Source organism: Fluviirhizobium alvei (assembly GCF_030551875.1).
GTDB classification, from domain to species: domain Bacteria; phylum Pseudomonadota; class Alphaproteobacteria; order Rhizobiales; family Rhizobiaceae; genus Rhizobium_E; species Rhizobium_E alvei.
In genome coordinates this window covers 1-50,085 of the sequence record NZ_JAUOZU010000024.1, presented here as the reverse complement: position 1 = coordinate 50,085, position 50,085 = coordinate 1, and the positions used below count along the sequence as shown (strand labels likewise).

Here is a 50,085-nt window from a genome sequence, read left to right as displayed (position 1 = left end):
ATATCAGAGCGATCACGGAGCCTGAAAAAGCTCCGAACATTTTAGCGACGACTGTTTCTGGAAGCATCTTTAGCGGACCTTGAACCAGTGGTCCGCCGAACGAGGCGCGCGTAGATAAGTGTAAGCCCGGCGAATATAGCTATTCCAGCGATCCCATAGAGAATTTCCATACACCGGCCCCCGTCGCAAGAGAGACGTGCCGATGACGACAGCCAAAGCAGCCCAGTTGCACAACTCTAGCGTTACCACATAAAGAGTTGTATTGTCGATAATGCTAAACAACCGTAAGATGGAAATACCGACAGAAATTCGGTACACGTTGAAAAGCATTGCCTCCCAGCGCTCTTTTGCGAAGGCGTCGATAAGGAGGCAGACCATTGCATCGAATGCAAGCACGGCAGCAGGGTAATATGGCAGTTCTGATCGTTGCCACGCGACGGACGCAATGAACGATAGCGCCATAGCACAAACCCACAGAAACGCCCGTGGGATGCGATAAGAAAGCGCAAGCGCTACAAGCGCGCCGATAGCTAGATAGAACTGCCACACGCTCATTTTACCGGTCCCCGCCACCCATTACAGACACAGACGGAAGCTCAACGCCGGCAACGATTGTAAGCGATCCTGTGTCGATGCCGTTTGCCTTTGCGATTGCTGTCTGTTCGATGTGAAGATTAGCACTAAGGCGACCGGCTGTTGCGATGGCACCCGCAAGTTCACGAGACATATGGATAAGTCTTTTGCTCTTGAGCGGCTTTGCCAAGCCGGCAGCGGCACCCTTCTCGGTCAGGTCAATAAGGCGTTGAGCCTGATTGTATGCCTTCGTAAGCGCGGCGTCGAGAAGCATGTGAGCGTTGACGCCGGCAGCAATGATTTCTTCGTTCGTCATGTCGTAGCCTTTCCGTTACTTTTTCGATGCCTTGTCCTGACGCTGGCGAATGTACCACCAGCCGACAGAAACAAGCGCCACACATGCGCCGAGAAGCGTCTGGCCCTGCGCACTGTCCATGAAGCCGGCGCCCATAATTGAGCCGCCAACAGTGTACAGGATAATTCGTGCTACCTGTTCAATTTCAGACATTGGATCTATCCTTTCTCAGTTCCAATAGGTGAGACCGAGCATTCGCCCGGTGATCTTGCCGACCTTGCCGTCGACAAGCAGTCCATGTTCTTTCTGGAAAGCCTTGACGGCCTGATCTGTCAGTTTTCCGAAATCACCATCCGCCCCGATGCCAAGCGCGATCTGGAGCGCCTTCACCGCATCGCCTTTGTCGCCGATCGACAGGAGCCCGTCCTTGAGCGGGTCGGCAGCAATAGACGTGCCTGCCTTGTATTTCGCATAGGCGCGGGCTAGCTTGCCGTCGTAGTCGTTCTTTCGGTATCCGGAGCCGTTGTAGCCATAGGCAAACGCCGGCCAATCATGCGCTGCAAGGTGACGCGCGAGACCACGGCCTTTGATGAAGGCTACCATCACGTCCAGTTGACCGCCTTCGCTTTCGATGCACTTCTCCACAAGCGCACGAGCAGACGGGAAACCGCATAGCTTGTAGTTCTCGCCAAGCACCTGCCCTATTCCCCATGAGCAGGCCATGAGAGCGGCTTCTTCGTCCACCGTCATCATGCGCTCGAGCAGAGCGTAGCGCGCGTCCTGAGTGCCAGGATAAGGCTTTGTGCCCCATACCGGATAGGCCAGACCGAGCGAAACAGCTTCATCAAGCTTGGCCCTGTCTTTCGCCTTCAGAACGCGGTGGAAGACGTGTGGCTCTGTGAGGATGATTGGGCGCTTCTGGCTGTCGAAACCGTTTCCACGCGCCTCTACAGCGGTAACAGCACGGATTGCGTTTTCATCGCAGCCGATCGAAGCTGCAGCGCGTGCGAAATCGTCTCCGGAGAGCGTTTCCCCGGTGCCGGAAAAGTTCATTGGCTTGTTCCTTGGTTGTCCGCTTACGCGCCGATGGCGTCGAGGCGCGTGGTTAGGTTGGCGATCTGCTCGTTTTGACGCTTGACGATCGACAGCAGGTGGCAGACAAGCCGCTCATAAGCCACGCCTTCAGGTTCCGGCTGTTCGAGCGCGATTGTCTGCATTTCCACCACTTCCACCGTCTCGGTGATGGTGCGGGTCTTCAGCACGTTGCGCGTCGATTCCACCTCGACTTCGATCTCCTCGCCATCTTCGTTTATGGACGGCAGACGAATGGTGCAGGGTTCCTGCTCCACATAACGCTCTTCGCGGGGAACTTCTTTTTCAACCAGCACCGGCACGACATCATGCGTTTTCCAGTGCACCAGCCGCGCGTCGACCTCAGCCACCGCTTCGGCGGAAAGCCCCCACCAGGACCAATCCTTATTGTCGCCTTCGCAGGTCGATCGATACCATATCGGCGTCAGTTCAAGCGCCTTGTCTGCCCATTCGTCTGCCATCGGCTCGATATCGATCTTGTACTTTTCCGATGAAGTTGAGCGAGCCAAGGTGCCATCCGACGCGACGTTGACATTGGCTGCGCTGGCCGTCGTGGTGTTATAGGCCCCCGCCGCTGAAAAAGCGCTGGAGCCGAAATTAATCGTCCCAGCCGTACTTGCGCCATCCCACAGTGATATATTCCAGACGGTTGCCGTCGAAGATTTATTTACGGCAAGTCCAGGCTTTCCGACTGCATAATCTGTCGGTCTAAACAACAAATAGTCAGACGACGTCGTCGCCGTGTTCAGCGAATGCGTTTTAAGAGCCGAAATTGTTTCAGCATTTTCCCGCGTCATGATCGTGCCGTTGGCATTCGGCCATGTGAGAATTCTGGTTGTGGATGTTGAAATGCCGGAAAGCTCGAATTGTCCAAACTTCGTGAGATCGGAGTTATCGCGGAAATAGGTCGAATTGTCTGGGAGGGTCTTGTTAAAAAACGTCTGCGTTGAGGTCAGGTCTCCCAAGATCCCGCTTGCATTCGGGAACGTGTATTGGCGTTTCGTCGCCGTCGAAAAGCCTGAAATGATGAACTCAAGCTGCTTCGTCCGGTCGGCCGGGTCAACAAACAGGTTGAGGTCCGTCCGCATCGTTCGCTTCTGCGGCACATATGTGTCGATTTCGCCCAGCACATGCGCAACCAACTGCTCGCCATAGCGGGCCAGTTCGCGAATGCCGGGATGGTTCGAGCCGTTGGACTCGCAGATATCTGCGCTGGTGAAGCCGAGCGCCTGAATGAACCGGTCATCAGCGATCGATGCGGGGTTGATGAAGGCAACGCCCTTGTAGGCGGCCACCCGGGCCAGCACGCGGTTTGTGTATTGCCAGTCGGCAAGCGTGCCGGAGCGCGGGCGAGGAACCCCCATAACCACGACATCGGAGCCTGCGGCAAGGAACGTGTCGATCACCACGGCCATGCGCGCCTCGGTGGCACTGTCGCCGCGTTCGTTCATGCCGAGCGCCACAACGACGAGATCGCCGGCCAGTGCAGCCGCATCCGTCGTCCAGGACGTCGCCACGCCGCCGGACACGGCATCGGCAGAGCTTTTGCCACCGCGCCCGAAATTGTCGTAAAACAGCGTCGATCCCAGCACGTAGCCACGCGCCTCGAGGTCGGCCACCAGCGACCAGTTGAATCCGATCCGAGTATGGATCGAGCCGCCGCCATCATTGCCGCGACCGAGCGTGCTTGACGTGTAAAGCGTCTGCGCCGACAGAACATCGGAACCATATTTCGGCGTCAGATACCCATCGGTCTTGGTCGCAACATCGCGGTTCACCCCGTTCGGCGTCGAAGCGGACGGGTCTGCATTCTGAATTGCCGTGATCGAATCGCCAAAGCCGACAATGCGCACCGCCTCGCCGCGCGCCACCTTGTCCCGAAAGCGCCGCAACAGGCCACGGTTGCGTGCCCGGTCAAGCATCACCTGATTTTGCACCGAGCGATCAACCCCATCGGCAAGCCGCCACAGCGGCAAAGCAACAAGCGCGGTATCGGTCACTCGAACGCGGAAGATCGGGATGTATTTCGAGTTGGTGTTTGCCGCGGCAAAGTAGGTTGGGTCATTGGCGCGCTCGGTGCCGGCAATGATGCCGAAAGTCCCGGCCTGCCCGTCGAGATAAAGCAGATCGTAACGGATCGTTCCGACGCTTGCGGCAGTGAATGTCACGCTGTTGGAATAGGTCGCCTCGGTGCCGTCGCGATTGGTCGTCACATTGACGGCGGCGACAAGCCCGTCTTCGACAAGCGAAGCGGAAATCACCGTCTCATTGTAATATTCCTCGACCCGCACTTCCGAGGAGAGCGAGTCTTCGATCAGGTCGAGACGCTTGTTGACCCCGCTTATCCCGCCCATCTGGACGTGGATGCGCATCTGGATAAACGAACTCGTCGTGTCGGCATCGGTGAGCGTCGAAACGTTCCCGGCCGGCGAAGCCGCATACCACGGATCGGAGGCATAAGCCGCGTCGGAATTGAAAACGATGCCGGCATTGCCACGGTAGAACCCGAGATATTCACCGGCATTGACCTCGATGTACGGCAGATCGGCGTCATTGAGAATGATATCCCCGTTGCCGATCTGGATCGGGATATCGCTTCCGACCTGGGTGAAGGTGTCGCCGGATTTGGTGAACCGCTTGAAATAGAATGTGCCGGCGCTGGAGCAGCCAATGCGCATCTGCTGCACGCGGCCAGATTTGATCACAGGGTTGCGGAAGATGAACGTATTTTTCGCCACCCACCCAGAAGCCGTATCCGGCGTCAGGCCGCGACCGAGGCCAATCGTCTGCTGGCCACGGCCAATCAGACTGTCGAGATCGTCCAGCTTTTCATCAAAAATGTTGTCCGGCTTCTGCTCGATCCGGAAATCGCATTGCAGAGTCTGCGCCGTCGAAAGCGTGGAGTCGGTGAATGTCGTAACGTTTCCGTCGCCGCTATACCAGCCGATTCCGGTTTCCGTCTTGTAGGCAAGCGCCGAACCATTGCGGTTGTAAACGCCAAGGTACTCACCGGCATTGACCTCGATCAGCGGCAACGCGCCGGAAGAGCGGGTGAATGTGTTGAGACCGGCCACGACGGAAAGCGAGATATCACCGCCAACCTGCGTGAAAGTATCGCCCGATTTGGTAAACCGGCGCAGCCGCACCTCACCATCCGCATTGGCGAAAATACGGAAGCGGTTGATGAACCCGTCATAGGTCACCGCCGCGCCCCACACGCGCACGACATCGTTGCTCGTATCGGTGCCGGTGGCCGGCGTCGAATTGGCGCCGATCACCTGCTGAATGGTGACGGTCGAGTCTTCCTTCGCCGTCACGACAGCGTCGAATTCGGTGGTTCCGATAACGATCGTTCCATCCGTGCGCGGAACATAGGTCACGCGCTTGCCGGCATTCGTTCCCTCGAGCACATAGACCGTCGCGAGGTCGTGGCCGGAAGCAGTCATGTCGGATGCTCGCGAAGCCGCACCCGATGCCACCACCACCCAAACGCTGTTCTGCGCCGCATTGGTCTGCCCGCCCAGCGCCACACGGTCGCCGGTCGCCAGCGTCACCCCGTCAAGCGTATCGCCATTCTCGAGCCCGGTCGAGACGTTGACATTCGTCGTCACGAAAACGCGCACGGCGTCTTTATATTGAAGACTGGAACCGGACCCGCCGCCGCCATTGGCCGCGACATAGCTTTCGATCGTTGATCCGATCGTGCGGATATCGGCCTTTCGTGGCTCATGCTCACCAGAAGATCCGACGCCGTCGGTCACAAAGTCGCGATAGATTTCGTTGAAGGCGTCTGTCACGCTTCCCATGGGTATCTCCAGATTTTCGGATGTTGCGCGCCGTGGCGCTTAGGCAATGTTGACCGAAACAGGCCCGGATGTCGGGCCCGGCAGGCCGGAGGCATTCACCGGCACGGCGTAATAGTCGTAAGCGCCAGCCGGCGCGGAATCGGCGGTCGGAATGAAGGCAACCACATTATCGACCGAACCGTCGAAAGAGGCCGTCGCGTTCATGGCCGCGACGTTGTTTCCCGTGACTGTGGTCATGGTTCCGAACTTGAAACCGTTGCTGCTGGCAGCAGCACCGGCAACGGTCGTTCCGCCCTGGAAGCGGAAATTGATGGATCCGGCGACATAATCGGAAACAACAAAGCCGTAGCGATAGTTCGAACCGATCGTCAGGGCCGCGCCTTGCGTCAGCTGCGATGTGGTTCCGACCGCATGCGTCGCCTTTCCGCTTCCGATCGACCAGCCGGTTCCCTTCGTCCACACCGTGTCGGATGCAAAGACCCCGTTGCTGATAACGTCGGTCACGCTGTCGTCACCGTCCGTATAGCCATAAGTCAAGCTTGGCTGGACATAGACCTCATCAAGAACAGAATCGGTGTCCGGGTCGAATGCCGCACCGGCTGCAACGCGGAAAAGCTTGACCTTGTAGAGATGCGTTGTTTTCGGCGTCTTGATTTCAAAGGTCGCATAGCCAGGCGCGGCAACGGGCGATGCAAGCGCGAAGGATCGCAGAGCCGGCGGCGCGACCGTGTCGGCATAGACGACGATCGGGTCTGGCAGATAGACCCAAGGCGAAGCAGTCCCGAAAGCCCAGGTCCGCAGCCGGAATTCATAGGCGAACGCATCCTTGAGGTAAGCCGACCGAAGGTTGATGTCGCCGGCCTGCGAAAAGGCGCTCTTCCACTCGGTGTCGGTGCCGCTCGTCGCGCGCCATCCAAGCTCATAAATGAATTCGTCATCAACAACCGTCCATGTCGCGAGGCCATAGACGACGGATACACCGCCGCCAACGCTCTCGGTCTTGATCTCGACCGCGAAATCTTCCGGCTGCGGAACCTCATCGTCAGGCACGGGCTCGACTACCGGCGGCGGCTCTCCCTCTTCCGTTGCGGCGTCGAATGCATAAGGCACGCTTGACCAGACGATGCCGGTGAATTCGATCGTCAGGTTGCGTAGCGAAAGTTTCGGCGACGAGACGATTTCAACGATCGCCTCGTCGAGGTAAGGCGGCATATGGATCTTTACGAAACGCTTGCTGCGAACTGCCCGCGCGGCCTCATAATGGGCAAGCACGGAAACACGCGGCGCATTCGCCCGCTCCATCGCCATTTTCTGCAGCCGCTGCATATGGTTGTGCGATTGCACACACTGGTTCTGGATCGTCTTCGTGCGCTCGGTGTCTTCCCCGATGTAAGGATCACCCCAGATCGCCGCATCCGCTGTCGAATAACGGTTCTGCGGGTTGGTCCATTGGCCGCGCACGGCAAGCACGGTTGAGGCTACACGCTTGTTTGCGTCGAACTGGATCTGGACAATATCCTTTTCCGTGAGGCGGATTGTCGGCGGCACATATTCGCCGGCATGCACACCAACCAGACCGTCAGGCCGTTCGTAAACAACCAGCTCCGCCGCCTGGTCCATGATGCGGCCAACATCGACAGGATTGTTCTCCGCCCGGAACCACATGCCACCGTGATAGAGGTTCTCCTCGACACCATCGCGGTTCAAAATGATCCGGTCGCTGACATCGGCAGCATTCTGCCATTCCGGAAGATAGAGGTCATCGCGTCCCAACTTGCCGCCAACCGGGCTTGTCAGATGCCAGAACCGGAAAAGCGCGATATTGGTCGAAAAGCTCGAAGCCTCGTTGCGCGGGTCATAGAGCCGCATGCCATCCACAACCGCCGAATGTTGCGGCATTCCCGCCGGATAGACGCTCTGGAAGCTTTCCGCCGAAACATGGTTTACGACCATGCGCACGGTCGCAAGCCCGTCGCCGCGATGATCGAGGCTCCAGACGGTCGGAAATTTTGTGATCAGGTCAGCATAGGCCGTGCTGGAATTGAGCCCGAGCCGGTATTTGATGTTGACATATTCGAACCCGTCCTGAACGAAATGGTCGGGGCTGATCACGCCGCCCCCTTCATTCAGCGTCACGGCTTCGTCGTGCAGGTAATGCTGAACGAAACCGTCAATCCGGTGCCCTGCTATGCAAAGCACATGATAGGCATCGCCACCGGTCTGCTCAAGGAACATATAGTCAGAAGCCTTTTTCACCCGACCAAGCACGAAGGCGAGGCTAGGAACCGGCTGCCGGAGATTGTAGTTGCCATCCTCCGGCTGCGGAACCGATGTCCGGTTGAGCAACATCTGGGCGCCATAGGCAAGCGCTGCCAACCCGCCATAGACAAGACCGGTCGCAAGCGGCGTGATAAGCCCGAGCGAAACCCCGCCTTGAAAGAGCAGCATCGACAGACTGCCGATCAGCATTTGCGCCATATCAGATTTCCCAGATGTTCAGCGCCGGAGCGCAAACTATGCGTTGCCCGGCATGAGTCAGAACCGACCAGCCGTCAGGCGTTGCGATCGCCCCGAACTGCATGGATGATTTCAGCCTTGATCCGACAATGCCGATTGCCCCGACCTTTGGCCTCGCAATCGCGCGCCCTCCGATCCGCTGGACGCAATCACCAACAAGCGCCGCTATCCCGCCGGCTTCCTCGATGATCCGCAGATAACCGGCCTCATCGTCGTATGTGCCGCGCAGATGCTGCGCCGGATCACGATGACCGAGCCAGATTGCCCAGGCGGCGAGATAAAGGCAGCAATCGTTTTTCCCAGGCTGCCAGCCTTTGCCATCCTGTGCCGCGAGAAACGCGGCAAGCGTCTCGTTCATCACCAAACAGGCCAACGGATCGATTTATCGACAAGGCCGGGGATCCGCTCGCAGGACCGATCCGGATTGGCGCCGGGATTGATGACAGCCGAACGCGCCTTCTGGTCCGCATCCGAAAGAACAGAGCCGGAGGGCCGCGCAATCAGCGCAAACCGGTTCGTCACTTCGACCGAAATTGTGAACTGCTTGCCGTCGTCGGCTGCTGTTTCATCGAACGAAAAATTGTCGATCCCGCCGGTAAAGCAGATGTCAGGATCGCCAACCGGCTGTTCAAAATCATCGAGCGGCTGAATCAGAAACCGCACCCGCGAACCGACGATCGTCCCGGCCTGATAATCAGCCCATACGGTGCTGAAAATCGCGCTGTCGATACCGGAGATCGTGAAAGCAACCGTGAACGATTCAGCATTGATCGCGCTTTCAATCTGGTCGATCGCCTCTTCATTGAGACGTGCAGCCCGCCAGATATTGCCGTCAGCATCCATGAATGGCCGGCCAGATCCATCCCAGAGCCGCACCGTCTGGCCCGGAAACTGGATCTCGCAAAGAATACGCAAAGACCTGATCATCACGCCACCAGCGACGACCAATAGTCGGTCGCTTCCCGGAACGTGACAGACCGCTGCTCAAACCCATCCGCATTGTAGCCGCCGTCCATGCCGCGATCGTCGGCAAGGTGGCAAAGGCAGGTTGGGTTGTCGAATTCCAGCGATGAATCCAGCGGGATTGTCGCGGCAATCGACGGCGTGATCGTCACCTGCACGACCTTGCCTGAGACCGAAAGCACCTGCCCGATCTGGTAAAGCGCGTGCTTGTAAGAAAACCGCGCCCCGGCAAGATCGAGGCTGCCACGATCGACACGAAGGCGCATTGTCGTCGCGCCGATCTCGGCAGCAGCGCCAGCGCTTCGGATTGAAATCGCACCCTGCCGATAGCCGGTCCCGTCCGAAAACGTGGAGCCGTCCGAATGCGTCAGGGTGCTTGGGAGCTCATATTCGTCGGAAGCATATGGCTGCGCAGCATTGCCTGCCAATGGCACGACAATAAGCCCTGAGCGGCCTGAAAGAATGGCAGCTATGGCGTTCCATGTCCGCTCTTTCGCGGTCCCGATTACCGGGACATTGCCATAGGCGATTTCCCAATAGCCGAGATCCGTCCGCGTCACCGGCTCGACGCCGCCCAAAGAGCGTCCGCCTGACCGAGTGAACGGAACGATCACAGGAGCGATGCTTTCCGGTGTCAGCAGGCCGAGCGGCCAATGAATGAAGGTGCTCATGCCAGCCTATAATCCCGTCCCTGCTTCTGCATCTGGTACTGCGACATAGTCGGAACCACACGAGAACTTGCTGCCTTGACGATTTGCGGAGCTGCGCTTGCGACCTTTCTTTCTGCCACGACCTCAACGTCTGGCATGATGTTGAGAGCGGCGTCCCTCTTCAGTCCGACGTTGACATGCAGGACATCGTTGCGCGATCCGCTGCCATTCTGGTTTGCCGGCATAGGCGCGACATATCCGCCTGATGCATAGCCCTTGGCAGACCGGTGCATCGCCTCAAGATTGCCGACGCCAATGCGATCGGTGGCACGCTTGGAAAAGACATACTCGCCGCCATGGACAACGCCAGCAACAGCCGAGGCCGACCGGGCGCCGGTATAACCACCAGACGCGAAACCGAAGAGTTTCCCGATGCCGCCAAAGAGCATGCCGAGAAATCCACCGGAGCTTGAACTCGATGTGCCGCTGGCTGCAAAAAGAGCGTCTACAAGCTCGTCTTCGACCTTGCTGATGATCTTGTCGAGAACGTTCATCGCCGCGTTACCGAAAGACTCCCAGAAGCTTTTGCCATCCATCAGGCCGGATCGCAGGTCAGACAGGAACCCTTTTGTCGCGCTCTTCGCGTCTTCAAGGGCCTCCTTGGCATTTTCTATTGCCTCTTTTTCTCGATATGTTGCGTCGATTATGTCTTCAATTTTCTTTTTCTGCTCTTCCGTTGCGGCACCGCCAGCCCGACGGATTGCATTCATTTTCGCCTGCTCTTGGGCGCTTTTACCAACAATAGACTGCTCATATTCAAGCTGTGAGATAAGATCTGTTACAGCCTCTTTTTGACGCTCTATTTCAGATACGCCACCGCCAGAGCGGCTTGCACGTGCAGCAAGACGAGCCGCGGCTTCTGCAGCGATCTGCGTCTGAGATTTTGTTGCATTTGCACGTGCAGTCTGATCTCTGTCAGCATTGATAAAGCCGAGTGGATCAAGAGACGGCAAAGTGGAGTTGCCAAGGTTTTTCGCAAACATCTGTTGGGACAGTGCTGCCGAAACCTCTGCCCGGAATCCTCCAGCTGCGGCAATCGCGGCATTGATGCTGGGAACAAGTTCATCAAATACAGCCCGCAATTCTATTACGGACGGAATGCCAAATGTGTTGACGGCAGATGCCATCGCGTTTTGCGCGTCAACGAGATCCTTGGTTGTGGCTGTTCCGTCAGAGATCTTTACCTGGAGATCACCGAACGCAGACGCGAGCGAGTTGGCAACGGCGCTGCCTTCATCGCCATAAGTCCGCAGATTCCGTATTGCAGAGGTATATTGCTGATTTATCAGGCCTAGGACATCTTCGACCTTTGTCGTTTCTGCCTTTGCAGCGACTTCGCCTGCGCTTCTGAGGTCATTTGCCTTTCTTACCCGCTCCAGTTCATCAGCGTACGCCTTCAAGCGCGGTGTGGCTTGGTCCCAGTCATTTGCCACCTTTCCGATAAGCTGTGACTGCTTTTCGATGACATCGTTTGCGCCGCTCCCACTCGTCTCGATGCCAAAAAAGTATTGTGCGGCGGCGGCTCCGGCTGTCACAAGGCCAATTGTCAAAAGTGACATAGGCGAGAAAATGGAGATGAATGCAGCGCCAAGGGCACGCACGGCTCCGGCAGCCCCCATCGGCCCCATGACTGCGGCCATCTGGGTTCCTTGCTGAAGCGCGATCTGGAGTGGTGACATCCCCATAGCCAATGTCACCCCAATATCTTGGAACTGGGCCGCCAGGTTCCCGACGTTCAAAGCAGCAGTTTTCGCAGCGGAACCATGAGCGATGATCGAGCGCGTAGCGTTTTGGGCCGACCTAGATTCCATATCAAGGGCGCGCGCAGCGTTGCTTGCGTTAGCCGTCATCGCAGCCGCAGCCGTAGAGGCATTCTTTGTTCCAGATGAAACACCATTTGCCGCTGCTTCTGCCTTCATGGCTGAATTTGTCAGGTCATTGAGAGCCTTTGAACCATTTTCAACCTGCCTACTATCAACGGCAAGGCCAAGTGTTGCAACGTCCATCGCCATTTACCTTTGCAAATTGGTTGGCTATCGTCCTCGCGTTTTTGCAACGGAGGATAGAATGCGTTTTGCTGCTATTTTTGTATTCATTGGTTCTGTCTGCGCGGGGTCGGCAGTCGCTCAACCGTCAGATTGTGCGAAGGTTGAACATGATCTTGATCGCCTGTCCTGCTACGACAAACAGAGTGGACGAACCCCAACCGTTGAAGTTGTGACGCCAGCACAGTCCACCAAGTGGGTGGTGCAAAATGAGGTATCGAAGCTCACTGACAAAAAGCTCGTGTTCATGTCAGTTGAGTCCGAAGATATCGTCACATGCTCGTTTGGACGCCAGAGCAAGGTATTCTTGAACCTTCGGTGTGCTGACAATCGAACTTCCGTTATGGTCAGCTCAGAGTGCCAGATGGTGTCAAATATCCCAGGCTATGGGACAGTTGATTATCGTATTGACCAACATCCGGCACGATCTGTGGAGATGGATCAATCGACGGACAGCAGAGCGCTTGGGCTTTGGTCTGGATCCAGCGCAATACCGTTCATCAAGCAGGCCTTGGGCGGGAAGAAATTCATCGTGAAGTTTACGCCTTTTGGCAGCAGCCCAGTTACCGCTGAATTCGATATCACTGGAATTGACGACGCCATCAAACCATTGCGCGAAGAATGCAAGTGGTGATCCATGTAAAAAGGCGGCTCCGAAGAACCGCCGAAAATTCATGTCAAAATGTCACCAGATGGCGATTTATGCCGCCATCACCGTCATATCCACGACTCTTCGTGCACTGAAGGAAGTCTTGAGCTCATCCGCTTCCATTAGAGCATCCGCATAGTCGTCTCCGTCCCACATGCAAATGCGACCGCCATCACCCTCGATGACGCTGACGTAATAGCGATACTGGCCAATGAACGTCGGAAGCGAGCAGTTGCCGTCCGCAATAACGGTTCCACCTTCAATCTCAATGTGCGAAACGTTCTTCATCATGCATTCTCCTGTTCCATATCGGATCTGAGAAGATCGACGATCCGAGAAGCCCACATGAGTTGCTTGATCGGGACTCCGTGCCCGGTCTTCTTGTCGGTGTCCTTGAAGACGCCGCCCGCGCGCTCACCTTTCGGCGTCAGTTCGTAGTAGACGTGCCCCTTGTGATCGCGGAGCGCGTTCTGATACTCGAAGCGGACGAGAAGCTTGTTGGCCTCCTGAGCACTACGTATACCGAGACGCTCGGCGATATCAGATGGCCGAAGATCCGGTTGGTTCACCTCGGCGTCAATGCGCATGAGCCCCAGAGCACCCATGACATCAAAACCGGTTGTCATTTTCGTCGCCCGGTTCGCAGAGAGAACTGCCTGATTGCCCTTTAGACCGATATCTCGGGCAACGGACCGGAACATCCTGAACTGAAGGCGACCTTCCCTGGCTACAGCAAGGCGCTCATTTGTCGGAACGTTGACCTTGACACGAGCCGACTGGATATTCCCGCGAAGCTCAGCCTCCATCACGTTGAAGGCTTCGATGTACTTGAGCTTGAACGACAGCGCCTTCTTGCCAGTGAAGCCCATTGCGAGCAGTGTGAAGCCATCACGAGTCATATCGAAGCCGCGATCAAGCCGAACGCCGAAACCAACTTTCACTTCAACTTCAATGGGCCGAAAATTCGGCTCAATGGAAGGCTCGCGCTGGATCAGGTCGTCTATGGCGTCGAGTACATGCTTGTGTGCTTTCTCGAAGTATTCGGCCACGTCGCGGCTGTTGGCAACGACTTCGCCTCCCTTCATGAAGACGATCGGGTTGCGTTCTGCGACGATCGTTGTATGAGATGTAGTAGGATTTTGGATGCTGCCCATGATATGGGTCCTTTTCGCTGGCGATCCCTAAAATCGCCGGTGGACACGAGGGGGAGCGGCGGCAATGGTGTCCAAGCAAAGACGCCGCTCTCCCTCACCCCGTTTAGGGCCGGGGTATTCGCCATCGCGAATCTTCTATGATGTGTCAGAAAGCGGCAACGCATCGCAATAGAATTGCCAAGCCCTCCACAACCTGCGCACCAATATCATTTTTGTTCTTCTTTTGTGCTTGATTTCTGGATGCAATTATCAGGCGCCGAAACGCCAGATTTCATGTGATGTGTTTCCAGACGCCTGTAACTCGGCCTTGAATGGCCCGGTTCATCATCTCGTCCGGCACGGGGCCGTAGAGGTCGCCTCGCGCAAATCTCTCAAGCCACCAGTGGCCGTCTTCATCCCGCCAGATCCGCCCAACATACGGCATCCCTGACGTTTCAGCCTTCGTGACGAACGTCGCTCCGCTCTCGGGCGTAGTGTTCGCTTCATCGAAAACGATCACGTCTCCCTTCTCTGCGAACGGAGATGCGTGACCATCAGCCATGGTCAGTCTCGCCAGCGTAGCGCTGCTTGCCCTTTCAGGGGCGAGCGCCACCGTGTGGGCCGTAGCAGCAAGAACAAGGCCACCCTTCAAAACAGCGCGCCGGTTCATGCCACTTCCTCCAGAACGCGAGCAGCGCCGCCGGCAAGAACCGGCTTCTTCGGCTCCGTAACAGCATAGGCAGATCCGGCATCGCGCTCCGCACGGCGGAAGGCATCCGCTACAACGGGGTTTCGGAAAAGCGCAGAAAGGGGTATGGCAGAGTTAGCCATTCGATGATCCTCCTAAGATCCTCGTTTCGGTTAGGGCCGGTCGAGAGGTGCGAACTCTTGTATCGGCCCGTTGCATTTGTGTGCAACTGTGTTTAATATGAACTCATTCTATTTGAATGTCAACTGCACACAAGTGAACACATGGCAAAAACTTCTGCAATTTCAGTTCGGGTGCCAGATCAAGTGAAAGCCGCCGCTGAGAAAGCGGCAGCCGATGATGATCGGTCCCTGGCCTCCTACGTCGAAAGACTCCTGACAGCAAACCTCAAAGAAAAAGGATACCTGCCAAAGTGAGTTATCTCTACATAATCGCCCACCCTCTCGGATGGCGGAAGGTTGGAAGGGCAAACGACCCCATAAGACGATTGCGCCAGCACCAAGGCCACTCAGGGTATCCGTTGGTTGGAGAGGCTATATTCCCCTGCGATGATGCGACAATTGCCGAACGCCGCGCGCTTTCCAGTCTTCACAGTTTTCGTATCATGGGCGAATGGTTTAACATTACCTTCGATCAGGCACTTGCAGCAGTATCCAAAGCGACCGGCAGCGAAGCCAAGCCATTCCCGTCTCTCGCCATAAGCTCCTGCATTTCGGCTGGCGATGAATATACGACGAGCGCAATGATAAGACGCATTCAAGACCGCCTAGGTCTTGCGACTGAAACCTCCGTGTACGATTTACTTTCTGATGATTTAAAGCCTTGGGTGGATGAACTTCGTCAGCGTGACATTGATCGAGGGAAGGTACCGTTCGAACCCGATGACAAATGGATAGCCTATGTAAAAGGCAGCATGAAGCAAACCGCTGATACACGGAGACGAAATGCCTCACCGTAATTCCGAAGCGATCCGCCGCATCCTCCGCGACTGGCTGATTGGCCACGGCTACTTGAAAGACTAACTGGACAACCTCTCCGAGTTTTGCTTGATTGCTCTGATCGTATTGGGGGGCAATCATGAAAATCGGACTTTTTGTAGCCGCGCTTTTGACGCTGCTTTGTGGGTGCACGACGCTTAACTATGAGCCGTTGGAGTATACCGTCCCGGCCAGTCGGCTTGAAACGAGAGAGGCGCTTGTCGCCGGATTTTCTGACGCAAAATACAGGATCAATACCGATAGCGATTTCACGTTGCTGGTGGAGCGATATCAAACGCCCGGAGAAATGGTCTTCTCCAACAACTTGAAGATATTCTACCAGTTTGCGATTACCGGCGACAACCCTACCAAGATATCCCCACGCATCATCGCGACGTTCGGCAATCCTCTTAGCCCTGGCCAAGTTGATGTCACTCATCGGGAAGACCTACGTAAGGAATTGGAGGCGAAGATGGCCGCTATTACCTCAGGGCTAAAAAGTTGATCACCCAGCAAGAAGCAGCCATGGTTTTCACTAATCCCGATCGCCCGGACGCTTGTTGGCAACGCGCTGTGCGTCTCGCTCCTTTTCAAGAGCGACGATATAGGCGTCATCCATTTCTATGATGATTGTAATTTCGTCTCGCAGGAGGATTTCTCCTGTGAGGCGTGACCAAAATCCGATCTCGGAATAGGTCAAAGGCTGCGGTCCATTCATTCCATGCTGACGGCGTCTGTTTAGCGCCCAGAATGCAGACCAAAGGCTTTCGCCTTCTTCAGGTATATCCGGCGTCTGGATCAGATCGTCGCGCCCGAAGCGCTCGTACATTTCGCGCTTCGAGACCGTGTCTTTCCCCGCCCGACCGCGATCAAGTTCATAGCCTGGCGTGTTCCATTCGACCGCAACGGCGACGGCTTCGCTTAGCCGTTCGCCGAGGATGCGAAAAAAGCGGTTTCGTCTCCGAGCGCCTGATCAATCTGCTTGGCGATCGGCGGCACGGACAGCAGTTTGCGCTTGTTCGCATCATTGCAGGCCGGGTTCTTGTCGCCGCCAAGGTTGGCATCGCCGGAGAAGCTCCACGACACGATCGCTGCGGAAAGAATAGCCGCCGCGTTGTCATCGATCTTTTCGGCGGTGACTGTGTTGCGTCCGCCCTTGAGCGCCTTGTTCTTGATCATGCGCTCGACGGCCTTGACCTCATCGCTTTCAAGGCTGCGCAACTCGACCGTGACGCCGATATCTTCACCGGTCGCCGGGTGCTTGAGAGCGAGGAACGTTGTGTTCGGGGTGATTGAAAGGAGATCCATGCGTCAGCCTCACGGAGTTTCGACAGGGGCGACGTAAATCGGCCGCTGATCAGTGAATGCCACCGTGTAGGATTCACGGATGAAATCGTCGGTGGAGCCGCCAAGCATCTGCGGGCCGGAAACGGGGCCGGCTGCATACATGATCGTATTCGACCAGTCTTCCGTCGGCGCATCGTCATATTCGATCTTGATCGCATAGATATGCTTGGTGGCGCCGGCTGCCCGGATCGCGATCTGGCCAACATCGTCAAAAATGCGGGCGACCTCGATGGACAGTTCGCCGGCATCCTCGACGCCCTTGGCCTTCGACGTGACCTGCGTTGCAAGCGTGTTATAGGAGATCATATTCGGCGCGGCGCCGTAATCGCCGAGGTTCCCGACGGAACCAATTTCCGAATAGGTCAGAGCCGCGAAGCCAGCGGCATTGAGCGGCAGCGTCACGGCAGTGGTGCTGATGGATACTTTCGCGCCCGCGAGGGTCGTCTTGATGCCAGCCATGGTAGGCTCCTTTCTATGTCAAGAGAAAGCGTGATATCGAACCGTGACAGGCACATGCACACGGTCAGTTTCCTGCAGCGGTGGGGCTGCATAGGGCTTGCGATCGATCACAATCTTGAGCCCATCCTTGTAGAGCTTCGTCTCTTTGGCGAAGTGGTCGATGATACGGTCGGCGGCTTCCAGCGGCTTGATGAGTCCGACACCATTCTTCCAGTAAACGGACACCTGCATGATCCCGCGGTGCTGCTCCTGCCCTGCCCCAAGTTCGGTGTTGGTCGTGTCGTTCGGCAGGAATGACGCCTGTAGGTAGTTGCCCGGTTTGGCTTGGCCGGCAGCTGGGAAGTCGATACCAGGCATTGCGATCTGCAAAGCAGGCGTGAACGTCAACGTGCCGAGATGTTCAAGCAAGGCAGAAAGGATGATTGCGTCAGCACCGGTCGCCATATATCAATGCCTCATGTCCAAAAAACTTCTCACCGACAACGAGGCCCATGACGCCCTTCTTCAAGCCCGTGAGTTGTTGTCCCAAAAGAGCGGCATCACAAAACGGGCAGAAACAGCCATTCGCGCTGCAGACAAGGCGCTATTGCTTCTTGCTATCGGCCTTCTTATGGCGGCGGAAGAAGGAAGCGACGGCAATAAAGCCATCATAGACCAAAAGCCTGTTTCACCTTCTTCGCATTCCGATTGACGATATCCGGCCAATTCATGGCCGCTAGGCGTACAAACCCATCGGCTGGCTGCCCGTTGGCCCCATATTCGCGATATGCGGCATAGGATGCCGTGTAACCGAAATAGAGCGTGTCATCGAGAGATGACCCGGCAATGACTGCTTCCACCTGTCCGAAGTCGAAGGAATAGCTACCGCCATCGGCAGGGCGTGCGCTGGCATTGATGCTCGGCATAGACGATGTGCTTGCCATGAGAGACGACCAGAGAAAACCGGTGTCGAACCGCATGCGCCCGCCTTCCGACCGGAGCGTCTGCATATCGCGAACGACTTCCTTTGCACTCTCATTTCGAACAGCCTCGATCGCCTCCGGCACCTTCTCAGCCCATCCAGCGACTGCAGCGGCGAAAGAAAGCGATGCCATTAGGCTGTCCTAGCACGATACTTGCGAAGCCCAGCGGCGACATAATCGATGTCATAGCTCATGCGGCACCTGCAACCTATCGTATGCCTCGCCGGAGCCTTTGGGTCATGCGGATACATGAGAGGGGTTCCATCGGCGGCGATGAATGGTTGATCAAGCGGCACGCCTTCTGCTTTGTAGCGGGCAGCCATCTCAATGTGCTGCAAACGCGGATGCTCCGATCCAGAATGCTGCCAGTGCTTTGTCACGTCCTGCGCAGCGATCTTTCCGGCCTGGATCTGCTGACGGATTGCATTGTCGCGGACGGTGAAGAGTGCGGTGCGGGTCTCCTCCAACGCAATTGTCTGTCCGCGCAAGAGAAGGTTTCTGTCGGATAGCCTCGCAATGAGCTTCGCCACCATATCCGGTGGCACCGGTTTCCCATCGCGGATCGCTTTGGCAACGGTTCGATCAAACCGCCGGTCTCGTGTCTTCAATTCGAGATAGCGGCGCATTCCATCGACGTCGCCAGCCAGCAGACTTTCGCGTGCGCGGCTGATGAACTCAACCTGGCGCGATGTAAGCCCAATCAAGCCCCCTTCCCGCCGCCCGGTCACACGGCTGATGCGACCGACGACCTCAAGCGCCGTTGCGGTAGGGTTCTGCCCACGCGATAGACCGCTTTCGAATGCGATGCGCAGCGCCTCTCGTTGATCGTCTGTGATCCTTGTTACAAGCCCTGACGATTGCGACCGAAGAAGCGCCTCAGCCTCAAGGTTCCGGACGCCGAACTGAAACAGGACGCGCGTTCCATCGGGTGCGACCAGCTTTGGCAGGCTTTCAACCATGCTAACCCCGCCGGCATTGAATGCCTCTTGCAGGGCGATCTCAAGCGCAGAGAAAACTTCCGACTCGATCTGGATTGCCTTGATTGCTCCGTAGATATCACCACGCTGCAGCCTCTCGACGACAGCCTTGAGCACAATAGCGGACTTGATCGCTTCGATGCACTCGCGAAACGCCGCCGCAAGCCGTGGCTCATAGCGTTCAAGCAATTCGTCAAAGTCCATACTTCACCCGATCATCCAGCCAGTCGATTCCCAGCCATAGCGGGCGAACGCGCCAACCACGAAAGCGATCATCGAGCCGCGAACCATGAGGCGAACTGTCGAGCGTGGCGGCCTGTTGTCGTTCATACGGTGAACACCACTTCCCATAACACGACTGTTCCAGCCGGGTTAAGCGGACGGACTATCTTGATTGCATGCTCAACTCCACCGACCTCGATGAAATCAGCCGTCGTGATGTCTATGGCAAGCCCAGAGGTGGAGACATAGGCCATTTTATCGGTGGCTTCGATCAGCGTTCCGTCGATCTTGTCGAGTGCGATATCAATGACGACAAGCGTGCATGCATAGTTCGTTGTCGTCACTGTAGGGTCATAGGCCGGTCCGTACGCCGGGCCAGAATCCGTCGTTCGCTTGATAGCGCCTGCTTGCCCAAAGCGCCCTATAAGCCTTTCAGCCGTTGCGCGTGATTTGGCGTAATCAAAAGCCATCAGACCCGAACGCTCCGGCCAATGATCGGGCTAGACGTGCCAGACAACAGAAACTGCGATACCATATCGCGCACCGCCAACAGCACAGGCCTTTGCGCATCTGCGGACGTGTTGCTAAGCGCGTATTCTGTTTCAAGCGGGCCGACCTTTTCGCGCTTGACCAGTTCGGAAGCCTTGAAGTCAGGGTTCATAGCACCAGGATCCACAAGCTCACGCAATGCGATCTCTGCGACGGCGTTCTGAATTTCGATCGGGATCTCGTCGGAGTTGATGCCGTAACCTTCCGCGTCGATAACGCCAGAACGCGGCCACTGGAGCGCCTGCGAACGTCCTCGGGTGCGGAGGCCCTGCCATGTGAAAGAATTGCTGATGAACGCCGTAGCGCGGCGGATTGCGGCTTCCTTGAGCGCGTCCGTGCCGGTCCAAGTGCTGTTGCCGATCGCGCTATGATACGCGTCGGAAAATGCGAGCGTGATAAGCGCGTCCGCGTCAGACAGGCCGGTTCCTGTTTCGACTGTAAGGGCCATGGTCAATCCGCCTTGGTTTGCCGTTCAACATACTCGTGCTCAAGCCAGGCGATAGAGCCAAGCATTTGATAAATGTCGGGGTGCGTGTCACACCACAATGATAGACGGTTGCCCTCGTGGGTAAAGCCAGTTCCAACAAAGCTTTGAAGCCGTCCTGTCTTCGCCATTTCGAGAAGGTTTGTGATCGCCTTTATCAATGGCTGGTTCGGCTCACCAAGCTCTGGAGGGTTTTCACCAAAAAGCGTGTAGACGTTGCCGCCAGCCATCACGCCTCCTGTGCATTCAATTCGCTGTATGCCTTCAGGAGCTTATCGCGGCCTGTCTTGTGATGCGGTCGAACACCGGTTGCCTTTTCGATGGCGTCTCGAAGTTCGGTGTCTGATAGGCTGATGTCGTCTTGCTCTGCAGCATCATCGACAACCCAGCCGAATTTCTTCATGTTCTCTACTTCGTCAGGGTGAATATCGCCGGTCTTGCCGTCGTCATGCCTGATCATTCGAATAGTCATGGTTCACCCGTGTGGTTAAGGGGCGAGTTTCCCCGCCCCTGTAGTTGGTTAGCCAAGCAGCGTTGCAATGGCGTGCGGGTTCCATGCCTTCGCCTGATAAAGGCAGGTGACGTCAAACATCGCCTTGTTATAGCCCTTATAGGCAGAGATGCGGAACACGAGGCCCGAGAACGGATCTTGCACGATCATTTCATCGACCGCGGCGTCGCCGCCCTGCGGCTTTGCAAGCGGGCGCATGGCAAGCTCGACGGCCGACTGATGCAGTGCGATGTTGGCGCGATAGTTGTTGCCAATCGTCATTGCAATGTTGTCTGCGAGGGCCGCACGAAGACCAGGAGCGCCGATCGCAAGCGAGCCACCAGAAAGGGCCGTGTTGACCACGTACTTGTTGGTGTCGCCAGTGAAGGTGACAACATCGCCAGCAAGAACAGTGCCAGAGCCGGTGTCGAGTGCGACCGTCTTGTCACCGACAGCATAACCGGAAGCGTTGTTCGACTGGTAGCTGGTGCCGGTGCCCTTGGTGTGAGCGATGACCTGCGCGCTTTCCTTGAGCATGAAGCCCTGCAGGTCAAGCAGCGTGCCATTGCGGAGCATTTCGGCGCCGCCTGCTTCGTTGACCTTCTGCAACTGCGCGAGCTGGCGAAGGTTGGTGCCGGCGGAAGTATTCACCACGAGAGACACGCGGCCATCCATCGGGATGCCGTTGTCAACGAGGATCTGACGCATTTCGGCGACTTCATCGAAGTTGGAACCGAACGGCGTCGTGCCAGCCGTGCCGAATGCACGCGATGCGTTCTGATACGCGACAGTAGCGACATGATTTTCAATGGTGTTCACGATGCCGCGAAACGCCTGCTTGATCTGGTCGCCGTAGATCGTCTCGAACCCGGAGCCGTTGTTGACATGCTTGATGTCTTCACCGGTCCACGGGATGCGAACGGATGCGATCTGCGAGATCGTCATGGTCTTCGTGTCGATCGTCTGATCATCGCCTTCCGGGATGGTCATGGACGGCGTCGCCGAAGTGTTGACGGTCACGGCGCGGGTGGCGAACGAACGAACGGTGTCGCCCTGTGCAGCCTGCTCAGAGCCGGAATTGATGGTAACAGCCGGGATGAAGCCTACAGCCTCACGACCGACGATGTCCGCTGCCTTGTAGATGTCAGCAGCAAGATTGCTGAGTACGTTTGCCATTTGGATTTCCTTTCGAATGAATGGCGATGTTTTGGGAGGATTGGGCTATCCAGCCCGAGGCACCGCCAATCTTCCGAATGGACGGTAGAAGGAGTTAGGCTTAGGCAGCATCCACTACCTTATAACCCTCTTTGAATTTTGCGGACCGCGTTGCCTGGTCCATTGCGTCAAATTCGGCGCGTGTCATTGTCTTCTCGCCAGAACTGTTCCCGCCAGAAGACTGACGACCGCCGCCGCCATTTGCGTTCACGCCCTTTAGAATGTGATCCTTGAAGGCGTATGACTCGACGAAGGTTTCGATAACCTCGTCAAAGCTTGCCAGTTCGCCGGGGCGCGATCTGGAATAAATCTTCTGCCCGTTCTGGTCATAGCCGATCGGCTTGCCGTCCTCGACCTTGATCTGGTTGCCGAACTGGAGGCGGACAAGATCAACGCCAGCCGGGGTAAGCTTTTCCGCCGCGAATTTCGACTGGCCAAATGCGTTTCCGATCACAGCCTGATTGAGGCTTCCGGTGAGCGCTTCCTTGTCCTTCAGTGCCGCTGCAAGTTGTTCCTGCACTGGCTTGAGGGCGGTCTGGATTGCCGCGTCCATATCACCAGCCTCGACCAGCTTCTTGGCGTCGATCTTGGACAGCTTGTCGAGAGCATCACGGGCGCCGGCTGGGTCAAGCCCATCGAATGCCTTGGCCTTGGCTTCTGCTGCTTCCTTTGCTTCGCGATGCGTCTTTGCTTCGCGCTGCAATTCGCTGATCTTGCCCATGGCTTGCGCCGCGTCGAAAGGAATGTCTTTCCCGTCGTCGTGGGTATAGACCGGCTTTCCGTCCTCTACGAGGGCGTAAACCTTGCCGTCCTGTTCAATTGTCTTGAGCTTCATCTGTGTCTTCCTTTGGGCTTCCACCCACTGTTTGCGGTTTCCACCGCGTTTCGCCTTATCCATCCGGAATCAGGCATGGTTGGCCGTCTCCGCGTTGCCGCGAAAACAAGGACCGCGTTGCGCGATCGTGCAGTTATTGCAATTGTGCGTCCTGCTGCTGCTGAGCAGTGTCAGGCGTGACAGCGTCAATCATTTCGCCGTCCGTAGGATCGCCGGGCATTTCTGCCAGGATACGTTCGCGCTCATCTTCGAACGTGATGTTCGGGCCGATGATGCCGCGACGCTTAGCCTCATCGAACCACGTTTCATGGCTGATGTCGCCACGCTCGCGAGCCGCGTCAACGTTCGTCATTCCTGTGTCTTCCTTGAGAGCAAGCGCAAAGTCTGTGTTGATGTCAACGACAGGCTCAATCTTGCTCTTGATCCAATCGGCTGTTGCCTTAAGACCGTTCTCGAGGAAGTCCTTGAAGTTAAGCACCCAAGCCTCAACGACAGTGTGCGCCTTGTCGCCAGCAAATGCGGCTGTAATCGTCGTGATATTGCCTGACTGAGACGTGAGCGGCTGGCGTCCAAGCTCACGCAACTGCGCTTCCGTCTTGTCAACCTCGCGAGACAGAAACTCAAGCGACGTTGCCGACGGCTCAATGAACGTCCATTCGCCGCTGTTGCCGTCACCGTCAGGAGGCGCGTATAGAACGCTCATAGGCCCAATCGGGGCCGCAACAGGCTTGCCGTCGTCGCCGACAGGAGGCGTTACGCCATTGCCGGCAAGCATCGGGAATGCGCTCATCTGCCGAGCGTGCTTGAGTTCGCTTTCCTGCTGGTAATGCTCAATCTGCAGATATGCCGCCGACTGGAGAGGAGGACGAACAACCCAGGAGTTTCCCTCACGCTTGCCAGTGACAAACGCGAACAGCGGAATGTATTTGATCGTGTACTGGCCTTGGCCGATCAGAACCCATTCTTCCTCGTTTGTCGCTTTGTTCTTTCTCTCTTCGTAAAGCGACCAGACAGGCGGCCCGGCTGAAATCGCTGTGCCATCGTCCTTGCGCGCTACTTCGCGATCAATCACGCGGACACGTTCTATCTCGCGTTCGCCCCATCCATCACGCTCGCGTGAATTCTCTTCAATGCGGGCGTGAACAATCGTTTCCTTGCCGCCGATAGTCTCGGAATACACGGCCTTCACGCGGCTAGCTGGTAGATGAATCCAGTACGGACGCGCTCCAATTGCCCGCTCTTGTGCGACTGTGGCGCCCGGCGGCACGTCGCGGGTGTAATCGACAAAGAGCCATGTGAAAGCGTCAGCAACGCCGGCATGAAACGCATTGGCTGACCAGACGTGGATATGGTTGCCCTGCCCGTCAATGTCCTCCAGAAACGGCTCAACCGGCCCGGAATTCTGAACAGATACTTCCTTCTCGAACGGCTTGGAAGCGAGCGTGTCCACGATATCGGCGAAGATGTTCGTAAACTTCGCAGTGCGCCGTCTGATGTCGTAGTCTGATCGAGCCTCATGCGGAAACTTCGGCAGATACTTCTCGCCAGCTTCACGCATAGCCGCGGTGCCGCCAAGGATGGTTTCCACCATCTCCCAATAGCTCTGCATCTTCTTATAATCGGAAGACTCGCTTTCAGGCGTCTTTTTGTCGTCTGTCATCTCGTCGTTCCTGAATACGTACCAAAGACAGCCGCCGCCGGCTGTTCCTTCACCATGAGTTCCGTCAATGCCCAAACAAGGGCGTCAGCCCTGTCCGGAGATCCTTCACCGACATAGCCAGAAGGAGTGAAATTGCTCATCTGATCTTCAAGATCAGGGAAAGACCCGACATGGTGAACTTTCCCTTGTTCATAGAGCGCGCTTACAGGTTCCGCTCTGACGACCTTGCCTCGGCTTGCGACAACCTCTTTGAAAGGAACTTTCCTGTCAGCTGTGGCGATCGTAAACCTCACCATATCGCCGCCATAGTTTCGCTCACCTATGACCCTGTCCGCTCCGAACCTGTGGTAAAGGTCAACAGCCCGCCGGCCCCATCCTTCCGGGGATAACTGGCACGTTCCATCGTGCAGAACATAGCCATGGCCATCAATACCAAGCCCAGCTACCACAATACCGATGTCATCGCCACCGCCATCACCACGCGTTCCTGACGGGTCTACGGCAACAACGATCCGGCGCAGGTCAGGAGCGCTGGAAACGCGAAGGCTATCTATCCCAGGCATAACCTTGCCGTCAGGCGCCAAACGATCCTCAAGAGCCCATAGCGCACCACTGACTTCGCTTGCCCATTCTCCTGCCTCGAACCTCAAGCGCTTTGCAGCTGACATCGAGGCAAGCACGTCAAAGTATTCGGAAGGCAGGTTGGCCGAATTATCAACCGGGTTGACCTGCATCTCTACATAGTCTTCCGGCTTGGCCAGCGCCTCTTTTGTCCCCGGCTTTACCTTGGCCCGAAACATCTGATAGCTCCAATGGAGCTTAGATGGCGGGTTGCAATCGAAGTAGGCTTTGAGAGCCAGGTGTGTACGACCCGTTGCCTTCGCTATCTCAGTCGCCAGTTCAACCTTTTGAGCAAGGCGCGACATCGCCATTTCGACGGATGCCCATGGGATCTGGCTGCTTTCGTTGAAATAGAGCGTGGCGTATTCCTGCCCAAGGATCTTCTCGACCCGCTCCTTGTCATCAAGCCCTGCAATCCAGATCTGAGATCCGTTTGGAAGCTCTACGTAAAAGTCCGTCTTGTCGAACCGCACCTTCAGAGAAGGGAAGCACAGCAGCAAGACCTTTGGCAGCGTGTCCGACCATACCGATGTTTTTGCATGGTTGAACCGGAAACGAAATATAACATGACGCGATCTAGGCGCGTTGATCGCTCGCTGGACAAGAGCCCTAACGAGAACGAACGTTTTCCCAGACCGGGAGCCGCCGCGTAGCATGATGTTCCGCGCGGGGCCAGCAAGAAGCCTGTTAGCCTCTCTCTGCTTCTCCGTAAGCTTTACAGGTGTCATTCGTCACAGTTCTGCGTCCTCTGACGTCACATTGAGAGACATCCCGCCCGAGTGTTCAACGCGCTCGATAAACATGCCAAGATGCTTGGCGATCTTCTCAAGAGCGCTGTTCTTGTCCCATACCTTGATCTTGTGGACGTGTTCGACTTCTCCATCGCCAATGTTGCGCGTCACTACTTCGACAGAAGCGATAGCGGCAGCTGTGTCGTCGTCCCATTCCTCGGGTCGCAATAGGCGTCCGCTTTTGTCGAATGCGCGTCGAAGATCGGAGAAGCCGATGCGAGAGAGTTCTTGCAGAACCCTGGCTACTGTAACCTCTGCCCTGTCGGCCCCTCTATTGATCAATTCCGCCACACGGCGCTCTATGTTCACATTTGTTGACAGCCTTGATGCAGCAGAACGGCTTGGTGCATATCCAGCCTGCACATAAGCGTCAACTGCGCTTGCCCCTTTCGCTATGGCTTGCGCAAACGCTTCATGCCGCGAATTGGTGAGAACAGGCATCTATCTCAGATAACCTTGATGTCGGTGTTGACCGCAATATTCGATGGCGCCACGAAACCAGCAACCCATAGCGCCGCCCGCATGAGAGAGAGCCGCAGGCCAAACGCTCTCGGTGTAACGACCTCAATGGTTAGTTCGACATTCGGCATCGGTATTGATGCTACTTCCATATCAATGGCCCTTACATTATCCAGCATGCATGATTTCCCGGTTCATGGCCTGTAAAGGGACAGGCTAGGCGGCGGTATTGCGGCTTTCACCGATCGATGCTTGGCGCTCTGCTTGGAGGAGCACAGGAGGGGCCCGCCCTATGAATTGTTACCCTAGTCGCTCCCTTGCGGGCTTGTCCTTCACGAGGCTTTCCAGACACTTTTATGCAACTACGGCTATTAGCAGGCCGTCTGCTTTGGCTATCTAAGCCCAGGCACTCCGCCGTTCACCATGTTCTCGACAGCATCGACAGAATCTTTTCGCGTCCACACTCTGCGCTTTTGAATGACGACGTTTCTTTTACCTTCCTTGATCTCAGGAAGCGGGTTTCGTCTCTTCATGGTAACGCGGCCAATCTTGCAATGACGCTCGGAGACGTTGAAAATATTCTCATACGCAAGATCGGCCCACATAGGAGATGCGGCTTTGACCTCTTGCAGGCCAGCCATGATGCGGTCGAAGACTTTCTTGCCAGTCGGCTTGAACCTGTTCGACGTCACGTCGTATTCTCCGTTTGGCTTGGAGCCCGCAGCAGGGCTCGAACCTGCGACAACATTCTTAGAAGGAATGGACTCTATCCAGCTGAGCTATGCAGGCGGAATGATCAGCAAGGCCGGGTTGTCACCGGCTAAAGGTAGTCTGGCCAACTGGCTCCGAACTCTCAGGTCGTTTCGGTCCAACCGCGTGTACTAATCCACGCCGCTTGCTGATATCGTTGCCCATTCTGGCGAATTACACAGACGACCGCCGGACCGCTTAACCTGGCTAGCAGGAGGTGTTGGGGTGCAGCATGAAGCCTGCATTCCGGAGCGGCTTCAAAACACCATCGTCTTATATGTTTTGGCTGCACGGTTAGCCTGCCAATGGCGATTTTTCTTGCCGTGCTCAAGTACGATGTTCTAGTGACATTGCCATCGTACTGGGCTTCTGGGACCGTACTACATCCCTCGCTATAAGGCGCTTCACCACCCACTAAACACCATCGTATGATATGCTTTGGAACGGCGTTGGATTCGAACCATACGGCGCGGAATCAGCGCTATTACCAACTCATCGTGCCCTTTGAGACACCATTCCAAACTATTAGCGGCGATAACCTATACAGGTTGTCTTTTGTTATCCGTCGCGGCTTTCACCACAATACGGGCCGCCAGCGCCATCTATGGCGATATGCTTTGGAATGGATCGGCTCTGGACTTGCAAGATTATGCCAAAGGAGGCACCCATCACCATTTCGTAATCCTGCCAAACGATGGGCAGTCAATCACGCCATTCCAAACTGCTTTGCCGACAAGGCTTGCGCTGACATCAATCTCATGTAGTCAATGCTGCATTCGGCAAACATGCGGGAATTCAGGCAATATAAACCCAGCGCCATTTAGATATGGCGGAGGGCCGGCGATACCGCTCTGAACACCCAAAATCATGCCTAATGCAAACCTCTTTACACTGCTTCACGGAAATCTTCAATACCAAGCTCAACCGGAACAAGTCCATTCAACGTGTTAATCACAGCTTTGATCGTATTGCGGCCTGTAGCATCCACGATAACCCCGGCCATGCCTGAAAGATAACCTTCGCTTGAGACAATGATGCGCTTGTTCGCCGGGAACAGTTCACGCGCCTCTTTGCGAGTTAGCTTGCGGCATAGCTTGCGCTCTTTCTGCAGCCTTGCAGCACGGCGACGTTCTAGAATTTCAATCTCGCGTTCCTCTGCGTCACGAATAGCGGAAATAGTCGCCTCAGAGATCGCCATCGGCGAGCCAGCTACGCCAAGGATGTCAGAGACGCCAACGACGTCCTTTAGCTTGTAGAAGCTGGCAGGATTGCGGACGAACATATAGCCAACCATGAGCGGATAGCGCTTGGTGATATACTCGTCTGTACGGTGGTGGCGGATCTCGCGGTATGTTGCCGGCATAAACCCGTCGAAACCTGCATGGCGGAGGTTGCGTTCAATGATCGTCTCGTCCTCGACAAACCTGTCACCGGAATAACCAGCCTTGACAGGCCGTTGTGAGCCTGGACGTGTGCGGATTGCATACCAGTTGTTTGCCATGCTCAATCGTCCTTCATTATGCGCGCCAGATAAAAGCGCACGCGATGACATTGACTAGGAACACGGCAGCAGCTCCGCCAACAACTAATGCCTGCACCAATGCGTCTCCTGAGTTATATTTCAAGATAGACGCAGATAACACGATAACGCCAAAAATAGCAGAACATGCAGCGACTGTTATGCCAATTTTCGCAAGATACATAGAAGGCTTATATCCGTTCATGCTCAATCGTCCTTTCACTTGTCGTCGTCTGGGTTGACTTTCCGCATATCCAGATGGTCGGCAGCTTCTCTAAGCTTGTTTATCAGCCAATCGTTTTGATCGTCGTCCTCCGCGCCGTCCCATAGAGATACAGATCCGTCCTCGAACCATCCTCCGAGCAAAGCAAGCTCGCCTTTGCGCGTATTGATGTTCTTTACGACTCGCTCCCTTGCAAGCTCAGGAGAACCAACGCATGTAACACTAAAACTACCTGCGTCTGTCTTCTCAGGGCTTTTTGGCTGGCTTTCGAGCTTCGTCACCCATTCACCGCCGGCATCTAGCCCATTGCACGCTGCGCATTCTGTCGTGCCGTCTGAGTACATGTAGAACGTTGAGCAACCGCATTCAACGCAAAGATAGATCAGGCGCTCTTTTGCTTCTGGCCTTAGATCGATGACGTTGTCTGTCATGGACTTACCTCCAATAATACACCGTTGGATAATTTCCCTTGGTGTTTGAAGCAAAGACTGATGAATGAAAAAGCGCTACAGCATCGCTTTCCCATGACCAGCTATTCTTTATGATCAATCTTGCCAGTTCCGTACGGTCTTTTAGCTCTCCATGATCATCAAAAAGCAACTTATAATTTTCATCGCCTCTATCCGTTCGGTACGGATCAAACTTAAGTTGACCTGATGGTGTAAAGCAACGTTCAATCATAGCTTAGCCTCGTTTACGATGCGGTATTCTGAGATAGAGAGAACGACGACCATTGGTTCCGGCCCCCAGCTATCAAGCAAATCGTGAATTTCAGCCTCGCATGGTTTGTCTACATTTCCGTTCTCATATTTCACTTCTACTAGCGTATCGCCATCAACCGGCATTCCTTTGCCGTCGTGCTTGATCCATGGGCCGTAGCTGTATTCTGTCATGACGCGGCGGCCTCAACGCTCTCTTGCTCTAGCCACTTGAACCAAGTTTTTACCGCAGCCTCGACGCGCGCACGAGCTTTTTCATGGTTATCAAAATCGATCGTTGCCCTACTCATCGTAAGGCTAGGAAGATCAATTCTAGCTCTGTACAAAGTCGGGTCGCCTTTCGAAACTGTTGGGTTAAACCACCCGCCGACGGCGATCTTTCCAATGTACAGAATTTCTCCTGTCGAATATTGTGCCGTGTTTCTCTTCCACACGAACTTTCTCTCGATGATATCAGTCATGCGCCATTCTCCAGAATAGACACCTTCGGCAGAGAACAGACATAGCCGGTGGATGTCACGAAATTCATCACGCCGTCTTTCGGCTCTGGCATCCTTGTTGTGCGAACAATGATATCACGAAGTGACACGCCATACCTCTGAAATTTGCTTCTTACAGTATCATTTCTAACACCATATTTCTCGGCTATCTGCTTCGTCGTCATGCCTTCCGCGAATAGCTCTACAAGCTCCTCAAGCGGCGGCAATGTTGAATTCGCGTATTCTGCTTTGCGTTCTACTCGCATGCTTCCTGCCTCTGTTTTCTAATCTTGCGGACAGCGCTGAGAATAGAGCTATGATCACGCCCGCCAAACCAGCGCCCAATCTGTGGGAGCGAAAAGCTAGTTTGCCGTCTAACCTCGTAAATCGCCTCATGTCGCGCACGCACCAAAGTCGCATCTCTACACGGTCCTCTAACCTCAGAAACTGTGATCCCAGGGTACGATTTAAGCACCTCTGCAACTATCTGCATGATGCTTTTATGCGTGTCTGGAACCTCTGTGTTTTTCTTCAGTTCAGCCAGCGCCAACTGGACCCGGTATGCTACTTCATGTTCATTGAATAGCATCGGCTGCGTCTGCCACATAGGCGGCGGTATCTTTGTCTCTTTGTCATCAACAAGAGAAACTTTCGTCGCTTTTCTCGGAGCAGTAAACAGCCTTTCACGCACAGCTCTTGCATGGCTTCGTATATCAGCAATGCCGGAGAACTCTGAACGAACCGGGATGATATGCGCTGTCATTCCTGAACCTCACTATGATCCAAACTTGGTCTGTGAGCATGGTACTCACAGCCTAGACGAAATGTTTTCATCATGGCGATCGCTTCTTTTGGTATCTTCTCTCCCTTTGAATTGACCCCTGTCTGAATCAATTCATTGATGTCTTGCCGGCGATCGTCAGCTCGGTTGCGGCATTCTTCCATGCCATATGGCAGCGGGCCCCATGTGCCGACAATTTTTGAGCCTGCATAAAGGATAAGAAATAGCTTCATTCCTGCACCTCACCTAAACTTGCCTGTTCAATCTCTGACTTGATCCTGCGACGAAAGGCCATTTGTGTTGCGTCTGGACCGTCTTTTGCGTCGTTAAGCTGCATGATCTGCGAAAAGTATGCCGCGCGCTCTTCGCTCATCGTCTCTTGCGGTAGCGCGTTCTCAACGCGTGACGCTGCTGTCTCTGCACGGAACCGGCCAAGCACCTCTCGTATGCGCTCTTTCGTTCCATGATCCGGCTTTCTGCTGCGGTATGCGCTGAGATCTTGGAGCGTGCGCTGCTTCTCTATCAGATCAGCTCGCTTGACTCTGTGTTTCTTAGCCTCTGAACGGGCCATGGCTGCCAATTCAGGCGGCTTAGGTATGAAACCGTATTCGATGTCATATTCGCCCTTGAGGATCTTCTTTGTGGCTTCCTGCAGCCCGATCGCCGAGACGTCTCTAAGAGCGTATGAATAGACAGTTTCGATCATCTCCGGGTCTATGCCTTGCGAGTATGCCATGCCAACACGGCGCATAGAAAGCAGGTTGGCGGCAATCATTTCGCTCGTAGGTGGCTGCAGCTTTTCAGTGAGCTCGCCAATCTCCAGGGCTAAGGTCGAAAGCTGGGTTGTCGCTGGCAAAGTGTTCATTGCGGCCTCCATAGACTTTGCGCTCTAAGGCTTGGGTGCATTCGCGTTGATGGCGGGCAAATTCAGTCTCTCTCGCTACGGCCTTTCGGTCGTCGTATCGTCCTTCAAGGATGCGATTGAAACTGGACGGCTGCAAGAGAAAGTCGAGATCCGCTTTCCACCCGCTATTGTTCACACCGCGGCAAAACGAGCTTGCTGCCATCTTCTTGCAAGCTTCTGCCCATGCATCTTCGCCGCTTTCTGCCAAGCGCGCATTGATCTTTTTGACGCGTTCGGCTGTAAGCTTGCGAGGTATGGAGAATCCGGCTTTTTCGGCATAAAGCTTGTAAACATCAAGAGCGCTATCAACAGCAGCGCTTGCTTCATGTTTCGTCTCTGTCTTCGCGCGCTTTGAGCCGTACATCTCGCGCTCCATATCTTCGACGGCTTTTACGACACTCTCATGCGCAAGGCCGGAAGCGAGCATGTGTTTAAGCGCTGTCGCGATCGGTGTCATGATGCTACTGCCTCTTCTGCTTCTTGCAGCAGCACAACGCACTCAGCCGGTAAATCAGCGTCCCAGTGCATTGAAATCCGCTCGCATAGGTTATCGTTTTTGATCACGCCATAATGCTGCAGTGCGTCGAGAATGCCCTTTGCTCTGTTGTCTAGGTCATGCCGCCCGCTTCCGCGACGAAGCGCGATAGATATGGAGAATGGAACCGATATCGGCTCTTTGGGCACCTTGACGAAGTAGCCAACGTCATCGCGCCATTTCTTGTATTCGTTCGATAGCCGGCGGCCTTTCCCCCATCCCGTGTAGAGATCCCATGCAGATGGTGGATATGGCAGGGAAAGTCGTATCATTTTTTCCCCTCCCAAAACATCGTTTTGGTGTAACGAGCGCCCTTTGGTCCCCATATGTACCAAGCATGATCTTCAGTCCCTGACGTGTCGCCAGGGAACCACTGGATACGATCGACAAGAGCGATCTTTGCCCAGAACCGATCATTGTCAGCGAACAGGAACCGGCGCGTCTTTCCAAAATCGAATTTGGCCGTCAGCAGAAGCGCAACGAGGCCGTCGCATCGCTCCAGCGCATTGCGCGCGAATATGACGGCGTCTCGGTTGCCCTTGCCATAAGGAGGGTTCGTGATGATCGCCTGCACCAACGGCTCGCTATGCGGGCGATCGACAAGGAAATCATAGATGGCGTCATGCTGGCGATCGTAGACCGCAATATCGGACGTGCGAACTGTTGCTCCAGCCTCGCGAAGAACATCGGCAATCATGTGGTTGCCAGCCGCCGGCTCCCATACCGTGAGGCCGTGGACTGGGAACCGGCGAATAAGTGCCTCAGTAGCCCACTTTTCTGTTTCGTACAGATCGCGGTGTCTGCGCTCGAAGCGGCTTGCTACTACTGTCATACGACTTCTCCGAATAAGCTCAACTGGCTGGTGGTTCCCGTAGGTTTCGATGTCGCCTGGTAAACAGTGGTAGGCAACTGCACATGAGCGTCGTGGCAAGGAACCGCGGCCAACTCCGCAAACTCACAGCAGACGACCTCGCAGAGCGGGGACACACCGCGCCAGTCGCCAAGATATGTTGCCGTGTCGATGCCGCACGATGGGCCGAAATAGACGCCCGTCTTCTGTTGAAAATCAAATGCCTTTCCGCTCGTATCGCGCTGGTAGTGCTGCGATCCACTGTAGCGGAACCCAGACGACATTTGAGGCAAAATGAACACGCCGTAGCCAGCCAGGTGCGCGGCAATATCTATCACATGGAATTCGAACTCTGCTCCAGTATATCTCGGGCTTCTTTTACCATCAGGTCGCGTTATCCTCCCAAAAGGAGGATTGCTAATGGCGATGTCGAAACGGCCTAGGTCCATATCGATAACATCGAACACGCTAGCCTCTATCCATGTCGCCTCTGGCAAAATCTTCCGTCCGACAGCCACATAGGCTGGGTTGATTTCAATGCAGGTGATGTCTAGCCGTGCCGAAGACCAGCGGTGCATCATAGAAGCTGCAAACGATAGGGTTCCAATACCGGCGCATAGGTCGATCATCCGCCCGGAGAATGTCTCAATCGCAAAATCACGAGCTAGACCATATGGAGTAAAAAAAGCCCCCGATGTGCTGTTGATGTGCATCGCCGACTCCTGCCAGTTTTCAATTACAAAAAACTTTTCGTCATCTGACAGAACGTCCTTATTTAGGAGGTCACAGGCCTGCTGATGGGCTTTCGCTTGCGCTTTCGTGAGCTTTGCCATTATTGCCCAGCCTCCCTTCTTGCTAGCGCCTTGGCATAGGCGGCGCGTATTTCCGTCAGCATGGCGATGTCGTCAAAGCAGGATCGGAAAAGGTAACTGTCCATCATATTACATGCCTCCACGTCTTCCGATGGATGACACTGTTGACGGTGGAAATGTTTACCCCGAAAAGTTCCGCGAGTTCTTCTTGAGTTGAATTGCCGGCTTTATACACTCGTCGCATATAAGCAACCCGCTCCTCAGACAGTTTTGCTGATGGCGAGTTGCTGCCGAAACGCGCTCTTGGCCTCACCTTATTGTTCTCGGCAAAAGTTTCCCACTTCAAATGCCGAGGGTTGACGCATCCTTGGTGACCGTTATGGCAAGTATGTGCAGCTTGGAGATCAGGAGACTCTGGAACTCCATGCGCTAAAATGCACATGAACCTGCTAGCCTGCATGTTCCTCCCATCGACAAGAATGAGGCCATATCCCTTATTGGCCTTGCCAAATGGCCACTTTAAGCACTCATCACCAGCATAGCGCTTGTGATCTTCCATCCATCTCATAGGATCTCCGGCGAACGTCCTTCCACCGAGTGGGTCGCCATGCTTTAGAAGACGGTAGTAGTGTATTGCGCAGCAACCGCGTGATCCGCCGCCAGAACGATGGCCATTTCTCTCGCAGTCATCCACAGAGCATTTGATGAATACATGTCGTCTAGCCATTACTCACCTATTCAATCCACTTCAAGCCATTTCTTTGCGCTCGCTATGCGCCTATCTATCCATGACAGCATTTCGGCTGGGTCTGTCATCCCAGCACCGCCTTCGCCACCTGATTGGCTATCGCTATAAACACCACACCACATGTCAATCCAGACAGAAAAATCGATCTGTCGCGTCTCTCGTGCGCATATGCCATCGATGCAATGAGAATAACATAACAGGCCAAAAATAGGCCCCACAAAACCACGTTCATCGATCGTTCTCCTCACCATGCAGTTGGTGCCAACCCATCGTTGCCGCCTCTATCCCGGAGCAGACACTTCCGTATATCATCACCTACCCCTCGCCTTCCTCGCCAGCCAAAGCACGAGCCAAGCGGAGAATTTTCGTATTGTCTGCCAAAGCCTTCTCATGCTCGTAGGCCCGATCTATCTTATTGAGTGCCGCTTGATATGCCGTCGCCAGCGCGATGAAGTTTGACATCATGATGTCTTTTACTTCGCGATGACGTAGCCTCATCAAGAACGATGCCGGCACGCCGTATTTCGTCTGAACGCGGTAACTGGCTGCCTCTATCGTATCGCCAGGCCCACGATGTTCCTTGGCTAGGAGAAACCCAGCCATTCCTTTGACGTCGTCCATTAAAGCAGCACGCATTACCTTGTCTTTCCTGCCAAAAATTTCGTCGTGAAAACCATGTGTTTTGTCGTCCATGACAATTTTCCTTTGCTTGATTGCTCTTGTTCAAGGAGGCAGTCATGCGCAGGAAGTCGAATAAGAGTGGTCGTGGGAAAAATCAGAGGCCGGTTGCGGAGCCAAATCAAATTCCCACGACCGTCCGCCGCATCGGCGAGACGTTTATTCCAATATCGGAAGCGACAAACGCCGTAGTTCTTCGGCTATCCAGTCGCTTTCCGCGAATTAGGTGCGAGCGCCGCGGGGAGGAGGATGACGCGGCGCTCGCTATCGATCAGCCTTACAGGGAGGAGTGACCGATCGAATGGTTGTCTTTGAAATTCACCTGGTCGCCTTCAAGCGCGCCGTTCATGTCTTCTTCATCATGTTCATTACGAGAGAAGCGGACGAGCGCCACGGCGAAGACAAACAGCACAAACACAAATCCAACGATTGCGTAGAGGATACTATGCATGTTCGTAGTCCTCAAACTGTTGACGTTTAGCGCGCGTCATCTTCTTAGGTTTCTCGCGCTTTTGCTCTACCTTTACAGTCACAACGGAAGACCCGCGAATAACCAATGTGCAATCATCAAGCCTCACAGCAGACGCGCCGGCCTTTATCGCTGCCTCTGCCTTCTCAAGCAAAATTCCGCGTATCTGCTCAATGTCAACTTCATGCACGCGCTCAATGTATCTCAACAAAGCGTGATCGCTCACCGTCGGCACAATCGCGTCATTTTGTTCGCGCCGCTTGATCTCCGCGTCGATCTCATCTGCTTTCTTTTCAAGCCTTCCGATGACAGCCAGTGGCTCGGCAAGGCGCGCCTGCATTTCGATGCGTATAGAATTAGCTAGCGCCTGTGCATCTGCGATTTCAGCTCGCAGCTGTGAAAGATCAGCTTCCAACTTTGAGCGAGGGACGGAACGATATGACGTCATACCATCACCATAGAAACGCGATGTTCGTTCTCCTGCTTAACTGCTTCTGCCATCTCGTAGTTGATGGCGGTGAAGAGGCGCATCTGTCTAGCGCTAAGGTTCTCTCGTCCGCCGTCATGGTGTACGATCGTGAAGCCGCCGTGCGAGCCTTTCCATACCTTCGGAGCTTCACCGCCGAAGTGAGCGCGATAGCTGGACTTGTAATCCTCTATGAGTTCGTCAGGCCGCTGTGTCATAGCTTCCACCAAGGAATGATTGAAGAATTTCAGCACTTGGCATTGCTGCCCACATCACAGGCGCCTCGTTGGCCGCAAAAACGCTCCATCGATCGCCATCAAGCTTCGATCCGGATTGCGTAAAGCGAGGCGGAATGTAATGCGTCACGACGATCTTTCCGCACTTCGTAAGCGCAAGAATTTTCGTAGGTACGTACTCTTCGTAAACCCTGCGCTCTCGCTTTCCGTTTCGCTGAACATCGACAACCTTTTCGACAATCTCACCACGCGGGGCGGCGTCAATGTCGGTTGACCATTCAAGAACTGTTGTAATCATCTTCATGCACCCTCTCCCCATACTCGGTGTCCAGAACCGCGCACGGCTTGACGCTCAACATCGAACATCACAGCGCGATCAAACTGTTCTTCTGGAATGTCGATCTCGTTCAGGATCTCAACCGCGAAAACTTCAATGCGGCTGGTCGCAAGATCGAACTCTTGTTCAATGGTGGCTGGCGTGTTCATTCCGCAGCCTCCATGGTCGAATTTAATGCCGCGCTTTCTTCGGAACCGCGCGCGGCAACGGCTGGCGTCAGGTCGGAGTCCCCTGCCGAATTGGAAATGATTTCGCGTGCAATTCCGTGAGCGTCAGTCATTTCGACGCCCCGTGTACGCAGTTGCCAGAAATAACCTGGTTTCCTGCTTTGATGCACTCTAACTCCATTTCAGCTGATCGCTTCATTTCTGCGTCTGAGAAATAGAAAGCACCGCCAACCACAAACGCGATCAGCAAGAAAAATGAGATATAAAAAATGTTGTCACCCATCACGCGTTCTCCAGTTCGGAAAGGACAGACGCTGTGCTTTTGAAAAACGATCTCTTTGCAAGCTCTACAGGGACGCGAATGACCATCTCGGCCTTGTCGTCAATGAGCCAACGGATAAGATTAGCGCGAACCTTCTCCGTGTCTTCAGCGCCCATGACGCCGGTAATTTTGCCGTCAACAGATTTGAGAAATGCCTCTTCCATCACACGTCTCCATTCTGCAGATGCTCTATCGCCTCTTCGCGTGTCATACGTTTCAAGCCTGAGTTCATTTCCGCAACTCTTGAGAACAAAACGAAAAACGCCAAAATGAACCCGGCCCACTCCATCGTTGAAGAACCAACAAAGACGCCTAGCAGGATAAGTCCTGCAAACAGAGCAAACGTAGAGCTGTCACGCATCCACGACTTGGAGACGCTTTCATGAATGATGATGAACTTAACGACCGGCTTGTCAGTCATTACACGCCCTCCTGCGCTGTCTCACGGAACACGTCATGGCGTAGCTTTTCGCGCCCACCTCGACGTCTCATCGCTGCATTCGCCATGACAGTTGCGATCGCCTCTAGCGTTATGTCGTCGCGCCCTAATGTCGCGCATTCAGCTACGATAGCAGGCCAGTATTCGACCGGGATGCTGTCGCGTCTCTTCATCTCAGAGACAGCAGACGGGCCCTTACAAATCACCCTCGCCATCGAGGCGTTCCCGCCGAGTACCGAGACGATGTCATCAACTGTTTCGATTTCTGTGATCATGTTCATGGCACTAATCAACACGATATATGTTGCGTTGTCAACATGATTTGTGTTGCAAACTCTGAAAACCTTCTGGCCATGACAAGCATGGGCGAAAGACTCAAAAAAATGAGAGAGGAAGCGGGCTTTGAATCCGCTTCAAAGGCAGCGGCTGCGCTCGGCGTTTCAGCTTCGAGTTATCGTGCGCATGAAAACGGACAAAATGAATTTTCGCCTGATATGGCAGAGAAGTACGCCCGCAAATTCAATACGAGCGCGGCATACCTGCTTACCGGAGAGAATGTAGAACGTCCGTCAAAGCCGGCGCCATATCGCATCGTCAGCTCATTTGACCCAGATCAGCCAGAAAACGAGAATGGCGACGAATGGGATGGCAACGGCGGCGCTCTTGTCGATGGGCTTATCACGTTCAATCGAACGATTAGCGGGTCTTCTCCTGAGTTCTCAGCGCGCCCTGGGCTTGGACAAGGGCAGATTGACGACCGATCGGCGCGCGTCGTTTCTAATGGCATCGCCACCGGGCATCCAGTCGTCAACGAATGGCTTATTCCGCCCGGCTATATCCGCAATGCGCTTGACGCGGCGCCGTCACAGATTATCGTCCTTCCAGTGATCGGACATTCTATGGAGCCCGTGCTACGCTCGAACGATCGTATTCTAGTGGACGTCTCGCAAAACGCTTGGATGGGTGACGCTGTCTATGTGATCGATGACGGGGACGGCGTGCTGCAGGCTAAGACGCTCAAGAAAGTAACATCGTCTCACCCGCCGGCCTACCGCATTGTTTCTGAGGCGTCACCAGACGAGCCGCCCGTAATCAGAGCATTCGATGAATTCAGAATAGTTGGCCGCGTAGTCGGTCGTTTCACAAAGATGTGATCATTCACTTCAAACAACCTGCCACCAGTATCATAGGCATAACCTAGTCTAATGATGGTCCTGAGGAGGAGCACCAGCCATGTGCGCTAGCTACGCACCAAGCATCCATGAAGTCCATATACCCCGATAGCTCGGTTTGTTTTCCCTGCCGCTACAGGGCTTGAGGTCTACATCCTCCCGCTGGTCAGGCGGTACAATCGGAACTCTGTAGAAACATTTGGCGGCTTTCGCCTCCATCCTCGAAAGGTGCTATCGGTTGTCCGGCAGTTTGCAAAACTGTGTTTCCGGCGGGCCATCAACCCCGTGTAACTTCGTCCGATGAGCCTGGCATCGGCACCGCGTCCATTTCATATACCTGATGATAGGCGACGCGGGCGAAACTTCTAAAAACCGCTGCCTTTGCGTTTCTGGTTGAATATTTTTGGCGGGAACCTCCGAGCAGACCCAAAAAAATCAACTTTTCACGCCTCAAAACAACATTATCCTATTCCATCTATTTTTTTGATGTGTTAGGCATAATGCATCATTTTTTGACACTCCGCGGCTTGTGCTGCTTCGTGTTTTGCTTTGAGCGCCGGCAGGATCATCCCTCCGGCGTTTTTCTTTTGCCCCTATTAGATCAATTGCGCAACATTTTTTGTGTTGCTCCGGTCGTTTTCAACACGATTTATGTTGACACGTTTTATGTTGCTGCTACAGTACTCCTCGCAAGCCGCACGAATGATGCTCCAAGGACGACGAAACGGGCGGCTGGTTATCAACCCAACGGAGGCGACAGTGGACATCAACGAACTCACAATTGGTCAGGCAAAAGAACTGGCTGCAATGTTTGGCGCGGCGACACAGCAGGCGTCAGGCACATTTACGCCGCATATCGGCAAGCGCTGCATTATCCGCACGTACGCTTCCGGTGTGTTCTTTGGCGAAGTCGCAGCGCAAGACGGTCGCATGGTGGAAATCAAGAATTGCCGCCGTCTTTGGTCGTGGAAGGCAAAGGAAGGGATCAGCCTTTCGGCAGTCGCCACCAATGGCGTGAGCGGATCGACAAACAAGTTCTCTCCGACTGTTCCGACGCAGACAGTTCTTGATGCGCTTGAGATTATTCCTGCTTCTGATGCGGCAATCGCAAGCATTGATGCGATAAAGGACGCTGTGCAGTCGTGAATAAGGCTCTTGCTTTTGAAGACTACGAAATCGGCGACGGCGACGGCGACGGCGACGGCTCCGGCTCCGGCTACGGCTCCGGCTACGGCTACGGCTACGGCGACGGCTCCGGCTACGGCTACGGCTACGGCGACGGCTACGGCTACGGCTACGGCTACGGCTACGGCTACGGCTACGGCTACGGCTACGGCTACGGCTACGGCTCCGGCTCCGGCTACGGCGACGGCTCCGGCTACGGCTAAATTCGAAAGCGACTAGATCGGAGGTGCAAGATGTAACCCACCGCCCGGAACAACAGCCACCGGGCCGGGCCACGAGCAATCCGGCGGCTAACGATCAACGGAGTGAGGACAATGGACGATCTCGAGTTTGCATTCGAAGAACTGCAGCTGACCATCGGCGGTTTCCCGTGCGAAGGAGCTATGTTTGAAGGAACGGCGATCCTGAGTGAAAAGGACGGGCTGTTTGAAGTCTCGTCTATCGAACTCAAGGGCGGTCATATCCTGCTGCCTGAAAGCAACCGCTGCTATGTGGTCACCAGCCGCGAGAAGATGCTGTTTCATTGGATCGCTGACGTCATCACAGACACAACCACCGACATCGGCAAACGTGCCGTCGAGGAATGGTGGGAGGCATTGGCCAATGATCGCGACGACCGCCGCATGGGCTACGGCTACGGCGATCGCGTTTACAACGCTATGCGCGAAGCTGCGGAGTGATCATGTACGACCAGTTCATCAACGGCGCTAAGTCGGCACGCAAGCTTGCTGCAGAATGCGCGGATGAAGCGCGTACATCAGATACCAAGCGCGCCACATATCTCATGGCAGAAAGCCGCCGGCACATTGAGCGGGCAGAAGATTACGAAATGCGCGCCTCGTTGTGCGTGAAGGATTGCGAACAGGAGATCGCGGCATGACGACGCTATACCTCGATATTGAGAGCATCCCGGCACAGTCCGAAGCAGTTCGCCAGCAGATCGCAGACAGCGTCAAGCCGCCTGCATCCATGAAGAAAGCTGACACGATCGCAGCTTGGGAAGCTGAACAGAAGCCGGCGGCTGTCGAAGAAGCTATTGCGAAGACGGCACTGAACGGTGCGCTCGGTCATATCTGCTGCATTGGCTGGGCTGTTGATAATCTTTCAACGGGCTCATTCAGCATGACTGAATTTTCTCCTGAAAATGAGGCTGATATCATAACCAATTTCTTCTGTTCCGTTGACCAATACATAGACCAATACAGAGCCACTAAGATCGTAGGGCACTACGTCGTCGGCTTCGACATCCGCTTCATCTGGCAGCGCTGCATTGTCCTTGGCATCCGTGCGCCGTCGTGGCTTCCGCGTGATCCTAAGCCATGGGATGCGAACGTATTCGATACCATGACAGCATGGGCCGGAGCGCGTGACACGATCAGCCTGGATAACCTTTGCCGTGCGCTTGGCATTGAAGGCAAGGGCGACATTGACGGCTCTATGGTTGGAAAGATGTTCGCGGAAGGCCGTCACGATGAAATAGCGGCGTACTGCCGGCAGGACGTCGAACGCGTCCGCGCTGTTCACCGCAAGATGAGACTCGCATTTGGGGAGGCTGCATAATGTCCAGCGCAAAGAACGTTCACCAGCGCCTTGCTATGGCAATGGGTGATGTAGACTACATCCAGAAGGAAAAGAAGCAGGGGATGAACTATACGATCGTGTCGCACGATGCGGTCACTGCAAAGGTTCGCCCGGTCCTTCTTAAGCACGGCATCGTTTACTATCCGGTGCGCTGCGAACACACCCACAACGGTAATCGCGCCGAATGCTCGCTTACAGTTCGGTTTGTCAATATTGACGAGCCGTCAGACTTCTTCGACGTTCCGACGTTTGGGTATGGCATCGACACGCAAGACAAGGGGCCTGGTAAGGCGATGTCATATGCGGTCAAGTACGCGCTGTTGAAAGCCCTTGGCCTTGAGACTGGCGATGACCCTGACACTGAGAGCGTCGATTACTCGAAGGCCGATCCACACATTCCGCCATTCAACGCGCAGGCGGCAGCAGACCGCATCAAGAACTCAATCGAGCTTCAATACGATGGCGCATCATTGAAGACGCTGTACAAGCATGAAGAACGGTGCATCGGCGATATCGAGCGTGCAGATAAGAAGCTTCATGCAGAAGTCTTGGCTGCATTTGCAGCACGGAAACAGGTAATCACACAGAAGGAAGTTGCTTGATGCAATTGCTTATCATCGCCGGCACGGTTGGCAAAGACGCGGTACTGAGGCGTACACAAGGTGGGGACCCGGTCCTAGGGTTCTCTGTCGCCGTGAATAACGGCAAGGACAAAAACACAGGCAACGATCGCCCTCCTTTGTGGGTTGATGCCGCGGTATGGGGAAAGCGCGGGGAAGCGCTCGAGCGCCATATCACGAAAGGGACGAAGGTTACGCTGCATGGGCGCCCGACCGTGCGGTCGCATGATGGGAACGCGTATCTCGGTATTGTCGTTGACGATATCACGTTCCAAGGCGGCACAAAGAGCGACCGTGAAAGCGATCGCGATGATTACAGTGCGCGCGATAGCGGAAAGCAGAAAACGCGCTCACAGGCTCCTGCGTCGTCGTATGACGATATGGACGACGATATTCCGTTTTGATGGCCGCCATGCGCAAGAAAGAGAAGCCGCCGCTTATCCAGGTGCAAATGACGCCACGAGGTCTAAGGCCTTTGACGCCGGATGACGCGGAAAAGATGGCACGCCTTGCGCAGGGATCGATTTACGAGATCACGCCAACGTCGAAGCGTTCAAGCAAGCAGCTGCGGACATACTGGAAGGCGCTTGGTCTGGTCGTAAGGACAACAGGTAAATGGTCAACGGCAGAGAACCTGCACCGCGACCTAAAGATAACGCTGGGCTACTGCGAGCAGGCCGTGAACATGCGGACAGGTGAGATCACACTTGTACCTGATAGCGCAGCACTAGATCGCATGAGCCCAGAAGAATTCAACGCATACATGACGCGAGCTATGGCGACATTGTCCGATGCAGTCGGATATGACCCGCTCGCTTTTCTCAGTGAGGAGATGGCAGCATGAGCAGATACACATACATCATCGACAAGCTGCGTGAAGCTACAGGGCCGGATCGCGAACTGGATTGGAGAATTGCAGATGCTCTCGACATCCCATATCCATGGGTCAAGACTGACAGATGGCCACCGTTCGCAAAAGGCTCTTTGCTCGAAAAAGAGATACCTGCATACACGGCAAGCATAGACGCTTGCGTTGCTCTTGTAGAGCGCATGCTGCCTGGGTACGACTGGGGATTTGGGCGCGACGCCGGGGCGTTTTCAGCTGGGCTGTCTGAGTCATTCCATTCAAAAATTATAGAATGTTTTGGGCCAACGCTACCTTTAGCAATCCTGCGAGCACTATTCCAAGCGCTTGAAGAGAAGGAGATGACAGCATGAGCAAGTTTAAGGTTGGTGATAGGGTTAGGCTCAAGGCAGATGGTCGGCTAGGGGTTATCACAGCGATTGATTTCGGTTTTTACTATGCTGTAAGATGGGATAAAGGTGACAATATTGGCTGTTACGATTGTCGTTGGAGTGACCGCGATCTTGAGCTTGTCGATGTAACCAATACACAAATCCCGCGAGACACCGACACGCTCACCATCCGCGACCAGTTCGCAATGGCTGCTCTGACTGGGCTCATGTCTGCGCATGACGACCGCGGTGAATGGACGACTGCTGATGCGGCAGTACAGGCGGCTCAGATTGTTTACGAGGCAGCAGACGCCATGCTTGAGGCGAGGAAGGTGAAGGCATGAAAACGTTGGTCGTATGGTTCGCCGCTGCTGTCTACGCTATCGGCGCAATCTTTACATTTGGGCTCGTTTGGCATCGAACCTGGTGCAGCACACCTCAGTACCCTAGCGCGTGCGAAGAAAAGAAGGTCTTTGCGTCTGTGCTTTCGGCTATAGCTTGGCCATTCGCTATAAGCGTTATCATGCAGGAGCGTGGGTGACACCATGACGCACGTCAAAGCCCACACACGCCGCCAGTCATCCGCGTCGATCGAACAGCGCCGCATACGCGACCTGACGACCGATTTGCTGCGACAGGAAATCCAAATTGCCCGCGCGATGGATCGCTTGAACAAGATCCGTGATCAGGTCGGCTGGACGCAGGACCGCACCGCGTCACAGAGCGAAACGCTGGCAGCCATACTGCCGATATCGGCATTCATGGGAATGGGGGTGTGAGATGGACGAAAGAACGCTTGAGGCTCTGAAGGCTTCAATTGCTAATTGGGAGCGGAATGCGAAAGTGGAGAAGATGGAAGACGCGAAGTTGGGCGTCATTAATTGCCCACTTTGTAATATGTTCTGGTTAGACGATTGCAAAGGATGCCCAGTAGCAAAAAATACAGGGACGAGGCTTTGCGCAAAAACTCCATACCACGACGCTGAAGACGAATTAGAAAACGGTAACATTGAATCATTCCGCAAAGCCGCTCTTGCCGAAGTCGAGTTCCTGAAATCACTGTTGCCGGAAGGTGAGCGTGATGGCCCCTCGCCTTGAATTCAGCCGCAAGACAAAGTCTGCGATAATGACTCATAACATTAGCATGCCAAGAGCATCATCAAAAAACTTCAAATGGCTTGCGCATATAGCAGAAAGCACGAGCCATGACGACTGCATAAATTGGCCTTTCTCGAAAAGAGAAAATGGATATGGACAGATATTTTGGAGAGGTAAGAGGACGACGACAAATAGGGTAGTTTGCATACTTTCAAATGGTGAGCCCATTAACAATAAGCTCGAAGCTGCTCATAGCTGCGGAAATAGTTTATGTTGCAACCCAAACCACATTTCATGGAAGACGCCAAAAGATAATAGGCGTGACAAAATAATGCATGGAACTCACATCCAAGGGGAGCAAATATCATGGTCGAAGCTAAAGGAGGAGGACGTAAGGTTAATAAAATCTGAGCTTATAAAAAACATGACATCATTGCAAATCGCACGGACCTACGGTGTTTCCAGGTCAACAATTGATGACATAAAAAAACGTGCCTCATGGAAGCACGTAGAATGAAAAGAGTAGAGTTTAGCAGAAAAATAAGAGCGTTATCCTTCGCCAAATGCAAAGGATATTGTGAAGCCTGCAGAGCGAAATTGAAGCCATGTGAAGCGGAGTATGACCATATCACGCCACTAGCTCTTGGCGGAGATAGCTCATTGGATAACTGCCAAGTCATATGCAAAGTATGCCATAAGAGCAAATCGGCAGACGATGTTCGACGCATCCGCAAGGCCGATCGGCAAAGAGACAAGAACAGCGGAGCGATCCGTCCGAAAGGCGAGATCAAGTCAGCCGGGTTTGCGAAAAAAGCCACGACCTGAGAAGCTGCCATTGCCGGCGCGACGGTCACTTTATGAGGTGGTGGAATGAAAAGCATGAACATCGCAATTCAAGAAGGCCAACGGGCGCTTGTGGTCGATAGCGCGCCAACTGGCACCACCGGCTTCATTTCATGGGAGCGACTTGCAAAGACGCTGTGCATGCAGGGTGAAACGGTGTTCCACATCAAGGCAAACGAGGACGGGCTGTCGTTCTATGTGCGATGGGATGAGAACCGCTGATTACTTCTTATCGGCCTTTTCACGGCGCTCTAGTTCAGCGTCGATGGCAGACCTGATCATGGTAACGCGGTCTTCGTCTTCACCGCGAACTTGATCGATCCGCTTGATCATCTCGTCAGTCAACGGAAGCGTGATGCGGCTCTGAAATTGTTTCTTGCGTCCCATGCGCCGAGATAAAGCGGAGTCTTTTGCCTGAGTCAAGTTTCACCTTTTTCGTATGTACGATATTGACTGAATATCATATATACGATACAAGTTCAACCATACATACGAAAAGGACGAGGAAATGACTGACGCAAGCGCATGGCAGCCGATCGAAACGGCGCCGAGAGATGGCACGCCAATTCAGGCAAAGATACCTGGATACGGTTCTGATTATGTCATCGCTTGGACACACGGGTTTTTCGATGAAGACGGCAACAACTGCTGTTGCTGGGTGATCGTTGAAGATCAAGAGCCGCCAGACTGCTGGCATGACGGCGTCTGCTGGGGAAGCAACGCCGATGGCATCGCGTCTATAAAGCCGTCCGAATGGAAGCCACTTCCACCTAACAAAGGTGACGAATGAGAACCAAAGAGAAGAAGAAAACACTCACTATTAGGCTAACAGACGAGCAGCGGGACACATTGGAGCGCGCGTCTACAATTGGGCCTTATAGGATATCGTATACAGAGATCGTCAACAGAGGCATTGAACTGGCTCTTAAAGAGCTTGATGCCATGGCAGGAAAAGGCGGTGAAGCATGACACACGCTACGAATTGCACGCGCTACGGTGCTGGAGGATGTGCAGGTGACGGCGGAGAAACCTGCCGCCGCTGTCCGTCTAAGGCGCTGTCTGAAACGGCAACTTCGATCAAGCAAGCAGCGATCGCGGAATGGCGCCATCAGATGCACACGGCATTCATCGGCGTACTTTGGACGGTGCTTGCGCTGGCAGTGATCGGAACATCCGCCGGCTTTGGGCTCGGTAAAACAGAAACAAGTTACCAGATGGATGCAAGGCGATGACTGACGCATGGAAGATGGTTCCACTGGAGCCGACTGAAGAGATGCTAGACGCCTATTGGAAACTCACAGGCGAAAGCAAGGAAATGCGCGCAAGAACGCATGCCTATATGCGGAGATATTATAAAGCCATGCTTGCCGCCGCACCGGAACAGAAGATTGCAACTATTCTCTGCTTTGGAGAAGGAAAGGTTGTGGTTGCCAAAGGCACTTACGGAACCCGTGGCGCTGTTTTTATCACCGAGGCAAAAATGCCGGGAGAATTGGGAGCGTCAGCAGAAAGGGAAGGCATCCCCAAAGACAGGCTTATTCCGGGTCAGATCGTTTTGAGTTTCCCGACGACTGAGCAGGCCGCGCGCGTTGAAAGCGCGCTTATGAACGATCCACAGCCATCCGACGACATCACCGACCTCAAGGCGGAGAACAAGCGGCTGCGGGAAGCTATGGAACTGGCTACGCCTAAGAAGCATATATTGCGCCCAATCGTTGACGACGAGACGGAAATCCTGAAGCGCCTTGCCGCCGGAGACACCATCCGCTTTTCACAGGATGGCGACGCGGCATGGTTTACGAAGGGCGACGGTGCCTTTGTTGGCAACGCAATCATAAGCCTGCGCAGCAAAGGCTATCTCAAACGCGAATGCGACGATGAAGAGAATTACCGCGGCATGTCAGAATATGACACCATCAGCGATCTTGGCCGCGCCGCTCTCAATGGAGGCGACCATGAGTGACATCGTGGAACGGCTCACAATGATCGCAGATGCTTGCAAAAGGCCAGATGGGTCAGACATCCCACTTGGTCTTGAACTTCGCGAAGCGGCAAACGAAATCACCGCCCTCCGCTCTCGCCTTGAGCAGGCGGAGAAAGAGCGGGAAGAACTGCGCATCACGGCGGACGCTGTTCGTCGAGTTTCTGTTAAATACGCCAAGGCAAAGACAGCCGCCGAAAAGGCCCTAGCCGATGCCCGCATTGAAATAGACGCCATGCGCAAAAAGGCAATCGAAAATGCCAGGGAGCGCAATACGGCGGAAACCAAACTTCGGGAAGCCGTTGAATTGATCAGACCATTCGGCGAAAGTGATATTATAGACTTAGCAGAATTCAAAATGCTTACTGATAGCCATTGTATCGGAGGATATTGCACTGATTTTACAATTGGCGATCTTCGTGCCGCTGCTGCATTCCTTGCAAAGGTGACGCCATGACCGACATCAACGAAACGATCGATCGCATTGCCCGCCTTGCATTCGATAATGCCGTTGATCCCGAAGACGGGTCGACCTGCACAAGCGCAGTCAACAAATACGCGCATGACATGGTTATGGAAGCGCTGCGTTATGCGGTGAGAGAGGCTTTCGAGGAAGCTGCGCGGATTGCTGACCAGTACAGGCAACGAGAGACAGGGAATGATTCTTTGGACATCCTGAGTGCTATTTCATCTTACCTGGGATGTGGACTTGGAGATGAGAACACAACAGACGAGGCGTTCTACAAGCGCATCATTTTGGGAATAGATAACCACGCAAATTGCGGAATTGATTTCGGCAGGAGGCAAGCATTTAAAGAAGCGGCGCAGATCGTTGAAAACGCGCCACTGGCACATAGTAACACCGAGATCGCAGCCGCAATCCGCGCAAAGGTGACGCCATGAAATACGCGCTTATCCTGATTTTTTCTACGTTTCAAGGAACGACAAGCCAGATCATCCAAGGCTATCCGACAATAGACGACTGCAAGGCCGCTTATGTCTCAGCACGCGCTAGCATGGAGCATTTGAGCGTGAGAAGTTCATGGGTTGATATGGCAACATGCGTACCAATGCCGAAGGTGACGCCATGACAGCACCCAACGCGATCAAGAAGAGCGATATCAAGCGGGCGGTCGATCTGGCCAAGTCTGAGAACGTCATCGTTGAAATCGAGCGCGACGGAACAAAATGGCGCTTTATGCCCGCTATCCAAGATATCCACAGCTCGTATGAAGTACCAAAGGGCAAGGATGTTCGCCTATGAATGGCAGCATGCCGCGCAAACTCCCTCTCTACGTCGTCAAGGAACGAACCCGTCACGGGAAGGTGATCTTCTATTTCCGTATCGGGAAGGGAGAGCGGACGAGGCTTAATGGCGTCCCAGGGACTGCAGAGTTCAATAAGGCCTATCAAGCCGCCATGAAAGGCGAACGGTTTGAAAAGGACGAGGGGCCGAAAGCGGCGCCGAAATCTGTCCGCTGGCTTATTGAGCGCTACATGGAAAGTTCCGCTTGGGCGGCGTACTCGACAGCGACAAGAAAACAGCACGGGTTGTTTTTCAAGCAGGTGATAGAGAAGGCCGGGAACGAAGATTACCGGAATATCACGCGCAAGAGCATCATGAACGCGCTTGAGGACCGAAAGGGAACGCCGGCACTGGCTAACAACTTCCTTAAGGCGATGAAGGGCCTGTTCAAGTGGGCACTGCGCAACGAGATGGTTCGAGAAGATCCGACAGCTAATGTCGATCGCTTGAAGCACAAGACGAAAGGATTTCCTGTCTGGACGGCTTCCGATGTAGAGGCATTTTGCGAACACTGGCCAGTTGGGACAATGCCGAGGCTTGCGTTCGAGCTATTGGTTCATTCCGGCATTCGTCGCAGTGACGTTTTCAGGGCCGGTCGCCAGCATCTGTCCGGCAATGTGTTTTCAATGGTGACGGAGAAGACCAAAGCGGCCATCACGGTTGAGTTGCCGCCGCGGGTCATGGAAGCGATCGCAGCGACGAAACGCAGCGGGCTCCATTTCCTTGAAAGCTCGCTTGGCAAACCGTTCACATCGAAAGAGTCGTTCGGGAATTGGTTTGGCGATTGCTGCCGAAAGGCCGGCGTAGAAAAGAGCGCTCACGGCCTGCGCAAGCTTTCTGCCACGCTTGCTGCCAATGGTGGCGCGACGACTCATGAATTGATGGCTCAATACGGCTGGTCGAATGTTCAGCAGGCCGAAGTATATACCAGGGGCGCCGATCGGGCCCGGCTTGGGGTGAAGAATTCGCGCGTCGTTGCGGAACAATTAGAGGCCATAAAACCCCGGACCGCTGCCCCGAACCAAATTCCCCCTAACCGCAAACAGGTGGAAATCTCGAAGAAAAAGACTTGAATGGTGGGCCCGGAGG

The 50,085-nt window shown here is 54.6% G+C and carries 83 protein-coding genes and 1 tRNA gene (1 of these 84 only partly in view); 26 read left to right on the top strand and 58 right to left on the bottom strand.

Annotated features, from left to right (window positions below; all coding sequences use genetic code 11):
- The 11 genes in view from Q4481_RS23870 to Q4481_RS23820 are tightly spaced (at most 39 nt apart) and all read right to left on the bottom strand, a layout consistent with a single transcriptional unit that may run on beyond the window.
- On the bottom strand, nt 1-67 hold the 5' end (the start) of the coding sequence (locus Q4481_RS23870) for a hypothetical protein (protein ID WP_304378936.1). 218 nt of this gene lie to the left of the window's left edge; only the first 67 of its 285 coding nucleotides appear in the window; its start codon is at nt 65-67; its stop codon lies beyond the left edge, outside the window.
- A 2-nt stretch (nt 68-69) separates the two neighbouring features.
- A complete protein-coding gene (locus Q4481_RS23865; RefSeq protein ID WP_304378935.1) occupies nt 70-555 on the bottom strand; it encodes a hypothetical protein in 486 nt (161 codons plus the stop codon).
- Nucleotide 556: 1 nt separating this feature from the next.
- Nucleotides 557-889, bottom strand: a complete 333-nt coding sequence (locus tag Q4481_RS23860) for a hypothetical protein (RefSeq protein ID WP_304378934.1) — start codon at nt 887-889, stop codon at nt 557-559.
- 15 nt (nt 890-904) lie between these two features.
- Nucleotides 905-1,081 (bottom strand): Pam3-gp28 family putative phage holin, encoded by a 177-nt coding sequence (locus Q4481_RS23855; protein WP_304378933.1) that lies wholly within the window; start codon nt 1,079-1,081, stop codon nt 905-907.
- Between the two features lie 15 nt (nt 1,082-1,096).
- Nucleotides 1,097-1,921: an N-acetylmuramidase domain-containing protein gene (locus Q4481_RS23850; protein WP_304378932.1), complete on the bottom strand. Its 825-nt coding sequence runs from the start codon at nt 1,919-1,921 to the stop codon at nt 1,097-1,099.
- A gap of 23 nt (nt 1,922-1,944) precedes the next feature.
- On the bottom strand, nt 1,945-5,766 hold the full coding sequence (locus tag Q4481_RS23845; RefSeq protein WP_304378931.1) for an SGNH/GDSL hydrolase family protein: 3,822 nt from the start codon (nt 5,764-5,766) through the stop codon (nt 1,945-1,947).
- Nucleotides 5,767-5,805: 39 nt separating this feature from the next.
- Complete coding sequence (locus Q4481_RS23840) at nt 5,806-8,244, bottom strand: phage tail protein (protein WP_304378930.1); 2,439 nt, start codon at nt 8,242-8,244, stop codon at nt 5,806-5,808.
- Between the two features lies 1 nt (nt 8,245).
- Entirely contained in the window at nt 8,246-8,641 is a 396-nt protein-coding gene (locus Q4481_RS23835) for a DUF6950 family protein (protein WP_304378929.1), read from the bottom strand.
- Complete coding sequence (locus Q4481_RS23830; RefSeq protein WP_304378928.1) at nt 8,641-9,210, bottom strand: hypothetical protein; 570 nt, start codon at nt 9,208-9,210, stop codon at nt 8,641-8,643. Before Q4481_RS23830 ends, Q4481_RS23835 begins: the two co-directional genes overlap by 1 nt.
- A complete protein-coding gene (locus tag Q4481_RS23825) occupies nt 9,210-9,917 on the bottom strand; it encodes a hypothetical protein (RefSeq protein ID WP_304378927.1) in 708 nt (235 codons plus the stop codon). Before Q4481_RS23825 ends, Q4481_RS23830 begins: the two co-directional genes overlap by 1 nt.
- Nucleotides 9,914-11,968, bottom strand: a complete 2,055-nt coding sequence (locus Q4481_RS23820) for a phage tail length tape measure family protein (protein ID WP_304378926.1) — start codon at nt 11,966-11,968, stop codon at nt 9,914-9,916. Before Q4481_RS23820 ends, Q4481_RS23825 begins: the two co-directional genes overlap by 4 nt.
- A gap of 55 nt (nt 11,969-12,023) precedes the next feature.
- Between Q4481_RS23820 and Q4481_RS23815 the strand changes: the two genes are divergently transcribed.
- Nucleotides 12,024-12,635, top strand: coding sequence for a type VI secretion system-associated protein TagO (locus Q4481_RS23815; RefSeq protein WP_304378925.1), 612 nt, complete (start codon nt 12,024-12,026; stop codon nt 12,633-12,635).
- A 66-nt stretch (nt 12,636-12,701) separates the two neighbouring features.
- On the opposite strand, the gene Q4481_RS23810 is transcribed toward Q4481_RS23815, so the two are convergent.
- The 4 genes from Q4481_RS23810 to Q4481_RS23795 all read right to left on the bottom strand — a co-directional run bounded on the left by Q4481_RS23810 (nt 12,702) and on the right by Q4481_RS23795 (nt 14,614).
- Entirely contained in the window at nt 12,702-12,941 is a 240-nt protein-coding gene (locus Q4481_RS23810; protein ID WP_304378924.1) for a hypothetical protein, read from the bottom strand.
- Nucleotides 12,938-13,804 (bottom strand): Rha family transcriptional regulator, encoded by an 867-nt coding sequence (locus Q4481_RS23805; protein WP_304378923.1) that lies wholly within the window; start codon nt 13,802-13,804, stop codon nt 12,938-12,940. Before Q4481_RS23805 ends, Q4481_RS23810 begins: the two co-directional genes overlap by 4 nt.
- 271 nt (nt 13,805-14,075) lie before the next feature.
- Nucleotides 14,076-14,453 carry a hypothetical protein gene (locus Q4481_RS23800; protein WP_304378922.1) on the bottom strand — a complete coding sequence of 126 codons (378 nt, stop codon included), beginning with the start codon at nt 14,451-14,453 and terminating at the stop codon, nt 14,076-14,078.
- Entirely contained in the window at nt 14,450-14,614 is a 165-nt protein-coding gene (locus Q4481_RS23795; protein ID WP_304378921.1) for a hypothetical protein, read from the bottom strand. Before Q4481_RS23795 ends, Q4481_RS23800 begins: the two co-directional genes overlap by 4 nt.
- A 290-nt stretch (nt 14,615-14,904) precedes the next feature.
- On the opposite strand from Q4481_RS23795, the gene Q4481_RS23790 reads away from it, so the two are divergent.
- Nucleotides 14,905-15,450, top strand: coding sequence for a GIY-YIG nuclease family protein (locus tag Q4481_RS23790; protein WP_304378920.1), 546 nt, complete (start codon nt 14,905-14,907; stop codon nt 15,448-15,450).
- A gap of 119 nt (nt 15,451-15,569) precedes the next feature.
- A complete protein-coding gene (locus Q4481_RS23785) occupies nt 15,570-15,974 on the top strand; it encodes a hypothetical protein (protein ID WP_304378919.1) in 405 nt (134 codons plus the stop codon).
- Between the two features lie 30 nt (nt 15,975-16,004).
- Here Q4481_RS23785 and Q4481_RS23780 read toward each other — a convergent pair whose 3' ends face one another.
- From Q4481_RS23780 to Q4481_RS23765, 4 genes are all read right to left on the bottom strand, one after another.
- The gene (locus Q4481_RS23780) at nt 16,005-16,298 is read right to left on the bottom strand and encodes a phage tail assembly chaperone (protein ID WP_304378918.1); all 294 of its coding nucleotides are present in this window, start codon (nt 16,296-16,298) and stop codon (nt 16,005-16,007) included.
- Between the two features lie 92 nt (nt 16,299-16,390).
- Complete coding sequence (locus Q4481_RS23775; RefSeq protein WP_304378917.1) at nt 16,391-16,777, bottom strand: hypothetical protein; 387 nt, start codon at nt 16,775-16,777, stop codon at nt 16,391-16,393.
- Nucleotides 16,778-16,786: 9 nt separating this feature from the next.
- Nucleotides 16,787-17,275, bottom strand: a complete 489-nt coding sequence (locus Q4481_RS23770; protein WP_304378916.1) for a hypothetical protein — start codon at nt 17,273-17,275, stop codon at nt 16,787-16,789.
- An 18-nt stretch (nt 17,276-17,293) separates the two neighbouring features.
- On the bottom strand, nt 17,294-17,719 hold the full coding sequence (locus Q4481_RS23765; RefSeq protein ID WP_304378915.1) for a phage tail terminator-like protein: 426 nt from the start codon (nt 17,717-17,719) through the stop codon (nt 17,294-17,296).
- 13 nt (nt 17,720-17,732) lie between these two features.
- Between Q4481_RS23765 and Q4481_RS23760 the strand changes: the two genes are divergently transcribed.
- Entirely contained in the window at nt 17,733-17,966 is a 234-nt protein-coding gene (locus tag Q4481_RS23760) for a hypothetical protein (protein ID WP_304378914.1), read from the top strand.
- Here the strand turns inward: Q4481_RS23760 and Q4481_RS23755 are convergent.
- The 38 genes from Q4481_RS23755 to Q4481_RS23575 form a co-directional block, all read right to left on the bottom strand.
- Complete coding sequence (locus Q4481_RS23755; protein ID WP_304378913.1) at nt 17,923-18,369, bottom strand: HK97 gp10 family phage protein; 447 nt, start codon at nt 18,367-18,369, stop codon at nt 17,923-17,925. The genes Q4481_RS23760 and Q4481_RS23755 overlap by 44 nt on opposite strands.
- Entirely contained in the window at nt 18,369-19,418 is a 1,050-nt protein-coding gene (locus Q4481_RS23750) for a putative phage head morphogenesis protein (RefSeq protein WP_304378912.1), read from the bottom strand. The genes Q4481_RS23755 and Q4481_RS23750 overlap by 1 nt, the downstream gene beginning before the upstream one ends.
- A 3-nt stretch (nt 19,419-19,421) precedes the next feature.
- On the bottom strand, nt 19,422-19,544 hold the full coding sequence (locus Q4481_RS23745) for a hypothetical protein (RefSeq protein WP_304378911.1): 123 nt from the start codon (nt 19,542-19,544) through the stop codon (nt 19,422-19,424).
- A complete protein-coding gene (locus Q4481_RS23740; RefSeq protein ID WP_304378910.1) occupies nt 19,541-19,906 on the bottom strand; it encodes a hypothetical protein in 366 nt (121 codons plus the stop codon). The genes Q4481_RS23745 and Q4481_RS23740 overlap by 4 nt, the downstream gene beginning before the upstream one ends.
- The gene (locus Q4481_RS23735) at nt 19,906-20,433 is read right to left on the bottom strand and encodes a DnaT-like ssDNA-binding protein (RefSeq protein ID WP_304378909.1); all 528 of its coding nucleotides are present in this window, start codon (nt 20,431-20,433) and stop codon (nt 19,906-19,908) included. The genes Q4481_RS23740 and Q4481_RS23735 overlap by 1 nt, the downstream gene beginning before the upstream one ends.
- Nucleotides 20,434-20,435: 2 nt before the next feature.
- Nucleotides 20,436-20,699, bottom strand: a complete 264-nt coding sequence (locus Q4481_RS23730; protein ID WP_304378908.1) for a hypothetical protein — start codon at nt 20,697-20,699, stop codon at nt 20,436-20,438.
- Nucleotides 20,699-20,941 (bottom strand): hypothetical protein, encoded by a 243-nt coding sequence (locus Q4481_RS23725; RefSeq protein WP_304378907.1) that lies wholly within the window; start codon nt 20,939-20,941, stop codon nt 20,699-20,701. The genes Q4481_RS23730 and Q4481_RS23725 overlap by 1 nt, the downstream gene beginning before the upstream one ends.
- Nucleotides 20,942-20,989: 48 nt before the next feature.
- Nucleotides 20,990-22,135 (bottom strand): major capsid protein, encoded by a 1,146-nt coding sequence (locus Q4481_RS23720; RefSeq protein ID WP_304378906.1) that lies wholly within the window; start codon nt 22,133-22,135, stop codon nt 20,990-20,992.
- A 100-nt stretch (nt 22,136-22,235) separates the two neighbouring features.
- A complete protein-coding gene (locus tag Q4481_RS23715; RefSeq protein WP_304378905.1) occupies nt 22,236-23,009 on the bottom strand; it encodes a DUF6651 domain-containing protein in 774 nt (257 codons plus the stop codon).
- Between the two features lie 133 nt (nt 23,010-23,142).
- Complete coding sequence (locus tag Q4481_RS23710) at nt 23,143-24,669, bottom strand: DUF4055 domain-containing protein (protein ID WP_304378904.1); 1,527 nt, start codon at nt 24,667-24,669, stop codon at nt 23,143-23,145.
- On the bottom strand, nt 24,666-26,018 hold the full coding sequence (locus tag Q4481_RS23705; RefSeq protein ID WP_354542340.1) for a phage terminase large subunit: 1,353 nt from the start codon (nt 26,016-26,018) through the stop codon (nt 24,666-24,668). Before Q4481_RS23705 ends, Q4481_RS23710 begins: the two co-directional genes overlap by 4 nt.
- A gap of 3 nt (nt 26,019-26,021) precedes the next feature.
- Nucleotides 26,022-26,522: a terminase small subunit gene (locus tag Q4481_RS23700; protein ID WP_304378902.1), complete on the bottom strand. Its 501-nt coding sequence runs from the start codon at nt 26,520-26,522 to the stop codon at nt 26,022-26,024.
- A gap of 5 nt (nt 26,523-26,527) precedes the next feature.
- Entirely contained in the window at nt 26,528-26,719 is a 192-nt protein-coding gene (locus tag Q4481_RS23695; protein WP_304378901.1) for a hypothetical protein, read from the bottom strand.
- A gap of 213 nt (nt 26,720-26,932) precedes the next feature.
- Nucleotides 26,933-27,232, bottom strand: a complete 300-nt coding sequence (locus Q4481_RS23690) for a hypothetical protein (RefSeq protein ID WP_304378900.1) — start codon at nt 27,230-27,232, stop codon at nt 26,933-26,935.
- A gap of 20 nt (nt 27,233-27,252) precedes the next feature.
- Nucleotides 27,253-27,329 (bottom strand) — tRNA-Arg (locus Q4481_RS23685).
- Between the two features lie 847 nt (nt 27,330-28,176).
- The gene (nusG, locus tag Q4481_RS23680; RefSeq protein ID WP_304378899.1) at nt 28,177-28,791 is read right to left on the bottom strand and encodes a transcription termination/antitermination protein NusG; all 615 of its coding nucleotides are present in this window, start codon (nt 28,789-28,791) and stop codon (nt 28,177-28,179) included.
- 16 nt (nt 28,792-28,807) lie between these two features.
- Nucleotides 28,808-29,014, bottom strand: coding sequence for a hypothetical protein (locus Q4481_RS23675; protein WP_304378898.1), 207 nt, complete (start codon nt 29,012-29,014; stop codon nt 28,808-28,810).
- 14 nt (nt 29,015-29,028) lie between these two features.
- On the bottom strand, nt 29,029-29,463 hold the full coding sequence (locus Q4481_RS23670; protein ID WP_304378897.1) for a hypothetical protein: 435 nt from the start codon (nt 29,461-29,463) through the stop codon (nt 29,029-29,031).
- A 246-nt stretch (nt 29,464-29,709) separates the two neighbouring features.
- Entirely contained in the window at nt 29,710-29,925 is a 216-nt protein-coding gene (locus Q4481_RS23665) for a hypothetical protein (protein ID WP_304378896.1), read from the bottom strand.
- Entirely contained in the window at nt 29,922-30,212 is a 291-nt protein-coding gene (locus Q4481_RS23660; RefSeq protein ID WP_304378895.1) for a hypothetical protein, read from the bottom strand. Before Q4481_RS23660 ends, Q4481_RS23665 begins: the two co-directional genes overlap by 4 nt.
- Nucleotides 30,209-30,496, bottom strand: coding sequence for a helix-turn-helix transcriptional regulator (locus tag Q4481_RS23655; protein WP_304378894.1), 288 nt, complete (start codon nt 30,494-30,496; stop codon nt 30,209-30,211). The genes Q4481_RS23660 and Q4481_RS23655 overlap by 4 nt, the downstream gene beginning before the upstream one ends.
- On the bottom strand, nt 30,487-30,723 hold the full coding sequence (locus Q4481_RS24635; protein ID WP_354542341.1) for a helix-turn-helix domain-containing protein: 237 nt from the start codon (nt 30,721-30,723) through the stop codon (nt 30,487-30,489). The genes Q4481_RS23655 and Q4481_RS24635 overlap by 10 nt, the downstream gene beginning before the upstream one ends.
- Before the next feature lie 266 nt (nt 30,724-30,989).
- Nucleotides 30,990-31,244: a hypothetical protein gene (locus Q4481_RS23650; protein WP_304378893.1), complete on the bottom strand. Its 255-nt coding sequence runs from the start codon at nt 31,242-31,244 to the stop codon at nt 30,990-30,992.
- Entirely contained in the window at nt 31,241-31,876 is a 636-nt protein-coding gene (locus Q4481_RS23645; RefSeq protein ID WP_304378892.1) for a hypothetical protein, read from the bottom strand. The genes Q4481_RS23650 and Q4481_RS23645 overlap by 4 nt, the downstream gene beginning before the upstream one ends.
- On the bottom strand, nt 31,812-32,372 hold the full coding sequence (locus Q4481_RS23640) for a hypothetical protein (protein ID WP_304378891.1): 561 nt from the start codon (nt 32,370-32,372) through the stop codon (nt 31,812-31,814). Before Q4481_RS23640 ends, Q4481_RS23645 begins: the two co-directional genes overlap by 65 nt.
- On the bottom strand, nt 32,369-32,722 hold the full coding sequence (locus tag Q4481_RS23635; protein WP_304378890.1) for a RusA family crossover junction endodeoxyribonuclease: 354 nt from the start codon (nt 32,720-32,722) through the stop codon (nt 32,369-32,371). Before Q4481_RS23635 ends, Q4481_RS23640 begins: the two co-directional genes overlap by 4 nt.
- A complete protein-coding gene (locus Q4481_RS23630; protein ID WP_304378889.1) occupies nt 32,719-33,282 on the bottom strand; it encodes a hypothetical protein in 564 nt (187 codons plus the stop codon). The genes Q4481_RS23635 and Q4481_RS23630 overlap by 4 nt, the downstream gene beginning before the upstream one ends.
- Nucleotides 33,279-34,133, bottom strand: coding sequence for a methyltransferase (locus Q4481_RS23625; protein ID WP_304378888.1), 855 nt, complete (start codon nt 34,131-34,133; stop codon nt 33,279-33,281). The genes Q4481_RS23630 and Q4481_RS23625 overlap by 4 nt, the downstream gene beginning before the upstream one ends.
- A 1,042-nt stretch (nt 34,134-35,175) precedes the next feature.
- Complete coding sequence (locus tag Q4481_RS23620) at nt 35,176-35,553, bottom strand: hypothetical protein (protein ID WP_304378887.1); 378 nt, start codon at nt 35,551-35,553, stop codon at nt 35,176-35,178.
- A gap of 262 nt (nt 35,554-35,815) precedes the next feature.
- Nucleotides 35,816-35,989, bottom strand: coding sequence for a hypothetical protein (locus Q4481_RS23615; RefSeq protein WP_304378886.1), 174 nt, complete (start codon nt 35,987-35,989; stop codon nt 35,816-35,818).
- The gene (locus Q4481_RS23610) at nt 35,982-36,455 is read right to left on the bottom strand and encodes a hypothetical protein (protein ID WP_304378885.1); all 474 of its coding nucleotides are present in this window, start codon (nt 36,453-36,455) and stop codon (nt 35,982-35,984) included. Before Q4481_RS23610 ends, Q4481_RS23615 begins: the two co-directional genes overlap by 8 nt.
- Nucleotides 36,452-36,691: a hypothetical protein gene (locus Q4481_RS23605; protein WP_304378884.1), complete on the bottom strand. Its 240-nt coding sequence runs from the start codon at nt 36,689-36,691 to the stop codon at nt 36,452-36,454. The genes Q4481_RS23610 and Q4481_RS23605 overlap by 4 nt, the downstream gene beginning before the upstream one ends.
- Nucleotides 36,675-37,013: a hypothetical protein gene (locus Q4481_RS23600; protein WP_304378883.1), complete on the bottom strand. Its 339-nt coding sequence runs from the start codon at nt 37,011-37,013 to the stop codon at nt 36,675-36,677. The genes Q4481_RS23605 and Q4481_RS23600 overlap by 17 nt, the downstream gene beginning before the upstream one ends.
- A complete protein-coding gene (locus tag Q4481_RS23595) occupies nt 37,010-37,195 on the bottom strand; it encodes a hypothetical protein (protein WP_304378882.1) in 186 nt (61 codons plus the stop codon). The genes Q4481_RS23600 and Q4481_RS23595 overlap by 4 nt, the downstream gene beginning before the upstream one ends.
- A 127-nt stretch (nt 37,196-37,322) precedes the next feature.
- Nucleotides 37,323-37,496 (bottom strand): hypothetical protein, encoded by a 174-nt coding sequence (locus tag Q4481_RS23590; protein WP_304378881.1) that lies wholly within the window; start codon nt 37,494-37,496, stop codon nt 37,323-37,325.
- Nucleotides 37,496-37,699 carry a hypothetical protein gene (locus Q4481_RS23585; RefSeq protein WP_304378880.1) on the bottom strand — a complete coding sequence of 68 codons (204 nt, stop codon included), beginning with the start codon at nt 37,697-37,699 and terminating at the stop codon, nt 37,496-37,498. The genes Q4481_RS23590 and Q4481_RS23585 overlap by 1 nt, the downstream gene beginning before the upstream one ends.
- The gene (locus tag Q4481_RS23580) at nt 37,699-37,956 is read right to left on the bottom strand and encodes a hypothetical protein (RefSeq protein WP_304378879.1); all 258 of its coding nucleotides are present in this window, start codon (nt 37,954-37,956) and stop codon (nt 37,699-37,701) included. Before Q4481_RS23580 ends, Q4481_RS23585 begins: the two co-directional genes overlap by 1 nt.
- Nucleotides 37,956-38,255, bottom strand: coding sequence for a carph-isopro domain-containing protein (locus tag Q4481_RS23575; protein ID WP_304378878.1), 300 nt, complete (start codon nt 38,253-38,255; stop codon nt 37,956-37,958). The genes Q4481_RS23580 and Q4481_RS23575 overlap by 1 nt, the downstream gene beginning before the upstream one ends.
- Nucleotides 38,256-38,291: 36 nt before the next feature.
- Between Q4481_RS23575 and Q4481_RS23570 the strand changes: the two genes are divergently transcribed.
- The 15 genes from Q4481_RS23570 (at nt 38,292) to Q4481_RS23505 (ending at nt 45,931) form a co-directional block, all read left to right on the top strand.
- A complete protein-coding gene (locus Q4481_RS23570; protein WP_304378877.1) occupies nt 38,292-39,128 on the top strand; it encodes an XRE family transcriptional regulator in 837 nt (278 codons plus the stop codon).
- Nucleotides 39,129-39,905: 777 nt separating this feature from the next.
- Nucleotides 39,906-40,292: a DUF6948 domain-containing protein gene (locus Q4481_RS23565; RefSeq protein ID WP_304378876.1), complete on the top strand. Its 387-nt coding sequence runs from the start codon at nt 39,906-39,908 to the stop codon at nt 40,290-40,292.
- A complete protein-coding gene (locus tag Q4481_RS23560) occupies nt 40,289-40,534 on the top strand; it encodes a hypothetical protein (protein ID WP_304378875.1) in 246 nt (81 codons plus the stop codon). The genes Q4481_RS23565 and Q4481_RS23560 overlap by 4 nt, the downstream gene beginning before the upstream one ends.
- Before the next feature lie 111 nt (nt 40,535-40,645).
- A complete protein-coding gene (locus Q4481_RS23555; RefSeq protein ID WP_304378874.1) occupies nt 40,646-41,011 on the top strand; it encodes a hypothetical protein in 366 nt (121 codons plus the stop codon).
- 2 nt (nt 41,012-41,013) lie between these two features.
- The gene (locus tag Q4481_RS23550; RefSeq protein WP_304378873.1) at nt 41,014-41,211 is read left to right on the top strand and encodes a hypothetical protein; all 198 of its coding nucleotides are present in this window, start codon (nt 41,014-41,016) and stop codon (nt 41,209-41,211) included.
- Nucleotides 41,208-41,891: a ribonuclease H-like domain-containing protein gene (locus tag Q4481_RS23545; protein ID WP_304378872.1), complete on the top strand. Its 684-nt coding sequence runs from the start codon at nt 41,208-41,210 to the stop codon at nt 41,889-41,891. The genes Q4481_RS23550 and Q4481_RS23545 overlap by 4 nt, the downstream gene beginning before the upstream one ends.
- Nucleotides 41,891-42,514 (top strand): ERF family protein, encoded by a 624-nt coding sequence (locus Q4481_RS23540; RefSeq protein WP_304378871.1) that lies wholly within the window; start codon nt 41,891-41,893, stop codon nt 42,512-42,514. The genes Q4481_RS23545 and Q4481_RS23540 overlap by 1 nt, the downstream gene beginning before the upstream one ends.
- Nucleotides 42,514-42,936 carry a single-stranded DNA-binding protein gene (locus Q4481_RS23535; RefSeq protein WP_304378870.1) on the top strand — a complete coding sequence of 141 codons (423 nt, stop codon included), beginning with the start codon at nt 42,514-42,516 and terminating at the stop codon, nt 42,934-42,936. The genes Q4481_RS23540 and Q4481_RS23535 overlap by 1 nt, the downstream gene beginning before the upstream one ends.
- An 8-nt stretch (nt 42,937-42,944) precedes the next feature.
- Nucleotides 42,945-43,376, top strand: coding sequence for a hypothetical protein (locus Q4481_RS23530; protein ID WP_304378869.1), 432 nt, complete (start codon nt 42,945-42,947; stop codon nt 43,374-43,376).
- The gene (locus tag Q4481_RS23525; protein ID WP_304378868.1) at nt 43,373-43,750 is read left to right on the top strand and encodes a hypothetical protein; all 378 of its coding nucleotides are present in this window, start codon (nt 43,373-43,375) and stop codon (nt 43,748-43,750) included. The genes Q4481_RS23530 and Q4481_RS23525 overlap by 4 nt, the downstream gene beginning before the upstream one ends.
- Nucleotides 43,747-44,112, top strand: coding sequence for a hypothetical protein (locus tag Q4481_RS23520; RefSeq protein WP_304378867.1), 366 nt, complete (start codon nt 43,747-43,749; stop codon nt 44,110-44,112). Before Q4481_RS23525 ends, Q4481_RS23520 begins: the two co-directional genes overlap by 4 nt.
- A gap of 201 nt (nt 44,113-44,313) precedes the next feature.
- Nucleotides 44,314-44,547: a hypothetical protein gene (locus tag Q4481_RS23515; protein WP_304378866.1), complete on the top strand. Its 234-nt coding sequence runs from the start codon at nt 44,314-44,316 to the stop codon at nt 44,545-44,547.
- Nucleotide 44,548: 1 nt separating this feature from the next.
- On the top strand, nt 44,549-44,866 hold the full coding sequence (locus Q4481_RS23510) for a hypothetical protein (protein ID WP_304378865.1): 318 nt from the start codon (nt 44,549-44,551) through the stop codon (nt 44,864-44,866).
- 498 nt (nt 44,867-45,364) lie between these two features.
- The gene (locus tag Q4481_RS24625) at nt 45,365-45,691 is read left to right on the top strand and encodes an HNH endonuclease (protein ID WP_354542337.1); all 327 of its coding nucleotides are present in this window, start codon (nt 45,365-45,367) and stop codon (nt 45,689-45,691) included.
- A 54-nt stretch (nt 45,692-45,745) separates the two neighbouring features.
- A complete protein-coding gene (locus Q4481_RS23505) occupies nt 45,746-45,931 on the top strand; it encodes a hypothetical protein (protein WP_304378864.1) in 186 nt (61 codons plus the stop codon).
- On the opposite strand, the gene Q4481_RS23500 is transcribed toward Q4481_RS23505, so the two are convergent.
- Complete coding sequence (locus tag Q4481_RS23500) at nt 45,932-46,132, bottom strand: hypothetical protein (protein ID WP_304378863.1); 201 nt, start codon at nt 46,130-46,132, stop codon at nt 45,932-45,934.
- Nucleotides 46,133-46,217: 85 nt separating this feature from the next.
- Between Q4481_RS23500 and Q4481_RS23495 the strand changes: the two genes are divergently transcribed.
- The 7 genes from Q4481_RS23495 (at nt 46,218) to Q4481_RS23465 (ending at nt 50,069) form a co-directional block, all read left to right on the top strand.
- A complete protein-coding gene (locus Q4481_RS23495) occupies nt 46,218-46,499 on the top strand; it encodes a hypothetical protein (protein WP_304378862.1) in 282 nt (93 codons plus the stop codon).
- 175 nt (nt 46,500-46,674) lie between these two features.
- Nucleotides 46,675-46,941 carry a hypothetical protein gene (locus Q4481_RS23490; RefSeq protein WP_304378861.1) on the top strand — a complete coding sequence of 89 codons (267 nt, stop codon included), beginning with the start codon at nt 46,675-46,677 and terminating at the stop codon, nt 46,939-46,941.
- The gene (locus tag Q4481_RS23485; protein ID WP_304378860.1) at nt 46,938-47,672 is read left to right on the top strand and encodes a hypothetical protein; all 735 of its coding nucleotides are present in this window, start codon (nt 46,938-46,940) and stop codon (nt 47,670-47,672) included. The genes Q4481_RS23490 and Q4481_RS23485 overlap by 4 nt, the downstream gene beginning before the upstream one ends.
- Nucleotides 47,665-48,147, top strand: coding sequence for a hypothetical protein (locus Q4481_RS23480; protein WP_304378859.1), 483 nt, complete (start codon nt 47,665-47,667; stop codon nt 48,145-48,147). The genes Q4481_RS23485 and Q4481_RS23480 overlap by 8 nt, the downstream gene beginning before the upstream one ends.
- A complete protein-coding gene (locus Q4481_RS23475) occupies nt 48,144-48,593 on the top strand; it encodes a hypothetical protein (protein ID WP_304378858.1) in 450 nt (149 codons plus the stop codon). The genes Q4481_RS23480 and Q4481_RS23475 overlap by 4 nt, the downstream gene beginning before the upstream one ends.
- A 157-nt stretch (nt 48,594-48,750) precedes the next feature.
- Nucleotides 48,751-48,954 carry a hypothetical protein gene (locus tag Q4481_RS23470; protein ID WP_304378857.1) on the top strand — a complete coding sequence of 68 codons (204 nt, stop codon included), beginning with the start codon at nt 48,751-48,753 and terminating at the stop codon, nt 48,952-48,954.
- Nucleotides 48,951-50,069, top strand: coding sequence for a tyrosine-type recombinase/integrase (locus Q4481_RS23465; protein ID WP_304378856.1), 1,119 nt, complete (start codon nt 48,951-48,953; stop codon nt 50,067-50,069). The genes Q4481_RS23470 and Q4481_RS23465 overlap by 4 nt, the downstream gene beginning before the upstream one ends.
- The last annotated feature ends 16 nt before the right edge of the window (nt 50,070-50,085 follow it).

Bases quoted from the DNA above. Each gene is read 5' to 3' on its own strand.
- Q4481_RS23645 (WP_304378892.1), bottom strand. From the start codon at position 31,876: ATGAACACTTTGCCAGCGACAACCCAGCTTTCGACCTTAGCCCTGGAG.
- Q4481_RS23845 (WP_304378931.1), bottom strand. From the start codon at position 5,766: ATGGGAAGCGTGACAGACGCCTTCAACGAAATCTATCGCGACTTTGTG.
- Q4481_RS23800 (WP_304378922.1), bottom strand. From the start codon at position 14,453: ATGAACCGGCGCGCTGTTTTGAAGGGTGGCCTTGTTCTTGCTGCTACG.
- Q4481_RS23865 (WP_304378935.1), bottom strand. From the start codon at position 555: ATGAGCGTGTGGCAGTTCTATCTAGCTATCGGCGCGCTTGTAGCGCTT.
- Q4481_RS23715 (WP_304378905.1), bottom strand. From the start codon at position 23,009: ATGAAGCTCAAGACAATTGAACAGGACGGCAAGGTTTACGCCCTCGTA.
- Q4481_RS23495 (WP_304378862.1), top strand. From the start codon at position 46,218: ATGACTGACGCAAGCGCATGGCAGCCGATCGAAACGGCGCCGAGAGAT.
- Q4481_RS23480 (WP_304378859.1), top strand. From the start codon at position 47,665: ATGAGTGACATCGTGGAACGGCTCACAATGATCGCAGATGCTTGCAAA.
- Q4481_RS23705 (WP_354542340.1), bottom strand. From the start codon at position 26,018: ATGACACCTGTAAAGCTTACGGAGAAGCAGAGAGAGGCTAACAGGCTT.
- Q4481_RS23550 (WP_304378873.1), top strand. From the start codon at position 41,014: ATGTACGACCAGTTCATCAACGGCGCTAAGTCGGCACGCAAGCTTGCT.
- Q4481_RS23775 (WP_304378917.1), bottom strand. From the start codon at position 16,777: ATGGATCTCCTTTCAATCACCCCGAACACAACGTTCCTCGCTCTCAAG.
- Q4481_RS23605 (WP_304378884.1), bottom strand. From the start codon at position 36,691: ATGACACAGCGGCCTGACGAACTCATAGAGGATTACAAGTCCAGCTAT.
- Q4481_RS23840 (WP_304378930.1), bottom strand. From the start codon at position 8,244: ATGGCGCAAATGCTGATCGGCAGTCTGTCGATGCTGCTCTTTCAAGGC.
- Q4481_RS24625 (WP_354542337.1), top strand. From the start codon at position 45,365: ATGGAAGCACGTAGAATGAAAAGAGTAGAGTTTAGCAGAAAAATAAGA.
- Q4481_RS23785 (WP_304378919.1), top strand. From the start codon at position 15,570: ATGAAAATCGGACTTTTTGTAGCCGCGCTTTTGACGCTGCTTTGTGGG.
- Q4481_RS23555 (WP_304378874.1), top strand. From the start codon at position 40,646: ATGGACGATCTCGAGTTTGCATTCGAAGAACTGCAGCTGACCATCGGC.
- Q4481_RS23615 (WP_304378886.1), bottom strand. From the start codon at position 35,989: ATGCATAGTATCCTCTACGCAATCGTTGGATTTGTGTTTGTGCTGTTT.
- Q4481_RS23780 (WP_304378918.1), bottom strand. From the start codon at position 16,298: ATGTACGAGCGCTTCGGGCGCGACGATCTGATCCAGACGCCGGATATA.
- Q4481_RS23540 (WP_304378871.1), top strand. From the start codon at position 41,891: ATGTCCAGCGCAAAGAACGTTCACCAGCGCCTTGCTATGGCAATGGGT.
- Q4481_RS23590 (WP_304378881.1), bottom strand. From the start codon at position 37,496: ATGGGTGACAACATTTTTTATATCTCATTTTTCTTGCTGATCGCGTTT.
- Q4481_RS23465 (WP_304378856.1), top strand. From the start codon at position 48,951: ATGAATGGCAGCATGCCGCGCAAACTCCCTCTCTACGTCGTCAAGGAA.
- Q4481_RS23765 (WP_304378915.1), bottom strand. From the start codon at position 17,719: ATGGCGACCGGTGCTGACGCAATCATCCTTTCTGCCTTGCTTGAACAT.
- Q4481_RS24635 (WP_354542341.1), bottom strand. From the start codon at position 30,723: ATGCAGATAGTTGCAGAGGTGCTTAAATCGTACCCTGGGATCACAGTT.
- Q4481_RS23620 (WP_304378887.1), bottom strand. From the start codon at position 35,553: ATGGACGACAAAACACATGGTTTTCACGACGAAATTTTTGGCAGGAAA.
- Q4481_RS23710 (WP_304378904.1), bottom strand. From the start codon at position 24,669: ATGACAGACGACAAAAAGACGCCTGAAAGCGAGTCTTCCGATTATAAG.
- Q4481_RS23735 (WP_304378909.1), bottom strand. From the start codon at position 20,433: ATGGCCCTTACAGTCGAAACAGGAACCGGCCTGTCTGACGCGGACGCG.
- Q4481_RS23650 (WP_304378893.1), bottom strand. From the start codon at position 31,244: ATGAAGCTATTTCTTATCCTTTATGCAGGCTCAAAAATTGTCGGCACA.
- Q4481_RS23740 (WP_304378910.1), bottom strand. From the start codon at position 19,906: ATGGCTTTTGATTACGCCAAATCACGCGCAACGGCTGAAAGGCTTATA.
- Q4481_RS23600 (WP_304378883.1), bottom strand. From the start codon at position 37,013: ATGAAGATGATTACAACAGTTCTTGAATGGTCAACCGACATTGACGCC.
- Q4481_RS23470 (WP_304378857.1), top strand. From the start codon at position 48,751: ATGCGTACCAATGCCGAAGGTGACGCCATGACAGCACCCAACGCGATC.
- Q4481_RS23475 (WP_304378858.1), top strand. From the start codon at position 48,144: ATGACCGACATCAACGAAACGATCGATCGCATTGCCCGCCTTGCATTC.
- Q4481_RS23655 (WP_304378894.1), bottom strand. From the start codon at position 30,496: ATGCGAGTAGAACGCAAAGCAGAATACGCGAATTCAACATTGCCGCCG.
- Q4481_RS23660 (WP_304378895.1), bottom strand. From the start codon at position 30,212: ATGACTGATATCATCGAGAGAAAGTTCGTGTGGAAGAGAAACACGGCA.
- Q4481_RS23730 (WP_304378908.1), bottom strand. From the start codon at position 20,699: ATGGCTGGCGGCAACGTCTACACGCTTTTTGGTGAAAACCCTCCAGAG.
- Q4481_RS23610 (WP_304378885.1), bottom strand. From the start codon at position 36,455: ATGACGTCATATCGTTCCGTCCCTCGCTCAAAGTTGGAAGCTGATCTT.
- Q4481_RS23745 (WP_304378911.1), bottom strand. From the start codon at position 19,544: ATGAACGACAACAGGCCGCCACGCTCGACAGTTCGCCTCATGGTTCGC.
- Q4481_RS23755 (WP_304378913.1), bottom strand. From the start codon at position 18,369: ATGGCATCGCTTTCTTTCGCCGCTGCAGTCGCTGGATGGGCTGAGAAG.
- Q4481_RS23625 (WP_304378888.1), bottom strand. From the start codon at position 34,133: ATGGCAAAGCTCACGAAAGCGCAAGCGAAAGCCCATCAGCAGGCCTGT.
- Q4481_RS23570 (WP_304378877.1), top strand. From the start codon at position 38,292: ATGATTTGTGTTGCAAACTCTGAAAACCTTCTGGCCATGACAAGCATG.
- Q4481_RS23485 (WP_304378860.1), top strand. From the start codon at position 46,938: ATGACTGACGCATGGAAGATGGTTCCACTGGAGCCGACTGAAGAGATG.
- Q4481_RS23585 (WP_304378880.1), bottom strand. From the start codon at position 37,699: ATGGAAGAGGCATTTCTCAAATCTGTTGACGGCAAAATTACCGGCGTC.
- Q4481_RS23670 (WP_304378897.1), bottom strand. From the start codon at position 29,463: ATGACAGACAACGTCATCGATCTAAGGCCAGAAGCAAAAGAGCGCCTG.
- Q4481_RS23525 (WP_304378868.1), top strand. From the start codon at position 43,373: ATGAGCAGATACACATACATCATCGACAAGCTGCGTGAAGCTACAGGG.
- Q4481_RS23825 (WP_304378927.1), bottom strand. From the start codon at position 9,917: ATGAGCACCTTCATTCATTGGCCGCTCGGCCTGCTGACACCGGAAAGC.
- Q4481_RS23720 (WP_304378906.1), bottom strand. From the start codon at position 22,135: ATGGCAAACGTACTCAGCAATCTTGCTGCTGACATCTACAAGGCAGCG.
- Q4481_RS23700 (WP_304378902.1), bottom strand. From the start codon at position 26,522: ATGCCTGTTCTCACCAATTCGCGGCATGAAGCGTTTGCGCAAGCCATA.
- Q4481_RS23770 (WP_304378916.1), bottom strand. From the start codon at position 17,275: ATGGCTGGCATCAAGACGACCCTCGCGGGCGCGAAAGTATCCATCAGC.
- Q4481_RS23510 (WP_304378865.1), top strand. From the start codon at position 44,549: ATGGACGAAAGAACGCTTGAGGCTCTGAAGGCTTCAATTGCTAATTGG.
- Q4481_RS23515 (WP_304378866.1), top strand. From the start codon at position 44,314: ATGACGCACGTCAAAGCCCACACACGCCGCCAGTCATCCGCGTCGATC.
- Q4481_RS23760 (WP_304378914.1), top strand. From the start codon at position 17,733: ATGTCCAAAAAACTTCTCACCGACAACGAGGCCCATGACGCCCTTCTT.
- Q4481_RS23595 (WP_304378882.1), bottom strand. From the start codon at position 37,195: ATGAACACGCCAGCCACCATTGAACAAGAGTTCGATCTTGCGACCAGC.
- Q4481_RS23635 (WP_304378890.1), bottom strand. From the start codon at position 32,722: ATGATACGACTTTCCCTGCCATATCCACCATCTGCATGGGATCTCTAC.
- Q4481_RS23665 (WP_304378896.1), bottom strand. From the start codon at position 29,925: ATGACAGAATACAGCTACGGCCCATGGATCAAGCACGACGGCAAAGGA.
- Q4481_RS23750 (WP_304378912.1), bottom strand. From the start codon at position 19,418: ATGGACTTTGACGAATTGCTTGAACGCTATGAGCCACGGCTTGCGGCG.
- Q4481_RS23860 (WP_304378934.1), bottom strand. From the start codon at position 889: ATGACGAACGAAGAAATCATTGCTGCCGGCGTCAACGCTCACATGCTT.
- Q4481_RS23805 (WP_304378923.1), bottom strand. From the start codon at position 13,804: ATGGGCAGCATCCAAAATCCTACTACATCTCATACAACGATCGTCGCA.
- Q4481_RS23830 (WP_304378928.1), bottom strand. From the start codon at position 9,210: ATGATCAGGTCTTTGCGTATTCTTTGCGAGATCCAGTTTCCGGGCCAG.
- Q4481_RS23855 (WP_304378933.1), bottom strand. From the start codon at position 1,081: ATGTCTGAAATTGAACAGGTAGCACGAATTATCCTGTACACTGTTGGC.
- Q4481_RS23520 (WP_304378867.1), top strand. From the start codon at position 43,747: ATGAGCAAGTTTAAGGTTGGTGATAGGGTTAGGCTCAAGGCAGATGGT.
- Q4481_RS23545 (WP_304378872.1), top strand. From the start codon at position 41,208: ATGACGACGCTATACCTCGATATTGAGAGCATCCCGGCACAGTCCGAA.
- Q4481_RS23675 (WP_304378898.1), bottom strand. From the start codon at position 29,014: ATGAACGGATATAAGCCTTCTATGTATCTTGCGAAAATTGGCATAACA.
- Q4481_RS23575 (WP_304378878.1), bottom strand. From the start codon at position 38,255: ATGAACATGATCACAGAAATCGAAACAGTTGATGACATCGTCTCGGTA.
- Q4481_RS23505 (WP_304378864.1), top strand. From the start codon at position 45,746: ATGAACATCGCAATTCAAGAAGGCCAACGGGCGCTTGTGGTCGATAGC.
- Q4481_RS23795 (WP_304378921.1), bottom strand. From the start codon at position 14,614: ATGGCTAACTCTGCCATACCCCTTTCTGCGCTTTTCCGAAACCCCGTT.
- Q4481_RS23535 (WP_304378870.1), top strand. From the start codon at position 42,514: ATGCAATTGCTTATCATCGCCGGCACGGTTGGCAAAGACGCGGTACTG.
- Q4481_RS23640 (WP_304378891.1), bottom strand. From the start codon at position 32,372: ATGACACCGATCGCGACAGCGCTTAAACACATGCTCGCTTCCGGCCTT.
- Q4481_RS23630 (WP_304378889.1), bottom strand. From the start codon at position 33,282: ATGACAGTAGTAGCAAGCCGCTTCGAGCGCAGACACCGCGATCTGTAC.
- Q4481_RS23815 (WP_304378925.1), top strand. From the start codon at position 12,024: ATGCGTTTTGCTGCTATTTTTGTATTCATTGGTTCTGTCTGCGCGGGG.
- nusG (WP_304378899.1), bottom strand. From the start codon at position 28,791: ATGGCAAACAACTGGTATGCAATCCGCACACGTCCAGGCTCACAACGG.
- Q4481_RS23725 (WP_304378907.1), bottom strand. From the start codon at position 20,941: ATGACTATTCGAATGATCAGGCATGACGACGGCAAGACCGGCGATATT.
- Q4481_RS23850 (WP_304378932.1), bottom strand. From the start codon at position 1,921: ATGAACTTTTCCGGCACCGGGGAAACGCTCTCCGGAGACGATTTCGCA.
- Q4481_RS23695 (WP_304378901.1), bottom strand. From the start codon at position 26,719: ATGCTGGATAATGTAAGGGCCATTGATATGGAAGTAGCATCAATACCG.
- Q4481_RS23810 (WP_304378924.1), bottom strand. From the start codon at position 12,941: ATGATGAAGAACGTTTCGCACATTGAGATTGAAGGTGGAACCGTTATT.
- Q4481_RS23490 (WP_304378861.1), top strand. From the start codon at position 46,675: ATGACACACGCTACGAATTGCACGCGCTACGGTGCTGGAGGATGTGCA.
- Q4481_RS23835 (WP_304378929.1), bottom strand. From the start codon at position 8,641: ATGAACGAGACGCTTGCCGCGTTTCTCGCGGCACAGGATGGCAAAGGC.
- Q4481_RS23820 (WP_304378926.1), bottom strand. From the start codon at position 11,968: ATGGCGATGGACGTTGCAACACTTGGCCTTGCCGTTGATAGTAGGCAG.
- Q4481_RS23530 (WP_304378869.1), top strand. From the start codon at position 42,945: ATGCGCAAGAAAGAGAAGCCGCCGCTTATCCAGGTGCAAATGACGCCA.
- Q4481_RS23580 (WP_304378879.1), bottom strand. From the start codon at position 37,956: ATGACTGACAAGCCGGTCGTTAAGTTCATCATCATTCATGAAAGCGTC.